This window comes from Salipiger sp. PrR003 (assembly GCF_010500785.1).
Lineage (GTDB): Bacteria > Pseudomonadota > Alphaproteobacteria > Rhodobacterales > Rhodobacteraceae > Salipiger > Salipiger pacificus_A.
In genome coordinates, this window is the sequence record NZ_JAAGOV010000029.1 from 56,040 (window position 1) to 111,544 (window position 55,505).

Here is a 55,505-nt window from a genome sequence, read left to right on the forward strand (position 1 = left end):
TCGACGAGGTGCCCGCCGAGGTCGACGACGACGACATGTAGCGCATGCCGTCGAGACCGGTCATCTGCTGTTCGACGATCTGGGTGACCGTATTGGCCACCGTCTCGGCCGAGGCACCGGGGTATTGCGCGCTGATCCGCACCGAGGGCGGGGCGATTTCGGGGTATTGCGCGATGGGAAGGTTGAGGATCGAGAGCACCCCGATCCCCATGATGAGGATCGAGATCACCCAGGCAAAGACCGGACGGTCGATGAAAAAGCGTGCCATTGTCAGATTCCTTGCGTCGGGCTTACTCGGAGGCCGCGGCGGTTGCGTCGGCGGGCGCGGCCCGCTCTTCCGGTGCCACGGTCTGGCCCTCGGCGATCTTCTGAAGACCCGCAACGACCACGCGGTCCCCGGGCTGCAGCCCCTCGCTCACCACCCACTGGTTGCCCTGGTCGCTCTCGATGGTCAGCTGCCGGGTTTCGATCACGTTCTCGCCGTTCACCACCATCGACATGGGGCGGCCGCGGCGGTCGCGGGTCACGCCTTCCTGCGGCACAAGCACGGCGCCGTAGACCGAGCCTTGCGGCAGTTCGACCTGCACGTACATGCCGGGCAGCAGGAAATGGTCGGGGTTGGGGAACTCGAGGCGCAGCACGACAACGCCGGTCTGCTCGTTCACATGCGGCTCGGCGGCGGCAAGACGGCCGGTGTGCTCGTAGAGCTCGCCATCAGCGAGGCGCAGGCTCACCTCGGCCTCGCTCTCACGCGCGGCGGCCTGACCGCTGCGCCGCCAGCGCAGCATCTCGGCGGCGGATTGCGTCACGTCGACGTTCACCGTGTCGATCGAGCGGATGGTGGTCAGCGGGGTGGCCTGGCTGGCGGTGACCAGCGCCCCCTGCGTGGCGTCCGACAGCCCGACGACCCCCGACAGCGGGGCGCGGATGGTGGTGCGCTCGAGGTCGATGTCGGAGGACAGCACCTGTGCCTCGGCGACCTTCACCGCCGCTTCGGCGACGTCGCGCGCGGCCATGGCGTCATCCAGGGTCTGTTGGCTGGTCACCGAGCGGTCGCGCAGTTCCTGCTGCCGCTTCAACTCGCGCTCCGCCGAGGCCAGCGTGGCCTGCGCCTGCGCAAGACCGGCCTCCGCCGAAGCCTTCGCCGCCTCGTAGGTGGCCGGATCGATGCGGTAGAGCGGGTCGCCGCGGTTGACCGTGGTGCCCTCTTCGAAAAGCCGCTCGTTGATGATGCCGCTCACCTGCGGACGCACCTCGGCCACGCCGGAGGCCTGCACTCGGCCTGGCAGCTTGGTGGTCAGCGTCACATCGGAGGATTGCAGCGTCACCACGGTGACAGGTTGCGGGGGCCGCTGCCCCTGTTCCTGAGCGGAGACGGCAGGGGAAAACATCACGGCGGTTGCCAAGGCGAGAGGCCGCAGCAAGGCGGAGGCGGGTCGGATCGGCATGGGAGGGCTCCGGTAACATCAATAACGTACATCTTGCACGCAAGTCGTGAATCGCGATAAGGAAACTCATAGGTTTTGTAAAGCGCCCAGATGTACCAGCGTTGCGATTTCGATACTGCCCTGTGACCTAAGGACACCAATGACCGATTCTTCCGAGCCCGACGACACTCAGAGCGCCCCGCGCCGCCGTGGACGGCCGGTGCAGATGGACCAAAGAACCCGGGAAGAGATGGTGCTGGCCGCCGCCACGCAGATGATCGCGGAGCGCGGTCTGGAGGATGCCTCGGTCGCCGCCATCGCGCGGCAGGTGCAGATGTCCAAGCGCACGATCTACACGATGTTCGACAGCCGCGAGGCGTTGCTCGGGGCCTGTTTCGCCCGCATCGGCCAGCGCATCTTTCGCAGCCGCGACAGCCGGAACGACGGTGCGCCGCTGGAAGAGCGGCTGCGCCACCTGCTGACGCTGAACGAGGAGCCAAGCCTCAACGAAGCTCCGCTGGAGCTGCTGCGCGCGGTAATCACCTCGGCGCCGACCTACCCCAAGCTGGCCTGCAGCATTCTCGAGACCGGCGCGCTGTCGCTGCGCAACCATATCGCGCGGGAGCTCTCCGAGGCGGTCGAGACCGGCGAGCTCGCGTTGAAGCTCGAAGATTGCGACGCCGCGGCCGAGATGCTGATGGACATGGCCTTTGGCAACGGCATCCACAAGCTGCTGGACCCGCAGCGCTATTGCTCCTCGCCCGAGGTGCGCGCGACACGGCGCGACCGCGCCATCGCGCTCTTTCTCGACGGCACCCGCCCCCGCTGAGCCCGCTCAGGTCGCCGAGGGGGTAAAACGCGCGCTGAGCCGGTTGGCGGCGCCCGGGTAGGTCAGCCGGACCTCGGTCACCGTCTCGCCCTGCCGCCAGGTGCGGCGCTCCATCACCAGGCACGGCGTGCCCGCCGAAAGATCGAGCAGCTTTGCCACCCGCGCCGAGGCGCCGACGGCGGCGATGGTGTGCTCGGCCTCGCTCCAAGGGATGTGCCGAAGCAGCCAGACGCCCGGCGCCAGCTCGGCGAAGCTCTCGTCGCGCGCGGCGGGCGCCACCTCGAGGTTGATCACCCGGTCCTCGAGACAGAAGGGCGCCTCGTCGGCATAATGCAGGCAGGTGAGCGCGAGCACCTCGCTGCGCTCCTCGATGCCAAGCTCCCCGGCCTCAACGGGCGCCGCCCGGCGCAGCACCCGCTCGACGATCTCGTGGCGGTAGGCGCCGCCCCGGGCGGTGACCTCGTCCTTGATGTCCTTGATTTCCAGAACAGCGTTCTGGCTCTGCTGCGGCATCACGATCGAGCCCGTCTTGCGCCGCCTCAGCACCAGACCCGCGTTGGCGAGCTGGGTCATCACCTTGTTCACGGTCATCCGCGAGCAGCCGTATTCCGTCCGCAGCTCCTGCTCGGTCGGAATGCGGTGCCCGGGCGGCCAGGCCCCAGAGAGGATCTTGCCTTCCAGATCGCCGCGGATGCGCTCGTGCAGCGAGGATCTGGGGGCGCTCTCCTTGCTCATGCCGCCTCCTGTCAGACCAGCGTCGAGGCGCCGCGGTCGAGGTAGGTGTCGAGGAACTGCTCGAGGCGCGGATGGCGCGGCTTGGCAAAGACCTTCGAGGGGGCATCGGTGAACAGCAGCTTGCCATGGTCGAGGAAGCTGATCTGGTTGCCGACGGTGGCGGCAAAGCCGATCTCATGGGTGACCACGACCATCGTCATGCCCTCGGAGGCAAGGCCGCGCATCACGTTCAGCACCTCGCCAGTGAGTTCGGGGTCGAGCGCCGATGTCGGCTCGTCGAACAGCATGATCTTCGGCTCCAGCGCCAGCGAGCGGGCAATGGCGACGCGCTGCTGCTGGCCGCCGGAAAGCTGGCTCGGGTAATGCCCGGCCCGGTTCTCCAGCCCAACCTTGCGCAGCTGCACCATGGCCTTTTCCTCGGCCTCGGCCTTGCCCATCTTGCGCACCCGGCGCAGCGCGGCGGAGACATTGCCGAGCGCGGTCATATGCGGCCACAGGTTGAACTGCTGGAACACCATGCCGATCTGCGAGCGCACCTTGCGCAGCTCGGTCGCCGACTGGCGCTGGCGCTTGCCGGCACCGTCGTAGACGAAGCCGAGCGGGCTGCCCTCGATGAAGATCGAGCCGTCGGTGGCTTCCTCGAGGAAGGCCATGCAGCGCAGCAGCGTCGACTTGCCCGAGCCCGAGGGCCCGATCAGGCAGGACACCTGCCCGCGCGGGATTTCCAGCGAGATGTCGTCGAGCACGGTGGTCGTGCCGAAGCGTTTCACCAGTTGCTGAACGGAGATCGCGTTGTCGCTCATGCCTTGGCCAGCCTGTATCTTGAGAGTTTCTTTTCAGCGAAGCGCCCCAGCACGCCCGCCAGTTCGACCAGCACCCAGTAGACGAGCGCGATCAGCACCATGGCCTCGACGAAGGCATATTCCTGCGAGCCGATGGCGCTGGCGGTCATCGTCATCTCGGGAACCGTGATGAGCGAGAGCAGCGCCGTCTCCTTCAACAGGATGATCGCCATGTTGACCGAGGGCGGGATCACCAGCAACGCCATCTCGGGCAGCAGGATGTTGCGGATGATCTGGATGCGGGTGAAGCCGAGGCATTCGGCCGCCTCGACGTGGCCCGGCGGCACCGACTGGTAGCCGGCCCGGAAAATCTCGGCGAAATAGGCGGCCCCGTAGATGCTCAGCGCCAGGAGGCCCGCGGGCAGCGCATCGAGCGACAGGCCGATGTAGGGGCCGCCGAAGTAGAGCAGGAAGAGCTGCACCAGGAAGGGCGTGCCGCGGATGATCTCGATCGGCACGGTCAGCGCCTTGTCGACCAGCGTGCCGCCGTAGCGCCGCGCTGTGGCGACGACAAAGCCGAGCACCGCCCCGGCGAGGGTACCGACAACCCAGACGAAGATCGTCATGGCGATGCCCGAGAGCAGCGCGTCCTGCTTGGACAGGATGACGTTGAAATCAAAGCCCATCACTTGCTCCCCACGCCCGGCAGGCGGCGTTCAAGCTGGCGGCCCGCCGTGGCTACCACGAGGTTGATCACCAGGTAGATGAGCCCGGCGCTGGCGTAGATCTCCAGCGGCATGAAGGTCGAGGCGACGAGGTTCTGCGCCATGCGCGTCAGCTCGATCAGCCCGACGACCGACACCAGCGAGGACGCCTTGAGGATCAGGATCGCCTCGTTGATCAGCGCCGGAAGGGTCAGCCGCAGGGCGATCGGCACGCGGATGTGCCAGAAGGTCTGCACCGGGCTGAAGCCCGCCATGTCGGCGCTTTCCACAAGGCCCGTTGGCACCCCCTCGAAGCCGCCGCGCAGGTTCTCGGCCTGGTAGGCGGCCGTGCAGATCGACAGGCCGATGATCGCCACGACCAGCGAGGGGATCTGCACGCCGATCACCGGCAGCAGGTTGTAGAGCAGCAAGAGCTGCACCAGCAGCGGCGTGCCGCGGAAGAAGGAAATGAAGAATTTCGAGAACCACTGCAGCGGGCGGATGCCCGAGAGGTTCGCCGCCGACAGCAGGATCGCCAGAACAAGGCCGATCAGGATCGAGACCGTGCTGACGAAGATCGTCATCAGCGAGGCCTCGAGCAGCAGGTTGAAGAGTTTCCAGCTCATATTCCGGGAAGGGCCTCGGGCTTGGCGTCTGTTGCGGGGAGAAAAATGCCGGCGGCGGTCGCGTGACCCTCCGCCGGCCAGGCCGAAAGGGCCGGCCCGGGTGAACGGACCGGCAGGGATGGTCTTAGATGTTGGGCTCGGTCACCGCGTCGGGCGTGTCGAAGGTCTGGCCGAACCACTTTTGCTGGAACTCGCCGAGGCGGCCGTCTTCCTTCATCTTCAGGATGGCGGCATCGATGGCATCCATCAGCGAGGCGTGGTCGTCGTCCTTCAGGCCCGGGAAGCCGAAGTAGGTCTTGGTGCCGAAGGGCGCGACCACCTCGAAGATCTCGGGGCGCTGCTGCGCCACGAAGGCGATGTTCGGCAGCGAGTTGGCGACACCGGCGATGCGGCCCGCCGCGAGGTCGGCGTAGGCCTCGTTGAACGACACGTAGTCCTTCGTTTCGGGCGCCGGGTCGAGCGTCGCGCCGAACTCTTCGAGTTGGGCAAGCTGCGCGGTGGCGTGGCCCGACCCGATGGTCTTGCCGGCGATGTCCTCGGGCTTGGTGATCGAATCGTCCTTGGCCGACTTCAGCAGGGCAACGGTGGCCTCGGCGATCGGCGGCGTGAAGCGATAGCGCTCCATGCGGGCCTTGGTGATGGTGGCGGGGCCGGCGACCATGTCGAACTGGCCCGCTTCGAGGCCCGGCAGGACGCCGGCCCAGTCGAGGGTGATCCACTCGATCTCGACACCCAGCTCTTCACCGATGGCGGCGAAGACATCCATGTTGAGACCCACGTGATCGCCTGCGTCGATGTAGTCGAAGGGGGCAAAGGCGGTCTCGGTGCCGACCTTCATGACGCCGGCTTCCTTGATGCGTGCCAGCGCGTCCTGCGCCTGGGCCGCGGCGGCCCCGCCCATCAGAAGCGCGGCGCCCGCGAGCGCGGAGATGACTTTGTTGCGCATATCCAGTAGTCTCCCTGTTGTCGGTCCCTGCCATCCCTCGGGCCGGGTTCCGATTTTGACTAGACAAAAGGGACCACGCCTGTCCCGTATGTCAATCCCTGCCTTTGGCCCTTTGCATGCGGGTTTGTGACAGGCAAGGGCATTCGCCCAAAAAACAGGCGCATACCCAAAGGTCAGCCGAGGTCACAGATCGAAGATCTTGCCCGGGTTCATCAGATTCGCCGGATCCACCGCGCGCTTGAGCAGTTTCATCAACTCCAGTGCCGCGCCGTGCTCGGCCTCCATGTAGCTCTTCTTGCCCAGACCCACGCCATGCTCGCCGGTGGCGGTGCCGCCCATGGCGATGGCGCGTTCGACCAGCCGGGCATGTGCGGCCTGCACCCGCGCCTTCTCCTCGGCGTCGCCCTCGTCGAAGAGCATCACGAGGTGGAAGTTGCCGTCCCCCACGTGGCCGTGCATCGGCGCGATGATCCGCTCTGCATCGAGGTCCGCAGCAGTCTCGGCAAGGATGCGGGGCAATTCCGAGACCGGGACGCAGACATCGGTCGAGAGCGACTTGCAGCCGGGCCGCAGCCCCCGCGCGGCATAGAGCGCCGAATGGCGCAGCGCCCAGACCTTGCTGTAGTCCTCGGGCGTGTTCACCGGGTGCAGCTCTGCACCATTCTCCGACGCCAACGCGTCGAAGGTGTCACGGTCGGTGTCGACCTGTTGCTCGGAGCCTGCGAGATCGACAAGCAGCGTCGGCTGCTCGGGCAGCTCGGTCTTGTTGTAGGCGTTGATCGCCCGGACCTGCAGCGCGTCCATCAGCTCGATGCGGTTCAGGCAGAGCCCGAACTGCAGCGCCTCGACCACGGTCTGCGTCGCCGCCTCGATGCTGGGGAAGCTGTAGAGCCCGGCCTTCGCCGCCTCGGGAATACCTGAAAGACGCAGCGTGAGCTCGGTGATGATCCCCAGCGTGCCCTCGGCGCCGATAAAGAGATGCGTGAGGTCATAGCCCGACGAGGATTTCCGCGCCCGCCCGCCGGTCCGGATGATCTGCCCGTCCGGCAGCACCACGGTCAGCCCCATCACCAGATCCGCCATGGTGCCATGGCGCACGGTCATCGTGCCGGAGGCCCGGGTCGAGGCCATGCCGCCCAGCGTCGCATGCGCGCCGATGTCGATGGGAAGGAAGAGGCCGGTCGCCCGCAGCTCCTCGTTCAGCGCCTGCCGGGTGAGCCCGGCCTGCACGGTGCAATCCATGTCCTCGGGGCTGACGCGCAGCAGCTTGTTCATCTGGGACAGGTCGATGCAGAGCCCGCCCTGCGTGGCGTTCACCTGCCCCTCGATGCAGCTGCCCGCGCCAAAGGGCACGATCGGGCAGCCATGGCCGGCGCAGAGCCTGACGGCCCGCGCCACCTCCTCGGTGCTCTGCGCCATGAAGACCGCGTCGGGCAGGGCCGCCGGATGCCAGCTGTCCCCTGCCCCATGCTGGGCGCGGACCGCCTCGCCGCGCTCGATCCGGCCCGGAAAGGCAGCTTCAAGGGCGGCGAAAGCGGTCTGATGTGTCACCCCAGGATCCCCGGCAGGTTGAGTTGATGCTCGCGGGCGCAGTCGAGGGCGATCTCGTAGCCCGCATCCGCGTGCCGCATAACGCCTGTCGCCGGGTCATTCCAGAGGACGCGGGCGAGACGCTTGTCCGCCGCCTCGGTGCCGTCGCAGCAGATCACCATGCCGGAGTGCTGCGAGAAGCCCATGCCGACGCCGCCGCCGTGGTGCAGCGACACCCAGGTCGCGCCCGAAGCGGTGTTGAGCAGCGCGTTCAGCAGCGGCCAGTCCGAGACCGCATCCGAGCCGTCCTTCATGGCTTCCGTCTCGCGGTTCGGCGAGGCCACCGACCCGGAGTCGAGGTGGTCCCGACCGATGACGATCGGTGCTTTCAGCTCGCCGTTGCGCACCATTTCGTTGAACGCGAGGCCCAGCTTGTGGCGCAGGCCAAGGCCGACCCAGCAGATCCGCGCCGGAAGGCCCTGGAAGGCGATACGCTCGCGCGCCATGTCGAGCCAGTTGTGCAGATGCGGATCGTCGATCAGCTCCTTCACCTTCTGGTCGGTCTTGTAGATGTCCTCGGGGTCGCCCGAAAGCGCCGCCCAGCGGAACGGGCCGACGCCGCGGCAGAACAGCGGGCGGATGTAGGCGGGCACGAAACCGGGGAAGGCGAAGGCGTCTTCGAGCCCCTCCTCCAGCGCCATCTGGCGGATGTTGTTGCCGTAATCCAGCGTCGGCACCCCGGCGTTCCAGAAATCGACCATCGCCGCGACATGCTCACGCATCGACGCCTTGGCGGCCTTGGTGACAGCCTTGGGGTCGCTCTCCTGCTTCTCGCGCCATTCGGCGACGCTCCAGCCCTTGGGCAGGTAGCCGTGCACCGGGTCATGCGCCGAAGTCTGGTCGGTCACGATGTCGGGGCGGCCGTTGGGCAGAGGCTCGCCCGCCTGCATGCGGCGCACCAGCTCGGGGAAGACATCGGCGGCATTGGCGATCAGCGCCACCGACTTGGCCTCGCCCGCCTTGGTCCAGCGCTCGATCATCGCCAGCGCTTCATCCAGCGAGTGGGTCTTCTCGTCGCAGTAGCGCGTGCGGATGCGGAAGTCGGCGCGGGTCTCGTCGCATTCCACGGCGAGGCAACAGGCCCCGGCCATGACCGCCGCCAGCGGCTGCGCGCCGCCCATGCCGCCAAGACCGCCGGTGAGGATCCACTTGCCCTTGAGGTTGCCCTCGTAGTGCTGGCGTCCCGCCTCGACGAAGGTCTCGTAGGTGCCCTGCACGATGCCCTGCGCACCGATGTAAATCCACGAGCCCGCGGTCATCTGGCCGTACATCGCCAGACCCTTCTTATCGAGTTCGTTGAAGTGGTCCCAGTTCGCCCAATGCGGCACGAGGTTCGAGTTGGCGATCAGCACCCTCGGTGCGTCGGGATGGGTGCGAAACACGCCGACCGGTTTGCCCGACTGCACCAGCAGCGTCTCGTCCTCTTCGAGGTTCTTCAGCGATGAAACGATGCGGTCGAAATCCTCCCATGTGCGGGCGGCGCGACCGATGCCGCCGTAGACCACCAGCTCGTGCGGGTTCTCGGCGACGTCCGGATGCAAGTTGTTCATCAGCATCCGCATCGGCGCTTCGGTGAGCCAGCTTTTCGCGGTGATCTCGGTGCCGGTCGCGGGGAAGACGTCGCGCTGGTTGTGACGGGGGTTGGTCATCGGGGGACTCCTCGGTGGGCAGGGTTACTTGGCAAGCGCGGGCGCGAGCGCCTCGATCCGCTGCAGCAGCTCGGCAAGGTGGACCCGCAGCTTGGCGGCCTTGCTCTCGTCATAGGCATAGGGGGCCACCTCGGCTTCGAGGTGGGTGTCCTGCGCCAGTTCCATCTGGATGGCGTGAAGGCCTTCCACGGGGCGGCCATAGTGGCGCGTCGTCCAGCCGCCCTTGAAGCGGCCGTTCAGCGTGGAGGTGTAGCCCTCGGCGGCGCCGCAGACCTCGGCCACGGCGGCCTCGATCGCCGGATCGCAAGTCGTGCCCTTGCCGGTGCCGATGTTGAAGTCGGGCAGCTTGCCGTCGAAGAGGAAGGGGATGTGCGAGCGGATCGAGTGGCAATCGTAGAGGATCGCCACCCCATGTTTCGCCCGCACCCGCTCTAGCTCGGCCATCAGCGCGGCGTGGTAGGGCGCGTGGAAGGCGTCGCGGCGGGCGGCGATCTCGGCCTCGTCCGGCTCCTCGGTCCAGATCGGCGTGCCATCGAAATCGGTGAGCGGCACCAGCCCGGTGGTGTTCTGCCCCGGGTAGAGGCTCGCGCCATCCGGCGGACGGTTGGCGTCGATCACATAGCGGTGGAAGGTGGCGCGCACCGTGGTGGCGCCCGGCAGCAGCCCCTCGTAGAGCCTGTGGATGTGCCAGTCGGTATCGCTCAGCTCCTGCCCGCGCGGGGTGAGCTTGCGGAAGATCTCGTCCGGCAGGTAGGTGCCGGTGTGCGGCAGGCCAAGGACGACGGGGCCATCGCCCCGGGTGACGGTGACGGGCTCGTTTCTCACAGCGCTTCCTCCAGTCCTGCGGCGGCCAGCAGCTCCCCCGAACGCACCAGCGCGGCACCCTTTTCGAGGTCGGGCGCGAGGTAGCGGTCATTCTCTAGCGGCGCGACATGCTCGCGGATCTTGCCCACCACCCGCGCGAGGCGCTGCGAGGTCTTCAGCGGCGCGCGGAAATCCACACCCTGCGCGGCGCAGAGCGCCTCGACCCCGAGGATCACCGACAGGTTGCGGTTCATCAGACCAAGGCGGCGCGCGCCGTGGGCGGCCATCGACACATGGTCCTCTTGGTTGGCCGAGGTGGGCGTGCTGTCGGTCGAGCAGGGGTTGGCGAGGTGCTTGTTCTCGGACATCAGCGCGGCGGTGGTCACCTCGGCGATCATGTAGCCCGAATTCAGGCCTGGCGCGGGCGTCAGGAAGGGCGGCAGGTCGTGGTTCATCGCCGGATCGACCATCAGCGCGACGCGGCGCTGCGCGATGGCGCCGATCTCCGACAGCGCCAGCGCGATCTGGTCGGCGGCAAAGGCCACCGGCTCGGCGTGGAAGTTGCCGCCCGACACGATCTGCCCCGGCCCCAGCACCAGCGGGTTGTCGGTCACCGCGTTGGCCTCGATCTCGAGCGTGGTCGCGGCGTAGCGCAGAAGGTCGATGGCCGCGCCCGCCACCTGCGGCTGGCAGCGGATGCAATAGGGGTCCTGCACGCGGGTGTCGCCAATCCGGTGGCTCTCGCGGATCTCCGAGCCTTCCATCAGGTCGCGGATGCCCGCCGCGACCTCGATCTGGCCGCGATGGCCGCGCAGCGTGTGGATCTCGGCGCGGGTGGGCGCGGTGGAGCCCATGATCGCGTCGGTGGTGAGGCTGGCGGTGACGATCGAGGTCTGCGCATTGCGCCAGCCCTCGAACAGCCCAACCAGCGCCAGCGCGGTCGAGAACTGCGTGCCGTTAATGAGCGCGAGACCTTCCTTCGGCCCCAGCACCACCGGTTCCAGCCCGGCCTTGGCCAGCGCCTCGGCGCCGTGCAGAACCTCGCCGCCAAATTCCGCCTGCCCTGCCCCCAGCAGCACGGCGGTCATATGGGCCAGTGGCGCGAGATCACCCGAGGCACCGACGGAGCCTTGGCACGGCACCACCGGGGTAACCCCCTTCTCGAGCATCGCTTCCAGCAGATCGACGGTCTGCACCTGCACGCCAGAAGCGCCACGGCCGAGGCTGAGCAGCTTCAACGCCATCATCAGGCGCGTGGTGGCGCGGGGCAGCGGCTCGCCGACGCCGCAGCAATGCGACAGGATCAGGTTGCGCTGCAGCGTCGCCGTGTCCTCGGGCGCGATCTTGATCGAGGCGAGCTTGCCGAAGCCGGTGTTGACGCCGTAGATCGCCTCGGACCCGGCGGCGGCATCGGCGACAACCTTGGCCGAGGCGGCGATGCCCGGGCGCGCCGCGTCATCGAGACGGGCCGGCGCATCGCTTCGCCAGAGCTGTTCGAGCTGCGCCAGCGTGGCGGCGCCGGGGGTGAGGATCATGCTTGGCCTCCGAAAATGCGGGCGTGGAGCGGGTTGAACCCGATGCGATAGGACAGCTCTGCCGGGCTGCCCGTGTTCCAGATGTTGAGATCGGCGCGCTGGCCCGCGACGATCCGGCCCCGGTCACTGAAGCCCAGCGCCTTGGCGGCGTTCACCGTCACCCCGCGCAGTGCCTCTTCCGGCGTCATGCGAAAGAGCGTGCAGCCCATGTTCATGGCCAGCAAGAGCGAGGTCAGCGGCGAGGTGCCGGGGTTGGCGTCGGTCGAGAGCGCCATGGGCACATTGTACTTGCGGAAGGAAGCGACGGGCGGCGCCTGCGTCTCGTGGATCGCGTAGAAGGCACCGGGCAGCAGCACGGCAATCATCCCGGCCGCAGCCATCGCCTCGGCATCGGCCTCGGTGGCATATTCCACGTGATCGGCCGAGAGCGCGCCATACTTGGCGGCAAGCTGGATGCCGCCCTGATGCGAGAGCTGCTCGGCGTGCAGCTTGACCGGCAGCCCGAGCCTTTGCGCCTCGGCAAAGACCGGCTCCAACTCGGCGGCGGAAAAGGCGATGCCTTCGCAGAAGCCGTCGACCGCATCCACCAGCCCTTCGGCATGGGCGGCACGCAGGGTCGGCAGGCAGACCTTTTCGATGTACTCGGCCTTGGTCCCCGTCCACTCCGGCGGCAGCGCATGGGCCCCGAGGAAGGTGGTCACCACGTTGACCGGGCGCAGCTCGGCAAGCTTGCGGGCGACGCGCAGCAGGCGCAGTTCGGTGTCACGGTCGAGCCCGTAGCCAGACTTGATCTCGACGGTCGTCACCCCCTCGGCGAGCAGCGCATCGAGCCGCGGCAGCGATTGCGCGATCAGCACGCCCTCGTCCGCCGCGCGGGTGTGCTTTACGGTCGAGGCGATGCCGCCGCCGGCGCGGGCAATCTCTTCGTAGCTGGCCCCCTCGAGGCGCATCTCGAATTCGCGGGCGCGCGAGCCGCCGTAGACGAGGTGGGTGTGGCAGTCGGTCAGCGCGGGCGTCACCAGACGGCCCTCGAGCTCGGTAACCGCCCAGTCGGCAAAGGTGTCGGCCAGGTCGGCCATGGGACCGACCCAGACGATGGTGTCGCCGTCGATCGCCACGGAACCGCCCTCGAGCAGCCCGTAGCCCTTGTCCCCCTCCAGCGTCACTAGGGTTCCGCCGCGCAGCACCTGTTGCTTTGTCATATCGATTCTCCCGGTCGTTGGGTCTTTATGTCTATACAATTGAAGTTCTGTCAATCGAGGCGTCGGGAAAACCATCCTGCGGGCGCCGCAGTGCCCACCCAACAGGCGTTAGAGAAGTCGGGCGGGTCGGTATTGACGTCACCGCGTTCACTTTAGAAAAACTAAACCAATGCGCAGCCCCGGCCCGCTTGTCCAACGCCCCGCCAAGAGACATCCTCGCTGCATCTTTCGCCCGCCAGAGGACTCCCCATGTCGCGCCCCGACCAGCTCAAACTCGGTACCTTCGTCTATACATTCGGCTTCCACCCGGCGGCCTGGCTGCATCCGGGAAGCGATGTGCATGGCGCCAATGACCTCACGCACCTCAAGAAGGTCGCGCAGATCTCCGAGGCGGCCAAGCTCGACTTCATGTTCTTCGCCGACAGCCCGGCGGCGGCCATCGGCGATCCCGCCGCCCTCGCCCGGCAGCCCACCAAGATGAACCGTTTCGAGCCGATCACCGCGATCACCGCGCTGTCGCAGCACACCGAGAAGCTCGGCTTCGTCGCCACCGCCTCGACTTCCTACTACGAGCCCTACAACATCGCGCGGCTCTTCGCCTCGGCCGACCACATGTCGGGCGGACGGATGTGCTGGAACGTGGTGACCTCGGACCACGACGAGACCGGCTACAACTACAACCGCGAGGGGCTGCCGCCGCATGCCGAGCGCTACGAGCGCTGCGAGGAATTCGTCGACGTCGTTTTCGGTCTCTGGGACAGCTACGAGCCGGATGCGCTGCTGCTCGACCGCGACAGCGGCATCTACCACGACCAGCACAAGCTCCACGAGCTGAACCACAACGGCAAGCACTTCCAGGTGCGCGGCCCGCTGAACATCGCGCGCACCCCGCAGGGCCGCCCGGTGATCGCTCAGGCCGGCGGCTCCGAGCCCGGCATGGAGCTCGCCGCCCGCACCGCCGAGATGGTTTTCTCGCTGGCCTCGAACATCGAGAAGAACCGCGCCTTCTATGCCAATGTCAAAGGTCGCATGGCCAAATACGGGCGGCACGAGGACGACCTGAAGATCATGCCCGGCATCGTCATCAACGTCGGCGAGACCGAGGCAGAGGCCGAGGCCAAGGCGCAGCAGCTGGTAGATCTCATGCACCCAGACGTCGGCCTGCTGATGCTGCAGGAGTTCCTCGAGGCGGACCTGCGTGGCGTCGATCTCGACAGACCCTTCCCGATGGAGCGGATGCCGCAGAAGGCCAAGGGCTCGAAGGCGCTCTTCGACGAGCTGAAGGAATTCGTCACCCAGGGCCACACCATGCGCGAGCTGATCACCCATTACGCCCGCCGCCACACCGGCAACGGGCTGACCGGCACGCCCGTGCAGATCGCCGACTTCATGCAGGAATGGTTCGAGACCCGCGCCGCCGACGGCTTCATCCTGATGTTCCCGACGCTGCCCAGCTCTCTCGAGGATTTCACCCGCCTCGTGGTTCCAGAGCTTCGCCGTCGCGGGCTGTTCCGCGAGGAGTATGAGGCCGGCACCCTGCGCGGAAACCTCGGCATCTCGGAGCCCGGCAACCGCTACACGCTGTCCCGCGCAGCGGAATAGAACGTCGGCCGGGCGCGCCGAGGCCCTGCCACGGTTCCCGGGATATCCGAACCTGGAAGAAAGGGGGGCGGGGCGCTCCGCCCGCCTGTCACAAAATCGGGGCGGCGCGGCGCGCGGGGCCGGGAACGAATTCCGCATTTCGAAGTTGAGGGCCATGATCCCTCATTTGAGACTGCCCAGTTCATGAACCGCACCCCCACCGCCGACCCCGTGCTGCGCGTCAGCGTCGCGATCCTTGCGGGGCTGGCCCTGCTGGTCTGCCTCAAGCTCGCCCAGGACATCTTCGCCCCGCTGATGCTCGCGGTGATCGTCGGCATCATCTTCTCGCCCCTTGCCGACCGGCTGGAGCGGATCAAGATGCCGCGCGGGCTCGCGGCGATCTTCCTGATCGTGCTGATCTTTTTTCTTTTTGCCTCGCTTGCTTTCCTCGCCGAGCCCTATGTCACCGCCGCCATCAACCGCATCCCCACGGTGAAATACGAGATCCGCAAATTCCTCTTCGAGTACCGCGACCTGATCCGCGGTATCGACGAAGTCGAACAGGCGCTTGGCGCGGCGCAGAAGAAGGCCGAGGAAGGGTCAGCCATGCCCAGCGTCACCGATGCGCTCTATCTCGCGCCGGTCATCGTGGCACAGGCGCTGGTCTTCTTCGGCGGGTTGTTTTTCTTCCTTCTGACCCGCTGGGGCATCTACAACTGGATGGCCCACCGCATCGGCGACAACACCACCACCGCGTCTATTCTCGAGCGCTTCTGCGCCGCCGAACGCTCTGTCGCGCGCTATTTCGCCACCATCTCGCTGATCAATATCGGTCTTGGCTTCGCGGTGACCGGCGGGCTGATGGCGATCGGCATGCCTGCCGCGCCGATCTGGGGCATCGCCGCGGCGCTGCTGAACTACGTGCTCTACGTCGGGCCGGCCGCCATGGTGGCGGGGCTGCTGCTCAACGGGCTGGTGGCCTTCGACGGGCTGATGAGCTTTGCCCCGGCCGCGATCTACCTGTTTTTCAACATGTGCGAAGCACAGTTCGTCACCCCCGGACTGGTGGGCAAGCACATCCAGATCAACCCCTTCTTGATCTTCGTCTCGCTGGTTTTCTGGCTCTGGCTCTGGGGGCCGCTCGGCGGCATCGTCGCCATTCCGACCACGGTGATCGTGCTGCACCTCTTCGACATCATCGGCGAGGGGCGCAAGGCTCCGCCCGCCCGCCGCGCCGCCTGAGGCGCGGCGCCCCCGCCGCGGGACCGCGCCCGTCCCCGCGCGTGACACAAGAAACTCTTTGCGAAAACGCCCGGATAGAGGATCATTGTCCGGGCAGGATAGCTCTCGGAGTCCCGGCACTTGCGACTCGAAGGACCCTGCGCGGTTTTCAGGAGGCGCGTATTTCCGGTGTCCATCGCATCCCATTCGATCCCCTTCGGGCTGATCCTCCTCATCTTCCTGCTCGCATTGCCCGCCTGCGCCTTTGCCGGGTTCCGCTTCGGTAGCCACGAGCTCCGGCGGAATCCGTCGAGCTATGCCGAGGGCAAGATGCCGGGCGAGGCTTCTCTCGGCGCGCTGCTGGCGTTGCTGGGGCTGCTGCTCGGCTTCACCTTCAGCGCCGTGCTGAACTGGCGCGAGGCCAGCGTTTCGGCGGTGGTCGAGGAGGCGGCAGCACTCGGCACCGCCTTTCTGCGCGCCGATCTGCTGCCCGAGGCCGAGGGTCGGCCGCTGCAGCAGGCGCTGCTGGGCTACGCGCGCACCCGCGTCGTGCCGCAAGGCTACCGTCCCACCCGCGAGAACATCGATGCCTTCGTGGCGCGCAGTACCGAGGCGCAGGCGGCGCTCTGGCCCGCCACCATGGCGGCGCTGACGCCCGAGGTTCCCGCCCCTGTCGCCACCTATGTGGCCGGCGGCATCACCGAGGTGCTCGACGCGCACAGCCGCCGCGTCGCCGCCGCCTCGAAGTCGATCACATCGGGCATCTGGATGCTGCTGACCTTCGCCGCCGGCTCCGGGGTTTTCATCATCGGCAACCGCGCGGCACTGCAGGGCCGCCGACTGAGCTGGCGGACGCTGGTCTTCTCGCTGGTGCTGACCGCGGTGCTGGTGACCATCGAGGATCTCAGCCGCGCCTCGGACGGGTTCACCGTGGTGCCCCAGACCCCGCTGATCGCCGCCGTGGCCGACATGGAGAGCGCCCTCGGCGCCGCGGCCCTGGCGAGCGCCGCACCCAGCCCCTAAAGCCCGGCGTCAGCCCGGCAACAGCACCACGCTTTCATGCTCGTTGGCTCGGTCCGCGCCATCAGCGCCACCGCGCCGCAGATTGCGCCACCGCCGAAAAAGAAAAGGCTCCACCTCGGGGAAAAGGTGGAGCCTTGCAACGATCCGGGCCACTGAGGGAAGTCGGGACAGGGTGCAACCCGGGATCAGGGACAGGACAAATGGTGCGTCCTTGAGCTTCAAACACCGGGGCGGGACATTGGTTCCCGCAATTCGTCACATTTTTTCAGAACCTTCCGTGGCCTGCTCCGATGCTGCCTTCGCCGCGTCCTTTCCCGCGCTGCGGCGCCCCAGGAGCACCTGCGCCAGCTCGATGTTGAGCTGCGCGCCGAGCAGCGTCACCAGCGCGCTGACGTAGAACCACAGCAACAGCGCCACCACCGCCCCGAGCGAGCCGTAGACCTCGTTCAGCCGGTCGAAGTTGCGCACGTAACTGGCCAGGGCAAAGGAGCCGATGGCCCAGGCGATCACCGCAAGCGCCGCACCCGGCGTCAGCCAGGGCATCCGCGCGCGGCGCCGGTTCGGCCCGAAGCGATAGACCAACGCGACGGCCAAGTAGACGACGCACAGCAGCACGATCCATTTCGTCCCCTCGACCGCGATCTCGACCCCCGCCGGCAGGTGCAGGAAGGCCATGCCCGCAGGAACCACGACCACCGCCGCGAAGGCCAAGAGCGCCACCAGCACAAGCACGGCGGTCATTCCGTAGGCCACCAGCACGCGGCGCACCGGGTTGGTGCGATGCGGCGCCTCGGTCACCGTGTTTAGCCCGCGGATCAGCGCCGCCACCGAGGCCCGCGCCGTCCAGATCGCCACCACGATCGAGGCGATGGAGGCCCATTGCAGCGTCGAGCGGTTGGTCGAGATCAGCTGGGTGATCTGCGCGTCGATGAGCTGGAAGGCGGTTTCGGGAATGACCTCGGTGAGCAGCTCCATCTGCTCGGCGATGGCGATGGGATCGGCCCAGTAGCCCCAGATGGCAATCACCGCCGCCATCGCCGGGAAGATCGACAGGAAGGCGTAAAAGGCCACGCCCGCCGCGATCAGCCCGAGATTGCGCTCGTCCATCCGCAGCCAGGTCCGCCACAGGGCATGCAGCCAGCCGCGCAGCCCGACGTGACGCAGGTGCACGCGCTCCTTGCGCGCGGCATAAGCCGCAGATTGCGGCGCGGGGTCAGGCGGGGAGGAGGCGTTCTGCATCTGCGCAACCTGCGCATAAGCCAACGCGGCGTCAATCCGCTGGTTGCCCGAAGGAGGGCAAATTTGCGACGCCGATGCGGGCCTCACCAGCGGAACCGCCCGCACTTGCGCGCGTTGATCCGGTGAACCCCAATGGAGAGCGCCCCCGTGACCGACAATCGCAAGATCTGTGTCATCCTCAATGAGCACTCCGGGGATCACCCCGACAAGCAGAGCCGCCGCGAGAAGCTGACGGAGCTTTTCGAGCAGAACGGGCTCGAGGTCGAGCTGATCGGCCTCACCCCCGACAAGCCGATCCTCGACACCGCGCGCAAAGCTGCGGGCAACGGCTGCGCGATGATCGTCGCCGCGGGCGGCGACGGCACGATCGGCGCGGTGGCCGCCGCCGCGCATGAGGCAGGCGTGCCGATGGGGGTGATCCCGCAGGGCACCTTCAACTATTTCGCCCGTGGCCTCGATATCCCCGAAGAGCCCGAGGGGGCGGTGCGCGTGCTCGCAACCGGCCGCCTGCGAGAGATCAGCCTCGGCGAGGTCAACGGCGAGGTGTTCCTCAACAATGCCAGCCTCGGGATCTACCCGCTGATCCTGCGCACCCGAGAGGGCGTCTACCAGCGCTGGGGCCGCTCGCGCATCGCTGCCTACTGGTCGGTGGTCCTGGCGCTCGCCGGGTTCCGCCACCCCCTGCGCCTTCGGGTGGAGGTGGACGGCCACAGTTCCGAGATGCGCACCCCCCTCGCCTTCGTCGCCAACAGCGCCTACCAGCTCGAGCAGTTCAATCTCGACGGGGCCGATGCGATCCGCAACGGCGAGTTCGTCCTCTTCACCTCCAAGGGGGCCAGCCGCTGGGATCTGGTGCGCGCCTCCTTCCGCCTCGCCATCGGCAAGGCGCAGAAGGGCGAGGAATTCGGCTTCGTCACCGGGCGCGAGATCACCCTGCATGCAGACAGGCCCAAAGCGCTGGTGGCCCGCGACGGCGAGAAGGAGCTGATGCAGACCCCGATCCGCTTCCGCCGCCGGTCCGAGCCGCTGCGCGTGATGGTCCCGGCGGAGAACGTCCCGGCGCGCGAAGAACCGGAGCTCGAAAGACCCGCGGACGCCACCCTCGGAAAGGCACTGCCGGCATGACCCGGATTATCCACCTGTCAGATCTGCACTTCGGCCGCACCGCGCCCGAGCTTCTCGACCCGCTGCTGCGGTCGGTGAACGGCGCCAAGCCCGATCTCGTGGCCGTCACCGGCGATTTCACCCAGCGCGCCCGCCGCAGCCAGTACCGCGACGCCCGCGCCTTCCTGCGCAAGCTGCAGGCGCCCTGGATGGCGGTGCCGGGCAACCACGACGTGTCTCTCGACAACCTTTGGCTGCGCTTCGTACGCCCCTACCGCCGCTACCGCCGCTTCATCACCGAAGAGATGATGCCGGTGAAGCACCTGCCGGGGTTGACCGTGGTCGGCTTCAACACCGTCGACCGCTTTCGCTGGCAGCGCGGCAAGATCCGTTGGCTGCAGATGCGTCATGCCTGCCGGGTCTTCGCAGAGAGCGAGGGGCTCAACGTGGTGCTCGCCCACCACCCCTTCGAACAGGACCCGGATGTCGAGAAATCGCTGATGCGCGATGCCGACCAGGCCATCGAGCGGCTGTCGGAATGCGGCGCCCATCTCGTGCTCTCGGGGCACCTGCACCGCTGGCGGACAGAGCCCTTCCTGTCGCGCAAGCACGGCGCGCAGGTGCTGCAAGTGCACGTGGGCACCGGGCTCTCGACCCGGCTGCGGGGACAGGAGAACGATTTCGCCATCCTCGATCTCGAAAGCCACAGCGCCAACATTTGCCGGATGATCGCCCGCGAGAACCATTTCGTCGAGGCCGAGCGGCGGCACTACACCTTTGGCGAGTCAGGCTGGGAACGCACGCCGGAATGGCCGCCGCGCACACCCCAGCAGGCGGAACCCGCCGCCGCGCGGGGCGTTGGCTCCAAGTGAGAGACATCAGTCCGCAAGGAGGCCGAGATGACAGCCGACAGCCGCGACGAGCGCGCGCATGACGTCGCCCATCCTCACGACACCCGCGCGGGCCCCGGCGACGCCGGGGCCACGGACCGCCCGGTCCAGCTTCCCGAGACGCCCGAAACCCGCCGCACGGGGCGTCGGGCCGTGCTTCTTTTCGTGGGGCTGGTCGTCGCCGCGATTGTGATCATCGCCATTTTCAACGGCGCAGTGACCGGCTGAGCCAAGGTCGCCTCAGATCACCCTCAGATCACACCGGTGATCATCAATGGCACCACCACCGCCGCCGCCAGCGTCACGCAGCCGATTGTGGCAAAGAGCCCGTCACGCACAAGAAGCGCCGTCGCAAAGCAAAGCACCGTCAGCCCGAGGATCGACGAGGAAAACGGCACCAGCTCGAGAAAGGGCATGGCAAGCCCGCAGAGCAGACACACCGCCTGAAGCAGCTTGCGCATCGGCCCGGCGGTCATCAGTCGCAACCGGCTGCGCGCGTGTCGGTCGAGCCAGTCGCCCAATCCCCGCAGCTTGCCCAGCCCATCGCGCGCCTTCGAGCCGTCGAAATTGCGTTTCATGAGGAAGTCCGGCAGCCAAAGGTGGCGGCGTGAGATCAGCATCTGCGCCGAGATGAACGCGATGAGCAACCCGCAGAAGGTCGAGAACAACGGGATCCCAGACAGCGGCGAGACGACAAGCAGCGCTGGCACCATCAGCGCGGGGATGAACGAGCTTTCGCCGAAGCTCTCCACCATGTCGCGCAGCGACACGCGCGGTCCCTGCGCGGCATCCTGCAGGCGGTCGACGATCTCGCCAACCGGACGATCGGTGGAGGACCCGGCGTCGGTCTCGGGCGCGGCGGCGCTGCTCATGCGGGGAGCTCCTTTGAGGCTGGCGAACTTTGGGCAAACGCGGGCGCCACTTTGACGGTTCCCTTCCGAGAGATCGAGAGGCGGCGCGGCCTGCGCCGCGCCGCTTCCGCAAGAGTTACAAACCCTGCCTCACTCCGCCGCATTGCGGCGCGGCAGCACCCAGTCGGGGCGCGGGAAGTGGCAGGTATAGCCGCCGGGATAGCGCACGAGGTAGTCCTGGTGTTCTGCCTCGGCTTCCCAGAAGTCGCCGACCGGCTCGACCTCGGTCACCACCTTGCCGGGCCAGATCCCCGAGGCGTCGACATCGGCGATCGTCTCCAGCGCCTCGGCCTTCTGCATCTCGTCGACGTAATAGATTGCCGAGCGGTAGCTCATGCCAAGGTCATTCCCCTGCCGGTTGAGCGTGGTCGGATCGTGGATCTGGAAGAAGAACTCGAGGATCCGCCGGTAGCTGATCTTTTCGGGATCGAAGAGAATTTCGATGCCCTCGGCATGGGTGCCGTGGTTGCGATAGGTGGCGTTGGGCACATCGCCGCCGGTATAGCCGACGCGGGTGGCCTCGACCCCGGGCAGCTTGCGGATCAGATCCTGCATGCCCCAGAAACAGCCGCCTGCGAGAACTGCGCGTTCAGTGCTCATGCCACGTCCTCCACTTGATCAAGGTAGGCGCCGTATCCCTCGGCCTCCATGTCCTCGCGCGGCACGAAGCGCAGCGAGGCGGAGTTGATGCAGTAGCGCAGCCCGCCACGGTCCACTGGCCCGTCCGGGAACACGTGTCCCAGATGCGAGTCGCCATGCGCCGAGCGCACCTCGGTGCGGATCATGCCGTGGGTGGTGTCGCGCAGCTCGGCGACATGGGCGGGCTCGATGGGCTTGGTGAAGCTCGGCCAGCCGCAGCCGCTCTCGTATTTGTCGGACGACGCGAAGAGCGGCTCGCCTGAAACGATGTCCACGTAGATGCCGGGCGCCTTGTTGTCGAGATACTTGCCGGTGCCCGGCCGCTCGGTGCCATTCTCCTGCGTGACGCGGTACTGCTCGGCGTCGAGCGCCGCGATCACGTCGGGATTGCGTTCGTATGTCGCCATGGAATCCTCCGGTCTTTGGTCTTGGCCCTAAGATGGGGTCCCGCGGCGGCAATGCAAAGCCCCCTTCGCAAGCGGCGCGCCGCCACCTGCGCCCACCCAGAGGGCGGCCCGCCGCCAAAACTCGCCGTGCCCCCGGAACCGGCGGACCACCGCCAGCCCGCAAAGGCCATTTCCGGCAAGTCCATGCCGCTTTCACACGCGCGCGTCACCTTCCGGCGACCGCGGGATCCGAAAGCCGCTTCCGCGCATTGTCTCGATGACCGGCACGAGATGCGTACCGGAGTCACCGACCAAGAATGCAAGGAAGACCCAAGATGACCCTCCGTTCCACCACCAAACTCGGCCTTGCCGTTCTCACCGCCGCCTCGCTGTCCGTCGCGGCCCATGCGCAGACCACCACCGCGGACCCCGCCACGCAGGAGCAGGCGCCGCTTCAGTCCTCCGAGATGACCGACACCACCGGTGCCACCGGCTCGGGCGTGACCGACACCATGGCAGTTTCGCCGCAAACCGCCGACGCGCTGCGCGCCGACGTGCCGCAGAGCTACGGGCAGGTGATTTCCTCGCTGCACAACGCCGACCTTTCCATGGCCGACCCGGAAACCGTGGTCGAAGCCTCGAAGGTCGAGATCCTGCCGCTTAGCGGGCTGAAGGGGCAGGCAAACGAGAGCGCGGACGCTCTCGATGACGCACTGAAGGCCGCCGCGCCGGAGCTCGACGCGCTGCGCGGGCTGCTCTCGGAGAATGACGCGCTGACGGCCGAACTGACGGATCAGGGCTACGACGCCGACGACGTGATCGGTGTCTATGCCGCGCAAGACCACATCAAGCTGCTGGTCGACGACCGCAGCTGACCCGATCCGCGCCCGCGCGGCGCGGTCCGGGGCTTGCCTCGTGGCCCCGGAAGCCCCCTGTGTTCTCCAGCGCAGGGGGCGTTTGCACGGCTCTGGCCCTGCGGCGTGCACGCTCAGGTCGCATCAATGATCACGACACACGCACTTGGCGAACACCCGCTATCCCATTCGCGTGATTTTGCTTGCAGGCTGCCCCTGCCCCGCCCATCTTTACAGCAGGAGGCACGTACTCCTGTCAGAACCTCCTGGATCCCAGGAACCCTCGTGAGCGTCGGTGCCATCCCTCGGCATCGGCGCTTTTTCCTGTGTCCCCGCGGGGACATTTTTCCTGTGTCCCCCCGGGGACAGCGGATCGCGACCGCAGCCGTCCCCGCGGGGACAGAGCCAATCCTCAGCCCGCCGCCCCTTCGGCCTCGGCCAGCCGCGCGACCGCCCATCGCGCCGCGTCGCGTACCGTCTCGTCGGCATCCTCGCACAGGCCCTGCGCCGCTTCCCGCAGATCCGCTCGCCCCGAGTTGCCGATGGCGTAGAGCACGTTGCGCACAAAACGGTTGCGCCCGATGCGCTTGATCGGAGAGCCCGAGAAGCGCGCCCGGAAGCCCGCATCATCCAGCGCCGCCAGCTCGGCCAGCGGCGGCGAGAGCAGATCCTCGCGGGCATGGTATTTCACTTCCGAGGCCACTTCGGCGAACTTGTTCCACGGACAGGCCGCGAGGCAGTCGTCGCAGCCGTAAATGCGGTTGCCGAGCAGCCCCCGCAGCTCTTCGTCCACCGGCCCCGCGTGTTCGATTGTCAGATAGGAAATGCAGCGCCGCGCATCGAGCCGGTAGGGCGCCGGGAAGGCCGCCGTGGGGCAGGCGTCGAGGCAGGCCCGGCAAGAGCCGCAATGGTCGCGCTCGGCCGCATCGACCGGCAGCTCCAGCGTGGTGAAGATCGCCCCAAGAAAGAACCACGATCCCAGCTCGCGGCTGACCAGATTGGTGTGCTTGCCCTGCCAGCCCAGCCCCGCCGCCTGTCCCAGCGGTTTCTCCATCACAGGCGCGGTGTCGACAAAGACCTTGATCTGCGGCGGCTCGGCCCCTGCCTCGCGGCCAGCGGCATCGATCAGCCAGCGCCCGAGCCGCTTGAGCTTCTTTTTCACCACGTCGTGGTAGTCGCGGTTCTGTGCGTAGACCGAGATCGCCGCGCGGTCCTGTTGCGTCAGCACCGTTCGGGGGTCGTGCTCGGGGCCGTAGTTCTCGGCTAGCATGATCACCGAGCGCGCCTCGGGCCAGAGCGCCGCCGGGTTGCCGCGCCAATGGGTGCGCTCGGCCATCCAGCCCATCTGCCCATGGTACCCCGCCTCGAGAAAGGCCGCCAGCCGCTCGGCCAGCTGCGGCACGTCGCCGGGGCGGCAGATGCGGCAGGCCGCAAAGCCCACCTCTGCCGCCTCGCCCACCAACCGTGCCTTCAGATCGTCCATGAAACCCCTTTCCTCTGGACCCCAGACATCGGAACGGGACGCGGCCCAGTCAATGGCTTTCGCGCCCCCGCCCGGAAGGACGCTGCGCAAGATACGACAAGGCCGGCCCCGGAACCCCGCGACCGGCCCTTTCTTCCAGGGAGACACACCCCGGGGATGCCGTCACCGTAAGCCGAGCGGGGGGCAGCGCCCCCACCCGTTTCAGGCAGTCCGGCGCTCAGCCCTTCGCAACCACGCCATAGATCTGCGCGATGCGCGCGACCGCCGCCTCGGGGGACAGCTCCTCGCTCTCGCCGGTGCGGCGCGAGGTCAGTTCGACCACGCCGTTCTTCAGCCCGCGCGGGCCGACGGTGATGCGCCACGGCAGGCCGATCAGATCCATCGTGGCGAACTTGCCACCGGCGCGCTCGTTGCGGTCGTCGTAGAGCGGCTCGAGTCCGAGCGCGGTCAGCGACGTGTAGAGCGCCTCGCAGGCGGCATCCGCCTCGTCGTCGCCCTGCTTGAGGTTGACGATGCCGCAATGGAAGGGCGTGACACCCTCGGGCCAGATGATGCCCTTGTCGTCATGGCTGGCCTCGATGATCGCGCCCAGCAGGCGCGACACGCCGATGCCGTGCGAGCCCATGTGCACCGGCACCTTGTTGCCCTCGTTGTCGACGACGGTGGCGCCCATCGGCTCGGAGTACTTGGTGCCGAAGTAGAAGATCTGGCCGACCTCGATGCCGCGCGCGGTGCGGCGGCGTTCCTCGGGGACTTCGGCGAAGAGCGCCTCGTCGTGGGTCTCGTCGGTGCGGGCGTAGCGCGAGGTGAACTCCTCGAGCACGGCCTGACACTGCTCGACCGAGTCATAGTCGATCTCGCGGTCGCCGAACTTCAGCTCGGTGATCTGGCTGTCGTAGAAGACCTCGGACTCGCCGGTCTCGGCCAGCACGAGGAACTCGTGCGTGTCATCGCCACCGATCGGTCCGCTGTCGGCGCGCATCGGGATTGCCTGCAGGCCCATGCGCTCGTAGGTGCGCAGGTAGCTGACGAGGTGGCGGTTGTAGGCGTGCAGCGCGTCTTCCTTGGTCAGGTCGAAATTGTAGCCGTCCTTCATGTAGAATTCGCGGCCGCGCATCACGCCGAAGCGGGGGCGGATCTCGTCGCGGAACTTCCACTGGATCTGGTACAGCGTCAGCGGCAGGTCCTTGTAACTTCCGACGTGGCTGCGGAAGATGTCGGTGATCAGCTCTTCGGCGGTGGGCGTGAACAGCATGTCGCGGTCATGCCGGTCGCGAATGCGCAGCATTTCCTCGCCGTAGTCGTCGTAGCGACCCGATTCACGCCAGAGGTCCGCCGACTGGATCGTCGGCATCAGCATCGGGATATGGCCCGCGCGCTTCTGCTCCTCGTGGATGATGTCCTCGATCTTGCGCAGCACCTTGAAGCCCAGCGGCAGCCAGGAATAGATCCCCGCGCTCGATTGCTTGATCATGCCGGCGCGCAGCATGTAGCGGTGCGACACGATCTGCGCCTCGGACGGCGTTTCTTTCAGAACGGGCAGGAAATAACGGCTCAGACGCATGCGGGCCTCCCGGAAATTGGCGTTTGGACCGGGTTAGGCGAAGCCCGCGCCAAGGGCAAGTGCCCGCGCGGGGGGCTGGGCCGCGCCGGGCCCGTCGGACGATGCGGAAAGCGCCTCTCCCGCGGGGCCCGCGCGCGGACCCATCAGCCCTCGGGCCGGGCGCGCCGGCGGCTTCGCACAGGCACCGAGCGGCGATCCTGCCTGAACCTGCCGCAACAGCCTCTCGGACTTGAAAAAATGCCGCGGAGCGGCGATCAAGGATACACCGCAAGGAAAGGATTCCCATGGCGCTGCCCGTCCGCGATCAGATGAAGTACTGGGGCGTGGCCGCCATCGTCTTTGCCGTGGTGCTCTGGTACCTCGGCAATGTGCTGCTGCCGTTCATCCTCGGCGGGGCGATTGCCTATTTCCTCGATCCCGTCGCCGACCGGCTCGAGAGGCTGGGGCTGAGCCGTGCCATGGCGACGCTGGTGATCACCCTTTGCGCGATTCTGATCTTTGTCATTCTCGCGCTCGCGGTGATCCCGACGCTGGTACGCCAGGCCGCCGACCTGATCGAGACCGCGCCGCAGCTGTTCCGCGACCTGCGCGACTTCATCGGCGTGCACTTCCCGACGCTGGTCGACGAGGGCAGCCCGATGCGCGAAGCGATCGGCACGGTGGGCGACACGGTCAAGGAGCGCGGGGCGGAATTGCTGAACACCGCGCTCAGTTCGGCGATGTCGGTGATCAACATCCTGATGCTTTTCGTCATCGTGCCGGTGGTGGCGGTCTACCTGCTGCTCGACTGGGATCGCATGGTGGCGCGCATCGACGAGCTGCTGCCGCGCGATCACGCGCCGGTGGTGCGCCATCTCGCCCGCGAGATCGACGCCACGCTCGCCGGTTTCGTGCGCGGCATGGGCTCGGTCTGCCTGATCCTCGGCTGCTACTACGCCATCGCGCTGGCACTGGTGGGGCTGAACTTCGGCCTCGTCGTCGGCGTGGTCGCGGGCTTGCTGACCTTCATCCCTTATGTCGGCGCGATCATCGGCGGCGCGCTGGCCATCGGGCTGGCGCTCTTCCAGTTCTGGGGGGAATGGTACTGGATCGCCGCGGTGGCGGGGATCTTCTTCCTCGGCCAGTTCCTCGAGGGCAATTTCCTGACCCCGAAACTGGTGGGCAGCTCGATCGGGCTCCACCCGGTCTGGCTGATCTTCGCGCTCTCGGTCTTCGGCACGCTCTTTGGCTTCGTCGGCATGCTGGTTGCCGTGCCGCTCGCCGCCGCGCTGGGGGTGATCATGCGCTTCGTGATCGACCAGTACAAGGAAAGCCAGCTTTACCGCGGGCTCGAGACCGAGGGCTACCGAAAAGGCCGCGTGGCGACGGACCCCGAGGCCCGGTGAGCATGGCCCGGCAGCTTGCCTTGCCCCTGCCGGTCCGCGCCGCGCTGGGGCGCGAGGACTATTTCGTCTCTTCCTCCAACAGCCTCGCCGTGGCGCTGCTCGACGGCTGGCAGGGCTGGCCCGCGGGCAAGCTGCTGCTGGTCGGCCCCGCGGGCTCGGGCAAGACCCATCTTGCGCATGTCTGGGCCGCCGAGAGCGGCGCGAGGATCCTGCCTGCCACCGCCCTGCCCGGCCTGCCGATCCTTGAGCTCGCCGCCAGGCCGATCTGCGTCGAGGACGTGCCGCGGATCGCCGGGAACCGCGCCGCCGAGGAGGCGCTCTTTCATCTGCACAACCTCTCGCTGGCGCAGGGCCAGCCGCTGCTGTTGAGTGCCGAGACCGCGCCGCGGCACTGGCCGCTGGGGCTGGCGGATCTCAAGTCGCGCATGGAGGCCACCCAGACCGCCACCCTGCGCGAGCCCGACGACGCGCTGCTGGCAGCGGTGCTGGCCAAGCTGCTGGCCGACCGGCACTGCATCCCGGCCCCCGATGTGATCCCCTACCTGCTGCGCCAGATGCCGCGCAGCTTCGCCATGGCACAGCGCGTCGCCGCCGAGCTTGATGCCCGGGCCCTCGGCCGCGCCAAGGGCATCACCCGGGCCCTGGCGCGCGACGTCTTGCTCTCTCTCGCGCGCCGAAGCTAGAGGAGCTTGCGCCGCCCGCGCCGGTCGGTCATCCTTGCCCTTTCATCAAGTTGTTGCAATTTGTGACGCATATGCCCCCCATGACCATCGCCGATTTTCTCAAAGCCCCGATCCCCGAGCCCCTGAAGCTGCCCGACATCGACCTGTCCGGGCCGGGCCGTTTCTTCAACCGCGAGCTCAGCTGGCTTGGCTTCAACTGGCGGGTGCTGGAAGAGGCCGAGAACACCAAGGTGCCGCTGCTGGAGCGGCTGCGCTTCCTGTCGATCTCGGCGACCAACCTCGACGAGTTCTACACGGTGCGCGTCGCCGGCCTGCGCGAGCTCGCCCATGCGGGCAACACCACGCCGGCGGCGGACGGGCTGACCCCGGCCGAGCAACTGGTGCTCATCGACCAGGACGCGCGCGAGCTCATGGCGCAGCAACAGCGGGTGCTCGGCGCCTTGCAACTCGAGCTGGAAGCGGCGGGCATCAGCCTCGTGCTGCGCGAAGACCTGCAGCCCGAGGACCTCGAGTTCCTGCAGAGGCAATTCCTCGAGCAGGTCTTCCCGGTGCTCTCGCCGCTGGCCATCGACCCGGCGCACCCCTTCCCCTTCATCGCCAACATGGGCTACTGCCTCGCGCTCGAACTCGAGCGCAAGCGCGACCGCCGTACCCGGCAGGCGCTGCTGCCGATCCCGCATCAGATCTCCCGTTTCATCGACCTGCCCGCAGGCGAGGGTGCAAAGCGCTTCATCTTCCTCGAAGACGTGCTGCTGCTGCACATCGAAAGCCTCTTCCCGGGCTACCGGGTGAAGGACCACTTCGGCTTCCGCGTGCTGCGCGACAGCGACATCGAGGTCGAGGAAGAGGCCGAAGATCTGGTGCGCGAGTTCGAGGTGGCGCTGAAGCGCCGCCGGCGCGGCGAGGTGGTCCGGCTGACGATCACCGCCGGCGCGCCCAAGCAGCTGCGCAGCATCGTCATGCGTGAGCTGCTGGTCGGCGAGGACGAGGTGATCGAGCTCGACGGGATGATCGGCATGGCCGACCTCAAGGAGTTGGTGCTCGACGACCGCCCGGACCTCTTGTGGCCCAGCTTCACCCCGCGGGTGCCCGAACGGGTGCAGGACCACGAAGGCAACATGTTCGAGGCGATCAAGCAGAAGGACATGCTGCTGCACCATCCCTACGAGACCTTCGACATGGTGGTGCGCTTCCTGAGCCAGGCGGCGCTCGATCCCGACGTGGTGGCGATCAAGCAGACGCTCTACCGCACCTCGCGCAACTCGCCCATCGTGGAAGCGCTTTGCGAGGCGGCCGAGGACGGCAAGTCGGTGACCGCGCTGGTGGAACTGAAGGCGCGCTTCGACGAGGCCGCCAACATTCGTCAGTCGCGGCGGTTGGAGCGTTCGGGCGCCCATGTCGTCTATGGCTTCCTTGACTGGAAGACCCACGCCAAGATCTCGAGCGTTGTGCGCCGCGAGGGCGACAGGCTGGTGACCTACACCCACTGGGGCACCGGCAACTACCACCCGATTACCGCCAAGATCTACACCGATCTGAGCTTCTTCACCTGCGACGCGGCGCTTGGTCGGGATGCGTCGAAGATCTTCAACTACCTGTCGGGCTACGCCATGCCCGAGGGGCTCGAGAACCTGGTCATCTCGCCGCACACGCTCAAGCCCCGCATGCTCGAGCTGATCGAGGCCGAGGCCGAACACGCCCGGGCGGGCCGCCCGGCGCAGATCTGGCTGAAGATGAACTCGCTGATCGAGCCGGACATGATCGACGCGCTCTATGCCGCCGGCCAGGCGGGGGTGAAGATCGACTGCGTGATCCGCGGAATCTGCGGGCTGCGGCCGGGGGTCAAGGGCCTGTCCGAGACCATCCGCGTCAAGAGCATCGTCGGCCGTTTCCTGGAACACTCGCGCATCGCCTGTTTCGGCAATGGCCACGGGCTGCCGCACAGCAAGTCGCGGGTGCTCATCTCTTCGGCGGACTGGATGGGACGCAACCTCAACCGCCGCATCGAGACCGGGGTCGAGATCATGAACCCCACGGTGAAGGCGCAGATCGTCAGCCAGATCATGGCGGCGAACCTCGCCGACACGGCGCAGAGCTGGGTGATGGAACCCTCTGGCAAGTTCACCCGGCACCCGGTCCCGGAGGGAGAATTCTCGTTCAACTGCCATCGCTTCTTCATGGAGAATCCCTCGCTCTCGGGCCGCGGTTCGGCCGGGGCCAAGGACGTGCCCAAGCTCACCCACGCAGGTGACTGAGCGCGGAGGCCTCGGGCGGGCATCGTTTCGGCAACACGACAGCAGGGCGCGCGCCGCCCCTCCTTCTCTTTTCTGAATACGCCCCTGCGGCGCGCAGGTGCCGCAGGGGCGGAGCCCCCGCTCCATCGCTTGCTGCGCGCGCGCAGCGCCCTAGGCTCTTTTGCGCCCCGGGCTCTCCATGCTAGAGGGTAGGGCGAGACCAATGCCGGAGGAGCAGATGGACGGTAACGGCGACTCCAGCCACGGCGATGCGGGCCTATTCGGGCGGCCGCTGTTCGAAGATCCCCGCGCGCGGCGCCTGTCGAAGGTCGGCGTGGTGGACATCGGGTCGAACTCGGTGCGGCTCGTGGTTTTCGACGGCGCGGCGCGCAGCCCTGCGTATTTCTATAACGAAAAGATCATGTGCGGCCTCGGCGCCGGCATGTCCGAGACCGGACGGCTGAACCCCGAGGGCAAGGCACGCGCGCTGGCGGCGCTGCAGCGCTTCCAGACGCTGGCCCGAGGCATGGAGCTGCCGCCGCTCACCGCCGTGGCCACCGCCGCCATGCGCGAGGCCGAGGACGGTCCTGCCTTCCGCGCCGAGATCGAGCAGGCGACCGGTCTGAAGATCTGGGTGATCGACGGCGACGAGGAGGCGCGGCTGTCGGCGCAGGGCGTGCTGCTCGGCTGGCCGGGCGCGAACGGGCTGGTCAGCGACATCGGCGGCTCGTCTATGGAACTCGCCGAGATTCGCGGCGGGCAGATCGGCAAGCGCGCGACCTCGGAACTGGGGCCGCTGAAGTTCAAGGACCTCGAGGGTGGCAAGAAGGCCCGCGAGAAGTACATCGCCAAGGCGATCGCCGGGCTCGCCGAGCGCATGGGCACCGAGCCGTCGCCACTGTTCCTCGTTGGCGGGTCGTGGCGCGCCATCGCGCGCATCGACATGGAGCGGCTCGGCTATCCGCTGCACGTGCTGCACGAGTACCGGATGACGGTGGAGTCGGCGGAGGAGACGCTCAAATTCATCGAGGACGCCGATCTCGACGCGCTGCGCTCGGCCTGCGGCATTTCCTCGGCGCGGATGAGCCTTGTGCCCTATGCCGCCGAAGTGCTGGCCGAGTTGCTGAAGGTCTTCAAGCCGACCGGCATCGCGATCTCGAGCTACGGCATCCGCGAGGGGCTGCTCTACGAGCAGATGCCGCAGATGTTGCGCGACCGCGACCCGCTGATCGAGGCCTGCCGCTTCGCCGAGGCCAAGGACGCCCGCCTGCCCGGCTTCGGCAAGAAGCTGTTCCGCTTCGTGCTGCCGCTCTTCCCGGACGCCTCGGAGGCCACGCTGCGCATCGTCAAGGCGGCCTGCCTGCTGCATGACGTGAGCTGGCGCGCCCATCCCGACTATCGGGCCGAGACCTGTTTCGACAATGCCACCCGCGCGAACTTGGGCGGGCTCGACCACCCCGAGCGGGTCTATCTCGGCCTCGCCCTGCTGCACCGCTACCGCAACAAGCGCGAGGGCACCCGGTTCGAGGATTTCTACGCGCTTCTCGACAAGGAGCGCACGCAGGAGGCCGAGATTCTCGGCAAGGCGATGCGCTTCGGCTCGATGCTCTGGATGTCGGATGTCAGCAACGAGGACGGCGCGCAGTTCGACTGGGAGCCCGAAGAGCGTCGCCTGAGGCTGCGACTGACCCGCGAGGTGGCGCCGCTCTACGGCGAGGTGGCCGAGGCGCGGCTCCTGTCGCTCGCCAAGGCGCTCTCGGCCAAGGCGCTGGTACTGGAGATCGACGGCGCGCCGCGCGAGCTGCTCTGACTCAGAGCTCGATCTCGCCGGACGGCCCGTGCTCGGGCATCTCCGGTGCCGCCTCGGGTGCGTCGGGGTCGAGCTTCTCGCGGCGGCGGATCAGGATATCGCCATTGGGCAGCATCTCGGGCGCCTCGTAGAGCGTCCAGTCCTCGACCTGCTCCGAGAGCTGCGCCATGGCGGGCCCCATCTCGTCGACGAAGCTCTGCAGGGCCGGCCCCATGCGGTCGGCCAGCCCCTTGAGATCCTGCAGCGCCGGGTCGAGTTCGTCGCGCAGGCCGCGCAAGAACATGTCGGCGCCGCGCTGCATCAGGCCGGGGCCGTCGTCCGGCGCGTCCTCCGTCTCTCCGAGGGGGGCCGCCTCCTGTGCGAAGGCGGGCGGGGTAAGCGGCGCAAGAGGCGCCGCAAGGAAGCATGCCGCTAGGGCAAAAGGGAAAATCCGGCTCATTGCGGAACTATAGGCGGCTTGTGCGAGTCGCGACAGAGAAACCCCGGCACCCCGGTCAGACGGCAAGATCCAGCGTGACCGGAAAATGGTCAGATGCGGTCAGCAGCGCCGCGCAAAGCTCGGGCGCCTGCCAGCAATGGGCGTCCTCGAAGGGGTGCCAGATCCGCCACTCGCGCGCCACCTCGCGCAGATCGCGCGAGACCATGACGTAGTCGAGCAGAGCCTGCAGGTAGCGTTTCTCGGGCGCGATGTAGAAGCGCGCGGTACTGGGATGCGGCCGAAGCTTGCCCCTCAGCGCCTGCGCCGCGTGGGGATCGTAGAGTGCCCCGTCGCCTTCGCCGAGAATGATCTCGACCGAGCTATGGCCGAAAAGCGCCTCGTATTCATCAAGACCCGGGCCGTCGTTGAGATCCCCCATGACGATGACGCTCTCGCCCTGCTCGAGCAGCGCGTCGACCCGCCGCCGCAACCACATCGCCTCGGTCAGCTGCTTGCGCCGATTGGCGATGGAGGTGCGCATGATCTGGTCTTCGCCCTTGGCGCCATGCGGCGCCTTGGATTTCAGATGCGCGCCGATCAGGCGCAGCACCCTGCCCCCGGCCGTGGTCAGCTCGACCTCGAGCGGCGGCTTTGAGAAGGCCACGACGTCCTCGGTGTCGTCGAAGTCCAGATCGATGCGGAACTCGCCGTCGAAGCGCGGCGCCCGGTCACTTTGCCCCGGCACGTGCTGTACGCGCATCTTGTCCGGGTCATAGAGCAGCGCGATCTCCTGATGGGTGTCGTTAACGAAGCCGACCAGCACCTCGCGCGTGCGCAGGTCGAAGGCGCTGGCGAAGTTGCGAAGGGCGCGGCGGGTGTCGCGGCGGGTGCCGGTGTCGGGCGCCTCGATGATCATCACCGCATCGGCGTCCATGGCCGTGAAGACCATCCCCAGTGCCTCGGCCTGATCGGCCCGGGTGATGTCACGCCGCCCGGACCAGTGCTCGTCGATCAGCAGCTCGCCGCGATCGCTGAAGAGGTCATCGAACCATTCGACGTTGTATGTGGCAAGGCGCATGGCCTCAGACCTGTTCGCGGGCCGAGATCTCTTCCCATGCCTGGTTGATGGCGATGAGCCGCTTTTCCGAGAGCTTGATCGCCTCTTCCGGAAGGCCGCGGGCGCACATCACGTCGGGGTGGCTTTCCCGCACGAGCTGGCGCCAGTGCTTGCGGATGTCCTTGATCGGCATCTCGGGGCTGACGCCAAGCACGGTGAAGGGATCCGGCGCGCAATCCGGAACGAAGCGCGCGCGCAGCGCCCGGAAGGTGGCGTCGGGCATCTCGAAGATCTCGGCGACCCGCTCGAGGAAGGCATTCTCGGCCGTGTGGTAGTTGCCATCGGCCATGGCGATGTAGAAGAGTCCCTCCAGCAGGTCCGAAAGCTGCTGCGCATTGCCATCGAACATGCGCCGAATGCGGCGCGCGTATTCCTCGAATCCAGCCACGTCCTGACGGGCGAGGTTGAACACCCGCGCCGCTGCGCCCTCGTCCTCGGGCGCGATGGTGAAGATCTCGCGGAAGGCAGCGACCTCGTTGCGGGTCACCTGCCCGTCGGCCTTGGCCATCTTAGCGGAAAGCGCGATGACGGCGATGGTGAAGGCGACACTGCGCTCGGGCGGCTGGCGCAGACGCTCGAAGACGGCGGCAAGCCCCTCGCCCTTGGCAAGGGCGGCGATGGCTTCGGAGATGCGGGTCCAGATCGACATGCGCCCAGTTTACGCGGCAATGCGGCAACTGTCAGTGCGACAATGAGGGGTCACGAAAATTCTATGGCGTTTCAGCGCATCTCGGCGGTGCCGCCCGTCAGAGGAACTTCTGCATGAGCACAAGATCCATCCAGCGTCCGAACTTGAAGCCAACCTCGGGCAGGCGGGCGATTTGCTTGAAGCCGAGCGCGGCGTGAAAGGCGATGCCCGCCGGGTTTTCGCCCGAGACCCCGGCAAAGAGGCTGTGCGCGCCCCGCGCCCGCGCCTCGTCCATCAGCGCCTCCATCAGCGCCCGCCCGACGCCCCGCCCGCGCGCTGCGGGGCCGAGGATCACCGTGTGCTCGAACGTCCGGGCGTAACCCGGGCCGCCGCGGAACTGGAAAAAGGTGGCAAAGCCGAGCACCAGCCCCCCCTCCTCCTCGGCGACGAGGAAGGCCGGGCCGCGTGCGGCGAAATCAGCCTGAAGCCCCTCGGGGCTCTTGCGCAGATTGGTGAAGGTGGCGGCGCTCTCGTCGATGATCGGGTTCCAGATCGCCGCGACGGCGTCGGCGTCCCCCGCGGTCGCAGGACGGATGATCACTGCAGCACCCGGCGCCCCGACGGTGTGGCGAAAGCGGCGCGCAGGGCAGGCTTTGCCTCGACCGCGAAACCAACCTGCGGGCTCATCAGTACCGAGCCGATCAGCGCCTGCATCTCGTCGGCCTGCGGGTGCGCCACGGTGAGCTGCTCGAGCCGCACGCCGGCACCGTCAAGCGACACGCCTGGCGGCACCGGGCTTTCCCATTCGATCAGCGCCGGGAAGAGCCCGTCGTAGGGCAGCATCCCGTCGCGGGGCACAGAGATCTTCCAGCTTAGCGACCCGCGGGTGACGGCGACCGCCTCTCCGGCCATGGGAAAGCGCGCCAGCGCCGCGTCGATGTCGGGCACCCGGCAAATCCATTTGTCGAGCCGTGCGGGGCCAGAGAAGTGATCGAGGCCGAACCAACGCGCCCGCCCCGGCGCGGGCGCCGAGGGGTCGACCGCGATGGCCTCGAGGTAGAGCTCGTCTTCCAGCCCGATCAGGAAGTTGTGGGTGCCGAAGTCGGGATGCGCCCCGCCCGGCGACAGCGGCTGGCCAAGCCCGCTTTCGGCATGGCTCACCGCCTCTGCCAGCGTCTCGCCGAGAACCGCCAGGTGATCAAGCTCGAGCATCATCCCTCCGATGTGATTGCATCGCATCACGATAGCCGGGGGCGCGGGGCGCGCAATGGTGAAATGGTCCCTTTGCTGCGCGGCAGCATGGTCAAGGGCGTCTGATGGTGGTCAATCGCGCATGCCGCCGTTAGGGTGCCGCGCAAATGCCCGGCAGCGACGACCGGGCCCCGAGGCAAGGACAGTCCCGATGAAAACCCGCACGCTCCTCCTGATGCTCGCCGCAACGCTTGGTCTCGCGGCCTGCGGGGTGCCTTTCGTGCCGTTCATCTGAGCACGGAGCCGCCGCCCGTCGTACGCGCGGGCGGCGAGAGGGCTCACGCAGTCTGCGTGAGCCGCCCCCTGTCATTCCGCCGCGCGGGGCGCTCCGATGAGGCCGAGGATCTCCTTGGCCGCCGAGGGGATATTGGTGCCCGGTCCGAAGATCGCCTTGACCCCGGCCTTGTAGAGGAAGTCGTAGTCCTGGTGCGGGATCACGCCGCCGCAGATCACGATGATGTCCTCGGCGCCCTGATCCTTCAGCGCCTGCACCAGCTGCGGGGCGAGCGTCTTATGGCCCGCAGCCTGCGACGAGATGCCGACGATGTGCACATCGTTGTCGATGGCGTCCTGCGCCGCCTCTTCCGGGGTCTGGAAGAGCGGGCCGACGTCGACGTCGAAGCCGATGTCGGCAAAGGCGGTGGCGATGACCTTGGCGCCGCGGTCGTGCCCGTCCTGCCCCATCTTCACCACCAGCATCCGCGGGCGGCGGCCTTCCGCCTCGGCGAAGCTCTCAACATCGCGCTGGATCTGGGCAAAGCCCTCGTCGCCCTCGTAGGCCGCGCCATAGACCCCGGCGAGGGTCTTAACCTCGGCGCGGTGACGTCCGAATTCCTTTTCCATGGCCATGGAAATCTCTCCGACAGAGGCCCGCGCACGGGCGGCTTCGACCGCGGCTTCCAAAAGGTTGCCGCCCTCCTTCGCGCGCCGCTCGAGCTCGGCCAGCGCGGCGTCGCATTTCGCCTGATCGCGGGTGGCGCGGACATGCTCCAGCCTGGCGACTTGGCTCTCGCGCACCTTGGCATTGTCGATGTCGAGAATGTCGATCGGGTCTTCCTTGTCCTTGCGGTACTTGTTGACCCCGACGATCACTTCTTCGCCGCGGTCGATCTGCGCCTGACGGCGCGCGGCGGTCTCCTCGATGCGCAGCTTGGGCATGCCCGAGGCCACGGCCTTGGTCATGCCGCCCATCTCCTCGACTTCCTCGATCAGCGCCCAGGCTTTCTCGATCAGCTCGTTGGTGAGGCTTTCCACGTAGTATGAGCCCGCCAGCGGATCGACGACATTGGTCACCCCGGTCTCTTCTTGGAGGATGAGCTGGGTGTTGCGCGCGATCCGGGCCGAGAACTCGGTGGGAAGCGCGATCGCCTCGTCGAGCGCGTTGGTGTGCAGCGACTGGGTGCCGCCCAGAACCGCGCTCATCGCCTCGTAGGCGGTGCGGATGACGTTGTTGTAGGGGTCCTGCTCCTGCAAGCTGACACCCGAGGTCTGGCAATGGGTGCGCAGCATCTTCGAGCGGTCGGACTTGGCGCCGAACTCGGTCATGATGCGGTGCCAGAGCGTGCGCGCAGCGCGCAGCTTGGCCGCCTCCATGAAGAAGTTCATGCCGATGGCGAAGAAGAACGACAGCCGCCCTGCAAACTTGTCGACATCCATCCCGGCATTGATCGCGGCGCGCACGTATTCGCGCCCGTCGGCGAGCGTGTAGGCCAGCTCCTGCACGAGGTTCGCGCCAGCCTCCTGCATGTGGTAGCCGGAGATCGAGATCGAGTTGAATTTCGGCATCTCGTTCGAGGTGTACTCGATGATGTCCGAGATGATCCGCATCGAGGGCTCGGGCGGGTAGATGTAGGTGTTGCGGACCATGAACTCCTTGAGGATGTCGTTCTGGATGGTCCCCGAGAGCACGGAGCGGTCGTGGCCCTGCTCTTCGCCGACGACGATGAAGCTGGCGAGGATCGGGATCACCGCGCCGTTCATCGTCATCGAGACGGAAATCTTGTCGAGCGGGATGCCGTCGAAGAGGATCTTCATGTCCTCGACGCTGTCGATGGCAACGCCCGCCTTGCCCACATCGCCGACCACCCGCGCGTGGTCGCTGTCATAGCCGCGGTGAGTGGCGAGGTCGAAGGCGACCGAAACCCCCTGCTGCCCCGCCGCCAGCGCCTTGCGGTAAAAGGCGTTCGACTCCTCGGCGGTCGAGAAGCCCGCGTATTGCCGGATGGTCCAGGGACGGCCCGCGTACATGGTCGCCTTCACCCCGCGGGTGAACGGACCGAAGCCCGGCAGCGTGCCCATGTGTGGCAGATCCGCCGTGTCTTCGGCGGTATAGAGCGGCTGCACGTCGATGCCTTCGAGCGTGTGCCAGGTCAGATCGTCCAGCGGACGCCCTCTCAGTTCCTTCTCCGCGAGCTGGCGCCAATCGTCCTTCTTCGCCGTCATCGTCTCGTCCTCTCTCCTAGCGGGCGTCGGGCCGGGCGGTCCCGGCGCGCGCAGCACCCCTTCGTTCACGCGCGAGCTGCCGCGGTCAGGCGGCGGCTAATTTTTTCGTCACCCAAGCAGGCAGGGCCTGTGCAGTGGCGCCCCGCTTGCCTATATCTTGTTGCATGACACGCCGTATTGCCCTTGTCCTGCTTGCCTTTCTGACGCTCACCGCGGGACTCGGCGCGGCGCAGAGCGCGGAAACGCCGAGCCTCGACGAGTCGATCCGCCCGGCGGGCGAGACCACGCTCGACGAGTTTCTCTGGCTCAAGCGGCCCCTTCTGGTCTTTGCCGACAACCCCAGCGATCCGCGATACGTGCAGCAGATGCAGCTGATCACCGAGCGGCTCGACGTGCTGGTCGAGCGCGACGTGGTGGTCATCACCGACACCGACCCGGCCGCGCGCAGCCCGATCCGCCGCGCCATGCGGCCGCGCGGCTTCATGCTGATGCAGCTGGCCAAGGACGGCTCGGTGATCATCCGCAAGGCCAGCCCCTGGGACGTGCGCGAGATCACCCGGTCGATCGACAAGCAGCCGCTGCGCCAGCAGGAGGTCCGCGACCGTCGCGACACGCTGCGCGAGCCATACGCGCCGAGCCAATAAGCCAAGCCAGTCAGCCAGACCGGCGATCCGGACAGACCGAGGGGCGCACGGCAGCGGTCGGCCTCGGGCGTGGCGCCCTGCCCCGTCTGCCACCATGTGCCCCCCGTCCGCCATGGATCACTCGAACTCCATGATCACGTCGTCCACGGCGAGGCTGTCGCCGGGGCCTGCGTTGATCTTGGAGACCTTGCCCTTGCGCTCGGCGCGCAGGATGTTCTCCATCTTCATCGCCTCGACGGTGCAGAGCGCCTGGCCCTCCTGCACCTCGTCGCCCTCCGAGACGTTCACCTTCACGATGAGACCCGGCATCGGGCAGAGCAGCATCTTCGAGGTGTCGGGCGGCAGCTTCTCGGGCATCAGCCGTGCGAGCTCGGCCTGACGCGGGGTGCGCACGTTCACCTTGAGGTCGGCACCACGGGTGCGGATGCGGAAGCCGCCCGAGATCTTGCCGACCTTCAGCACCAGCGGCTTGCCGTTGACCTGCATGTGCGCGAGCGCGTGGCCCGGGGTCCAGTCGCCGGTGACGCGAATTTCCGCGCCATCCTCGAATTTCACCGTTGTGCCCTGCTTGTCTGCGGCCAGCACCACGTCGAGGCTCTCGCCCTGCAGCGACACGTTCCAATGGTCGCCCACCTGCCGCTCGTGGTTGTCGAGCGTGCCCGAGATTCGGGTGCGGCGGATCTCGGCGACGCGGTTCATCGCGGCGCAGGCGGCGGCAACATCGCGCAGCGCGTCAGCGCCCAGCGTGACGCCCTGGAAACCGTCGGGATACTCCTCGGCGATGAAGGCGGTGGTGATATTGCCCGAGACAAACCGCTCGTGGTCCATGACCGCGGCAAGGAACGGCAGGTTGTGCCCGATGCCCTCGACCTCGAAGCTGTCGAGCGCGTTGCGCATGACCTCGATGGCCTGCTCGCGGGTCGGCGCCCAGGTGCAGAGCTTGGCGATCATCGGGTCGTAGTACATCGAGATCTCGCCGCCCTCGAAGACGCCGGTGTCGTTGCGCACGACGCCGCCCAGCAGCTCGCCCTCGGCGGGTGGCCGATAGCGGGTCAGGCGGCCGATCGAGGGCAGGAAGCCGCGATAGGGATCCTCGGCGTAGAGCCGGTTCTCGATGGCCCAGCCGTTGATCTGCACGTCGTCCTGGGTGATCGACAGCGGCTCGCCGTTGGCGACGCGGATCATCTGCTCGACAAGATCGACGCCGGTGATCAGCTCGGTCACCGGGTGCTCCACCTGCAGGCGGGTGTTCATCTCGAGGAAGTAGAAGTTCTTGTCGCCGTCGACGATGAATTCGACGGTTCCGGCACTGGTGTAGCCCACCGCCTTGGCCAGGGCGACGGCCTGGTCGCCCATCGCCTTGCGGGTCTCGGGGTCGAGGAAGGGGCTCGGCGCCTCTTCGACAACCTTCTGGTTGCGTCGCTGGATCGAGCATTCACGCTCGTTGAGATAGATGCCATTGCCATGCGCGTCGCAGAGCACCTGGATCTCGATGTGGCGCGGCTGGGTGACGAATTTCTCGATGAAGATGCGGTCGTCGCCGAAGGAGCTGGCCGCCTCGTTCTTGGACGATTGGAAGCCCTCGCGCGCCTCCTCGTCGGTCCAGGCGATGCGCATGCCCTTTCCGCCGCCGCCCGCCGAGGCCTTGATCATGACGGGATAACCGATCTCCCCCGAGATCTTCACCGCCTCGTCGGCGTCCTCGATCAGCCCCATGTAGCCGGGCACGGTCGAGACGCCCGCGTCCTGCGCGATCTTCTTGGAGGTGATCTTGTCGCCCATCGCCTCGATCGCGCCCTTGGGCGGGCCGATGAAGGCGACACCGGCCGCCTCGAGCGCCTCGGCGAACTTGGGATTCTCCGACAGGAAACCGTAGCCCGGATGCACCGCCTGCGCGCCGCTGTCCTTGATCGCCTGCATGATCTTGTCGATCACGATGTAGGACTGATTGGCGGGCGGCGGGCCGATGTGCACCGCCTCATCGGCCATTTCGACATGCAGCGCGTGCTTGTCGGCATCCGAATAGACCGCCACGGTCTTGATGCCCATCTTGCGCGCGGTCTTGATGACCCGGCAGGCGATCTCACCGCGGTTGGCGATCAGGATCTTGTCGAACATGTCTCTCCCTTTCGTTGCGTTTCTTGGCCGGCGGGCAGCGCCGCGGCTTCGGCAAAATGCTGGCTGAGGACAGCAAAAAGGCCACCGGAGCGAATTGCTCCGGTGGCCTTGGAAAACGTGTAAGCCGGCGTGCGGCGAACGCCGCCGCCGTGCCGCGTCAGATTAGTTGCAGTACTGCGGGGTGACGTCGTCGCAGACCACGCCCGCGGTTGCGCCAACCGCTGCGCCGACCATGCCGTCACCGCCGACCGCGCGGTCGATGAGATAGCCGCTGCCTGCGCCGATTGCGCCGCGCTGGAGGTCGGAGTTCTCGCAAGCAGCGACACCAAAGACACCAAGGACGGCAAGGATACGGATAACGTTTTGCATGAGGGACACTCCCCGATTTGTGTAAGTTGAACTTGCTCTTCAACGCCACGGATTTGGTGAAGGTTCCACACATCATTTCGTTTTCTTGCGGCATGCGCGCCGCTCCGCCGACGCAGGGCGCCCTGCGGGCGCAACCCCGCGCATTTCCCGCCCCACTGACGCGACGGAATGCCCCCGTCCGAAGCTCTTTGCGCGGCGCGGCGATCTGCCTGCGCCGTCAGACGGGCACCTTGTTCGGACGGAGAGAAAAAAGAAGCGGGCGCGCGGTCAGGGGATGTGCCGCAACGCCCGCGAGGGGAAGGGTAACGGCGAGCAATGGGCGCAGCCAGAGACTGCGTCATTGCCCGCAACGTCTTGAGAGTGCACGACTCGCCGGCCCGGTCAAAGCCATACCCCGTAGGATAGGCCAGACCGGCCCCTTTTCGCGCATGGCGCGAAAGGAAGAGCGAGTTTACGCCCATTCGTCGTTCTCGTCGAAAGCCTCGGGGAAAGACGCGCGGGCGGCGGCCTCGTTGATCACCAGCATCGCCTCGTAGCTCTCGGGGTCGAAGGGATCATCGTAGGGCAGCACTTCGCGGCCGAAGAGCCAGGAAAGCCGCCCGGCGTCGAGATTGCCACGTTCGAAAGGTTCGGTACCGAAGTGCGCCCAGAGCGAGGCCATGAAGGCCAGGTCGGCGCGCTTGTCCGCCGCCTTGCGGTCGCGGAAGCGCTCCCGCCGGATGATGGCGGTGATCCCCTTGGGGTTCGCGCGGCGGATGGTGAATTGAAAGTCCGTGCCAGGAAGTCGGCTCGGAAAGCCGCGGTGCTTCAGCATACCGGGCCCCCCTCTATAAGGGCCCGTGGAAGCGGGCGGTGAGATGCGGCCCTGCGGGGCCGGGAGTGCGGGACGGACCCGAAGGCCCGCCCCGGCGACAAGTTACTTGTACTTGCCGGTGTAAACGGGCTCCGCGGTAACGGGCTCCGGATCCACAACCACGTATTCTTCTTCCTGCTGGCCGCCGCAAGCGGAAAGGGTTGCGACGAAGCCAAGCATTGCAAGCAGATGGATGCTCTTGGACATCTTATTCTCCTGTCAGATTCTCTGGGCCCTACGGAACCTTGCGGCCCGGTCTGCCCTCGTTCGGGTGTTTCGACTGCGAATGTGCAATCACCCCCCAACATAGCGCAAGTTACGAAAAAGAAATACGTAACTCGCTTCGTCGGCAGATTTTTCCGATCGGGGGGCACAAAATTGGAGAAATCTGAGCGGATTTCCGCGCACGACGAGAACAACATCAGAACGCCTCCCAGACACAGACCCCGTTTCGGGGGCTATAGGCTTCGAAATATTGACGGATCTCAGGTGCGCTTTCCCCATGGGCAACTGGTTCGGCCATGAGCGAAATGACGATCAGGGACGGAATCACCTCCGCGCCTCCGAGCTGCGGCAGGGCGAAACTGTCGCAAAGATGCTGCATGTCGGCGGCGACTTCGTCGAAGCTGCGAGGGGTCGCACCGCCGATCTGCGGTGCCAGAAAGCGGAAGCGCTTGATCGCGGCCGAGGCATCCCACAGCGCGTCGTAAAAGGTGACCGGCATGCCCGAGGGCACTGCCACGACGCTCTCCTCTAGCGCCGTGGCCAGGCCCGGCGTCATGGCAAGCGCCAGAGCCAGAGTCCCGATCTTGCTCAGCCTCGTGCAATCGAGCGTCACAAGGACCTCCCGTTCCTCATCTTACGCGGCAACTCAGGCCGCCCAGTTCACCCAGCGCGCCCGGTTGGCGCGATCTTCCAGAACGTCGGCGATGCGCGCTTCGACGGCTTGTCGCGGCACGGCGCCGGCCACCTCTCCGCCCGCTTCGACGGTGACGCCGCCTTCGCGGGGCGTCACGCGCACCACCGGGGCGAAGCCGCGCAGGTCGCGCAGCGCCCGCCACATGTCCTGCCGCACCTGATGCGCCAGCCGATCGAGCCGGCCCACCGGCGGCAGCAGCGTCTCGACCTTTAGATCGAAGCGCGCCGGACAGCGCCGGGCAAGCGTTACCGCCTCGCCCTCGCGTGCCACGTGCCATCCCTTCACCTGCATCGCGGCCTCCGAGTCAGAGGGGAATATTGTCGTGCTTCTTCCACGGGTTGCTAAGGCTCTTGTTCCTCAGCATCGCGAAGGCGCGGCTCACCCGGCGACGGGTGGAGCGCGGCTGGATCACCTCGTCGATGAAGCCGCGTTCCGCCGCGACGAAGGGGTTCGCGAAACGGTCCTCGTAGCTCGCCGTATGCTTGGCGATCTTCTCGGCGTCGCCGAGGTCCGCGCGGTGGATGATCTCGGTCGCCCCCTTGGCTCCCATCACCGCGATCTCGGCGGTCGGCCAGGCATAGTTCACATCGCCGCGCAGGTGCTTGGAGCTCATCACGTCGTAGGCGCCGCCATAGGCCTTGCGGGTGATGACGGTCACTTTCGGCACCGTCGCCTCGCCGAAGGCGAAGAGCAGCTTGGCGCCGTGCTTGATGACGCCGCCGTATTCCTGCGAGGTCCCCGGCAGGAAGCCCGGCACGTCGACGAAGGTCAGGATCGGGATCTCGAAGCAGTCGCAGAAGCGGACGAAGCGCGCGGCTTTCTTCGAGCTGTCGATGTCGAGGCAACCCGCGAGCACCATCGGCTGGTTGGCCACCACGCCGACGGTCTGCCCCTCGAGTCGGATGAAGCCGGTGATGATGTTCTTGGCGTGCTCTTCCTGGATCTCGTAGAAGTCACCCTCGTCGGCGACCTTCCCGATCAGCTCCTTCATGTCGTAGGGCTGGTTCGCGTTTTCCGGGATGATCGTATCGAGCGAGCTTTCCACCCGCTCCACGTTGTCGAAGAAGGGCCGCACCGGCGGCTTCTCGCGGTTGTTCAGCGGCAGGAAGTCGACAAGGCGCCGCACCTCGGCAAGCGCCTCGACATCATTCTCGAAGGCGCCGTCGGCGACCGAGGATTTGCGGGTGTGGGTGGTCGCGCCGCCCAGCTCCTCGGCGGTCACCACCTCGTTGGTCACCGTCTTCACCACGTCGGGGCCGGTGACGAACATATAGGAGGTGTCTTTCACCATGAAGATGAAGTCGGTCATCGCCGGCGAGTAGACCGCGCCGCCGGCGCAGGGCCCCATGATCACCGAGATCTGCGGGATCACCCCCGAGGCCATGATGTTGCGCTGGAAGATCTCGGCATAGCCCGCGAGGCTGTCGACCCCCTCCTGGATGCGCGCGCCGCCGGAGTCGTTGAGCCCGATCACCGGCGCGCCGTTCTGCATGGCCATGTCCATGATCTTGCAGATCTTCATCGCGTGAGTGGCCGAGACGGACCCGCCAAGGACGGTGAAGTCCTGGCTGAATACATAGACCATGCGGCCGTTGATCGTGCCCCAGCCGGTGATCACCCCGTCGCCGCTGGGACGGTTGTTCTCCATCCCGAAATCGGTGCAGCGGTGCGAGACGAACATGTCGTATTCTTCGAAACTGCCCTCGTCGAGCAGGAGCTCGATGCGTTCGCGCGCGGTCAGCTTGCCCTTGGCGTGCTGCGCGTCGATCCGCTTCTGCCCACCGCCGAGGCGGGCGTCTGCGCGGCGCGCCTCCAGTTCGTGAAGAATGTCTTTCATGGCCAGTCCTCTCCGTTTGCCCGGACCATACAGTGGAGGCCCCACCGCTCAAGTCAAATTCGGCAAATTTGCAAATCTTGAAAACAGCCGTGATAGCAAATAGCAAATCAGCAAATATCGTCCCACTGATGTGATACACGTGGACTTTGAGAAGCGCGCGACATACGGAAACCTCATGAGCACATCATCGCGCGGGCGCTTTCTCGACCCCTCGACCCCACCGCATCTTGTCACGCTAGTCCTGCTTGCCGGGCTGTCGGCGCTGGCGATGAACGTTTTTCTGCCGTCGCTGCCGCAGATGACGGCCTATTTCGACACCGAGTACCGGCTGATGCAGCTTTCGGTTGCGATCTACCTCGGGGTCAATGCCGCGCTGCAAATACTGATCGGGCCGATCTCGGACAAGCTGGGCCGCAGGCCGGTGATTCTCTGGGGGGTCGCGTTGTTCATGCTGGCAACGCTGGGATGCATCTTCGCCAGCAACATCACGCTCTTCTTGCTGTTCCGCATGTGCCAGGCGGTGATCGTCACGGCCATGGTGCTGAGCCGCGCCGTGGTGCGCGACATGGTCGGCCAGGAAGAGGCCGCCTCGATGATCGCTTATGTCACCATGGGCGTCGCGGTGGTTCCGATGGTTGGCCCGGTGATCGGCGGCGCGCTCGGCGAGCTGCTGGGCTGGAAGGCGATCTTCTGGTTGCTCTTCGCGCTCGGCGGTGCGGTGTTCTGGCTGAGCTGGCGCGACCTCGGCGAGACCTCGGTCTCCAGCGGCCTGTCGTTGGCCGCGCAGTTCCGCGAATACCCCGAGCTGCTGAAGAGCCCGCGCTTCTGGGGCTACGCCATGGCCTGCGCGCTCTCTTCGGGCGCCTTCTTCTCCTACCTCGGCGGCGCGCCCTTTGTCGGCTCCGAGGTCTACGGGCTGAGCCCGGCATCCTTGGGTGTGCATTTCGGCGCCCCTGCCGTGGGGTATTTCATCGGGAACGGAATCTCGGGACGCTATTCGGCGCGGGTCGGCCTCAACCGCATGATCCTCTGGGGCTCCTTGATCCTCACCGGCGGACTCGCGGCCGCACTACTCACCTTCGCGCTGACCGACGGTGGCTCGGCGCTGATCTTCTTCGGCTTCATGACCCTTGTCGGCCTTGGCAACGGCATGACCATCCCCAATGCCACGGCGGGCACCCTTTCCGTGCGGCCGCATCTCGCGGGCACCGCCTCGGGCCTTGGCGGGGCGATCATGATCGGCGGCGGCGCCGCGCTCTCGGCGCTGGCGGGGGCGCTTCTGCAACCGGGCACGGGCGCCTGGCCGCTGCTCTGGCTCATGCTGGCGACCGCCGTCGGCTCGGTGATCTCGATCCTGCTGGTGATCCGCCGCGAACGTCGGCTCGGGGGGCTGGACGCCGCCGGGTGAGTTTGCAAAATTGCCAGAGATGGGGGCAAAGGTGCAAACATGGCGACACGAAAACTCTACGCGGGCGCGAAGCTGCGCGACCTGCGCGGGCGGCTGGGGCTGACGCAAAAGGACTTTGCCGGGAAACTCGGCGTGTCGCTGCCCTATCTCAACCAGATGGAGAACAACAACCGCCCGGTTTCGACCACGGTGGTGCTGGCGCTGGCGCAGGAGTTCGGCTTCGACGTCACAGAGCTGGGCCAAGGCGACTCGGAGCGGCTGATCTCGGACATGCGCGAGGCGCTGGCCGACCCGGTCTTCGGCGAGCATGCGCCGCCGCTGGCCGACCTGCGGCTCACCGCCTCCAATGCCCCCGCCCTCGCCCGGGCCTTTCTCGAACTGCACCGCGCCTATCGGCAGACCCACGAGCGGCTGGCCTCGCTCGACGAGGCGCTGGGGCGGGAGGGCACGCAGATGCAGCCGTCGCCCTGGGAAGAGGTGCGCGACTTCTTCCATTATTGCGACAATTACATCGACGCGGTGGACCGCGCCGCCGAGCACTACGCGCATTCGCTGGGAGAGGGCGGCGCCGACCTGCGCGGGGCGGTCATCGCCCACTTGCGCGAGCGCGGCATCACCCTGGAATTCTCGCAATCCGCGCCGCTGCGCAGCTATGACGCCGAGCAGCGGGTGCTGACCATGTCGTCGCTGGCGCAGCCCGAGACGCTGACCTTCCAGATGCTGATCCAGGTGGCGCTGCTGCGGCAGGACAAGCTGCTCGAGGCGACGCTCGATTTGGCCCGTTTCCAGTCCGACACGGCCCGTGCCATCGCCAAGCTCGGGCTCGCCAATTACTTCGCCGGTGCGGTGATGATGCCCTATATGCGGCTACTGGAAGCCGCGCAGGAGACCCGGCATGACCTGGAGCTTCTGGCGGCGCGCTTCGGCGCTTCGGTCGAGCAGGTGGCGCACCGGCTCTCGACGCTTCAACGACCCGGCGCAAAAGGCATTCCATTCTTTTTCGCGCGGGTGGATCAGGCCGGAACGATCACCAAGCGGCACTCCTCGACCCGGCTGCAGTTCGCCCGTTTCGGCGGCGCCTGCCCGCTGTGGAACGTGCACCAGGCCTTCGAGACGCCGAACCAGTTCCTGCGCCAGCTCGCCGAAACGCCTGACGGGGTGCGCTACGTGCTGCTGGCGCGCGACGTGACCAAGCCCGCGGGCCGCTTTGGCGCACCGGTGCGGCGCTTTGCCATCGCGCTCGGCTGCGAGGTGAAACACGCCGGCGCGCTGGTCTATGCCGACGGGCTGGATCTGGGGCAGGACCGCGCCTTCGAGCCGATCGGCATCTCCTGCCGGATTTGCGAGCGCACCGATTGTCACCAACGCTCGGTGCCGCCGCTTGAGAAGCGGATTTCCATTCACCCCGAGCGCCGGGACATCCTGCCCTATACGCTGGAGTAGCGCTCAGCCCTCCTGTAGCCGCAGCGCGCGCTTGGTGGCAAAGACCTCCTGCCGCTCGACCCAGGGGTACTTGTGGTCATCCACCACCGGCCCCCAGTAGAGCTCGCCCCCGAAGCGCCAGGGATCGAGAACGATCCCCTCTTTCATCGTGCCGCCCTTCTGGCTGACGATGACCGAGCTGTGCTCGATGCGGAAGGTCTTCATCGCGTTGGCGATGCCGCGGTGCAGGTCGAGGGTGCGGAAGTTCTCCTGCTCGAGCCGCGCCTGCAGATCGTCCGCCCACTGGTAGCACAGCCCGCGGGGTCGGGTGCCGTTGTTGACCTTGATGTTGTGGATGTAGGCCGGGTCGGTCACGTTCCACGCCACTGCGAGCTCGCGCGGGTAGTCGATCGAGATGCGCGCCATCCGCTGCGCCTCTTCGGGATCGACGCCGGGACCAAGATTCTGGATCGACTGCGCCAGCGCGGCGTATTCCGAGGGCGGCGGGGCGGGCACATGCGGATCGCGCGCAGCCGCGCAGGCCGAGAGAAGCGAGGCGGCCAGCAGCAGCGGCAGCACGGAGAGGCGGGAGAAGAACTGGGACACGGCTCGGGAGGTCTTGTTGCTGGGAAATGGAACAGGGCCTGACCTAGCGCGCGGGAATGAGCCTGTCGAGCGGGGAGCGTTCGACACATGGCGCAGCGTCGCCCCTACGCGCGCCTGCCGGGGCGCGGCATCCGACCGGCGGCTCGACCGTGATTCCGGGAACCCGCCCCCTGGCCCCCTCTCTGCGCCTTGCGGGGCGATGCGTGGGGGGGTAAAGGCAACGGGACTTTGACGGACATTCACGGACAGGGGGAACCCATGTCGATCGACATTCAGACGGCGGCGCGTGTCGCCAAGCTGGCACGCATCCGCGTGGAAGACGAGGCGCTTCCGGCGCTGGCACAGGAATTCAGCAACATCCTCGAGTTCATCGAGCAGCTGAACGAGGTGGACGTGGAGGGCGTCGAGCCGATGGTCTCGGTGACCCCGATGCGCCTGAAGCGCCGCGCCGACGGCGTGACCGACGGCGGCATGCAGGACAAGATCCTCGCCAACGCCCCCGATGCCCGCGAGGGCTTCTTTGCCGTGCCGAAGGTGGTGGAATGACCGAGCTGACCAAGATGAAATTGTCCGAGGCCCGCGACGCGCTGCGCAAGGGCGACGTGACCTCGGTGGAGCTGACCGAAGCCTGCCTTTCGGCCATCGAGGGCGCGGATGCGCTCGGCGCTTTCGTGCACAAGACCCCCGAGATCGCGCTGGAGCAGGCCAAGGCCGCCGACGCGCGCATCAAGGCTGGCGATGCGCCCGCCATGTGCGGCCTTCCGATCGGCGTGAAGGATCTCTTCTGCACCAAGGGCGTGCCGTCGCAGGCGGCCTCGGCGATCCTCGAGGGCTTCACCCCCGAGTACGAGTCGACCGTGACCAGCCAGCTCTTCGACGCCGGCGCGGTCATGCTGGGCAAGCTCAACATGGACGAGTTCGCCATGGGCAGCTCGAACGAGAACACCTGCTACGGCCCTGCGGTGAACCCGTGGAAACGGACCGGCGATGACACCCAGCTGACCCCAGGCGGCTCGTCGGGCGGCTCGGCCTCGGCGGTTGCGGCGGACCTCTGCCTTGCGGCCACCGGCACCGACACCGGCGGCTCGATCCGCCAGCCCGCCGCCTTCACCGGCATCACCGGCATCAAGCCGACCTACGGGCGCTGCTCGCGCTGGGGCATCGTCGCCTATGCCAGCTCGCTCGATCAGGCCGGCCCGATGACCAAGGACGTGCGCGACGCGGCGATCATGCTGCAGGCGATGTGCGGCCACGACCCCAAGGATTCCACCTCCGCCGACCTGCCCGTGCCCGACTTCGAGGCCATGCTGACCGGCGACATCCGCGGCAAGACCATCGGCATTCCCAAGGAGTATCGCGTCGAGGGCATGCCCGAGGAGATCTCCAAGCTCTGGGACGAGGGCGCGAAGATGCTGCAGGATGCCGGCGCGAAGGTCGTCGAGATCTCGCTGCCGCACACCAAGTACGCGCTGCCGGCCTATTACGTGATCGCGCCGGCGGAAGCCTCGTCCAACCTCGCCCGCTACGACGGGGTGCGCTACGGCCACCGTGCCAAGCTGGCGCAGGGCGAGGGCATCAACGACATGTACGAGAAGACCCGCGCCGAGGGCTTTGGTCTCGAGGTGCAGCGCCGCATCATGGTCGGCACCTACGTGCTGTCGGCAGGCTTCTACGACGCCTACTACAACCGCGCCCGCAAGGTCCGCACGCTGATCAAGAAGGACTTCGAGGATGCCTTCGCCGCAGGGGTCGACGCGATCCTCGCGCCGGCCACCCCGTCGTCGGCTTTCGGCATCGGCGAGATGAAGACCGCGGACCCGGTGCAGATGTACCTGCAGGATGTTTTCACCGTCACGCTGAACCTTGCCGGGCTCCCGGGCGTTGCAGTTCCGACCGGGCTGGACTCCAAGGGCCTGCCGCTCGGACTTCAGTTGATCGGCCGTCCGTGGGAGGAAGGTGATCTTCTGAACACCGCCTACGCGCTGGAACAAGCCGCCGGGTTTGTGGCAAAACCGGCGAAATGGTGGTAAAGGCCCCTTAAAAAAGGCGCCAGAAAAGGACTAGGGCAGCGGTTATGACACGCATTCTCCTCGGTGGCGCGGCCTTGCTGGCCCTCGCCGCCTGCACCACACCGATCCCCGACAGCGGGGCGGGCTTCAACGACTACGACAGCTACCAGGCCGAGCGTGCGCAGCGCGACGCGGTGCTCGAGAGCAGCCCGGCGGTCACCTCCTCGGAGCTCCCCCCGGCGGGGCGGAGCGACGATCCGGCGGTCGCCGCGGCGACCTCGGTGCTCGACGCCCCCGCGGGCACGCCGCTGCCCACGACAGCCGGTACCCCGGCGCCGCAGTCGGTCACCGATTCCTCGGGCCTGTCGGAAGAGAACAGCTTTGACGCGGTCTCGTCCGAACGCACCATCGAGGACGACAAGACGCTGATCCAGCAGAACCGCGCGCAATACGAGGTGGTCGCCCCGACCGATCTGCCGGCGCGGCCGGATTCGGATGCGCCGAACATCGTCGCCTATGCGCTGCAGACCAACAACCCGGTCGGCACGCCGCTCTACAGCCGCTCGGCCTTTGCCTCCGAAGAAAAGGGCCAGCGCAACTGCGCCAAGTACGAGACCAGCGACCGTGCACAGGAAGCCTTCCTGTCCGGCGGCGGCCCCGAGAAGGACCGCAACGGGCTCGACCCGGATGGCGACGGCTTCGCCTGCAGCTGGGATCCCGCGCCCTTCCGCGCGGTGCGCGGCTACTGAACCGGGCCTTGGACCCGATCTGGTTCCCGTCTGACAATTTCGGGCCGCGACGCTACGGCGCGCGGCCCGATCTCGTTGTGCTGCACTATACCGCGATGAAGAGCGCGGAGGCGGCGCGCGATTGGCTGTGTTCCCCCGAGGCCGGCGTCTCGGCCCATTACGTGCTTGGCTACGACGGCACCTGCTGGCAGCTGGTGACCGAGGAAATGCGCGCCTGGCACGCCGGGCTCGGTGCTTGGGGCTCGGTGGAAGAGGTCAATTCCCGCTCCATCGGCATCGAGATCGCCAATACCGGCGCCGAGCCCTTCCCCGAGGCGCAAATGGCGGCGCTGGAGGTGTTGCTTTCGGGCATCCTCGCGCGCTGGTCGATTCCCCCCGAACGTGTCATCGGCCACGCCTGCATGGCGCCGGGGCGCAAGATCGACCCGGGCCCGCTCTTCGACTGGTCCCGCCTCGTCGCCAAGGGCCTAGCGGTGTGCGCCGCGCCCACCGAGCCGGGCGATTTCCTGAAGGACGCCTGGCGCTTTGGCTACCGGGTCGCGCCCGAACAGCTCCCCGCGCTTCTCACCTCCTTCCGCGACCGTTTCCGCCCTGGCGCCAGCGGCCCACTCGACGACACCGACCGCGCGCTGATGGCCGGTCTCGCGACGCGCTGGCCCGCCGCCTGAGCCTCGGGGTCGCGAAGCCGCCGCCCGAGAAGCGCAAGGGGGGGGTGCGACAATTAATTTTGATCTAGATCAAAGGAGATGATTGCCCGGCCGTTGGTCGGCATCTAAAAGGATTGCCAGACGAGGGGCGTGGAGGAGTAAGTGCGCGCCCTTGCGAGGGACGTACCTAACAAGGACCAACAGGAGGCACGCAATGGCAGATGCAGCCATTCACGGCCACGAGCACGAGGACGACCGCGGGTTCTTCACCCGATGGTTCATGTCCACGAATCACAAGGATATCGGGATTCTCTACCTGATTACCGCGGCATTCGTGGGCCTCATCTCCGTGGCCTTCACCGTCTACATGCGCCTGGAGCTGATGAGCCCGGGCGTGCAGTTCATGTGCATGGAGGGCGCACGCCTATTCCCGACTTCGGTCGAGAATTGTACCCCCAATGGGCATCTGTGGAACGTGATGATCACCGGCCACGGGATCCTCATGATGTTCTTCGTGGTCATCCCGGCGCTGTTCGGCGGTTTCGGCAACTACTTCATGCCGCTGCAGATCGGCGCGCCGGACATGGCCTTCCCGCGGATGAACAACCTCAGCTACTGGCTTTACGTGACCGGCTCGACCCTGGCTGTCTGCTCGGTCTTCGCCCCCGGCGGCAACGGCCAGCTCGGTTCGGGCATCGGCTGGGTTCTCTACCCGCCGCTTTCGACCACTGAGTCCGGCCTCTCGACTGACCTCGCAATCTTCGCGGTGCACGTCTCGGGTGCCAGCTCGATCCTCGGCGCGATCAACATGATCACCACCTTCCTGAACATGCGTGCCCCGGGCATGACGCTGTTCAAGGTGCCCCTGTTCTCCTGGTCGATCTTCGTGACCTCCTGGCTGATCCTGCTGTCGCTGCCGGTTCTGGCCGGCGCGATCACCATGCTGCTGACCGACCGCAACTTCGGGACGACCTTCTTCAACCCGGCGGGCGGCGGCGACCCGATCCTCTACCAGCACATCCTGTGGTTCTTCGGCCACCCGGAAGTGTACATCGTGATCCTGCCCGGATTCGGCATCATCAGCCACGTGATCGCTACCTTCTCGCGCAAGCCGGTCTTCGGCTACCTGCCGATGGTCTGGGCGATCATCGCGATCGGCGCGCTTGGTTTCGTCGTCTGGGCGCACCACATGTACACCGTGGGGATGTCGCTGACCCAGCAGAGCTACTTCATGCTGGCGACGATGGTCATCGCGGTGCCGACCGGCGTGAAGGTATTCAGCTGGATCGCCACGATGTGGGGCGGCTCGATCGAGTTCAAGACGCCGATGCTCTGGGCGATCGGCTTCCTGATCCTCTTCACCATGGGCGGCGTGACCGGCGTGGTGCTGAGCCAGGCAGGCGTCGACCGTGCCTACCACGACACCTACTACGTCGTGGCACACTTCCACTACGTGATGTCGCTGGGTGCGGTGTTCGCGATCTTCGCAGGGATCTATTTCTACTTCCCCAAGATGACCGGCAAGATGTACCCCGAATGGGCCGGCAAGCTACACTTCTACGTCATGTTCATCGGTGCGAACCTGACCTTCTTCCCGCAGCACTTCCTGGGCCGCCAGGGCATGCCGCGCCGCTACATCGACTATCCCGAGGCATTCGCCCTCTGGAACCACGTGTCGAGCTGGGGCGCGATCATCTCCTTCGCCTCGTTCCTGTTCTTCTTCTGGATCATGTGGCACTCGCTGCGCAAAGGCGCCGCCTGCACCGCCGCGAACCCGTGGAACGAATACGCGGACACGCTGGAGTGGACCCTGCCTTCGCCGCCGCCCGAGCACACCTTCGAGCAGCTGCCGAAGCGCGAGGACTGGGACAAGCATCCCGCCCACTGAGCGGCTGACGCTCAGAGAGAGTGACAAGCGCCGGCCCCGGGGAAACCCTCGGGGCCGGTTCTCCTTTGCGGGGCCGCGTCCCGAGCAGACCGCGATGACCCTGCCCGACCGCTTCGCTGTGATCGCCGACATCCACGGCCATGCCGACCCGCGGCAGGCAGTGCTGGCAGGTGGCGCACCAGCACATACCCTACAATCCCGCTCGCATGGTTGCCCTTGCCCGCAAGGGCGGCCGCGACGACTGGGCCGCGGCGCTCGAGTCCGGCAGGATCAGCGGTTGACCGGCAATTCCCTTCGACAGGCCGCGCGCGGGTGCTAGTCTCCGCCCATGCCCTACCGGTGGACCCCAGCCCCTGACGACACGGGCGGCGAGCTGACGCTCTGGCCGCACCAGTCGCTTTCGGCCAAGGGCTTCGTCACCTTCATCGGGATTTTCTTCTTCATGGCGCTGATCCCCTTCTACGGGCTGCTCGGCACGCATCTGCTCTGGGCGCTGCTGCCCTTCATGCTCGCAGCGCTCGGCGGCATCTGGTACGCGCTGCGCCGCAACGAGCGGGACCGGCAGATCGTCGAGGTGCTGACGCTTTCGCCGCAGATCACGCAGTTGCTGCGCCAGAACCCGCGGGGCGCGGCGCAGGACTGGCAGTGCAATACCTATTGGGTCACTGCCCAGATGCACGAGACCGGCGGACCGGTGCCCCATTACGTCACGCTCAAGGGCGCGGGACGCGAGGTTGAGATCGGCGCCTTTCTGAGCGAAGAGGAGCGCAAGATGCTCTATCTCGAGCTTTCCGACCGGCTGCGGCATCTGGCGCGGCCCTGACCGCGCGAAAGGTTTCCATGGCCCAGGTCCCTGCCACCAAGAAGATGAAGCGCCGGGCGCTGCGCCTTGCCGCCGCCGTGAGCCCGGCGCTGGCCGGAAAGCTCTCGCCCGTGGCCTCGGAACGCGCCGCGCTCGCGCTGCGGGTCGCGACAACCGGACGGCAGCGCCCCCGCGCCGAGCAGGTGCTCTTTCTCATTCCTCTGGTCGGCCCGCACCACGTCGGCGACTGGGAGGCGGTGATCGCCCGGCTGGCGCAGACGCTGGAGAGCTTCCGGCGGCAGCAAGGCGCCTGGAAGGCAGTGATCTGCTGCCAGGAGCGCCCGACCCTGCCCGCTGCGCTGGCCGCAGATGCGCGGATCAGCTGGCTGCCCTTCGACGATCCGACCCCCGGCAACGACAAGTGGCGCAAGCTTGCGGCGCTCTGCGATCACCTTGGAAAGATCGTCACGAGACCCTCCTACGTCATGAGTTTCGATGCCGACGACCTGCTGCGGGACGGCACCGTGGCCGAAATGCTGGAGCGGCAGGAGGCGGGCTATCTTGTCGAAGAGGGCTACGTCATGGACCACGCCACCGGCGACGTCGCGCTGGCCGGACCGCCGACTGCCGCGCTGCCGCTGCGCAAGCCGTTCTGGAAGCTCTGCGGCTCATGCCTCGCGCTGCACCACGACCCGGCGCTGCCGCAGAGCGCGGATTTCCTGCGCGAGATGACCCAGCATGAGCACCGGATGTTCCCCTATCTCGCGGCGCTGGCCGGGCGGACGCTGGTGCCATTCCGCACGCCTGCTGTTCTCTACGTGCTGAACCACGGGGAAAATTTCGGCGCCCGGCGCGGGCGGGTCGGGTTCAAGACGCGCTTCGTTCAGCGCTTCCGGATCGCCGATGCAACCGAGGTTTCGCAGGTGGCGGAGGCATTCCCCGCCCCCTGAACGCGCGGCACCTCTCTTCGAAGAGAGGTGCAAATTTCTTGGAGGGAACGTGCCTCAGCCGGCCGCCGCGAGCCGGTCCTTGACCATCGGCCCTACGGCGCCGAAATCCATGCGGCCCTGATAGCGCGTCTTCAGCACGCCCATCACCCGGCCCATATCGCGGATCGAGCTGGCGCCCACTTCCTTGACCGCCGCGTCGACCGCCTGCGAGACCTCGTCGTCGCTCAGCGGCTTGGGGAGAAACTCCTCGATGATCGGGATCTCGGCCAGTTCCGCCTCGGCGAGGTCGAGACGCCCGCCCTCTTCGTAGGTGCGCGCGCTCTCGCGGCGCTGCTTCACCATCTTGGCGAGGATCGACAGCAGCTCCGCATCCTCGACCCCGTCGTCATTGCCCTCGGCACGGGCGGCGATGTCCCGATCCTTCACGGCTGCGGTGATCAGGCGCAGCGTCGAGAGCCGCTCGGAGTCCTTGTCTTTCATGGCCTGTTTGGTGGCGGCCTTGATGCGTTCTCGCAAATCCATCGGAAAGGATATCCCCTTACGTTTCCAAGCCCCGAGACTACAGAAAGGCTCCAAAGGGCGCAATCCCGCC

55 protein-coding genes (1 of these 55 only partly in view) are annotated in these 55,505 nt (G+C 66.9%); 22 read left to right on the forward strand and 33 right to left on the reverse strand.

Annotated features, from left to right (window positions below; genetic code table 11):
* Positions 1–268 carry the beginning of an efflux RND transporter permease subunit gene (locus tag G0D83_RS06225; protein ID WP_164190624.1) on the reverse strand. The gene continues 2,867 nt to the left of window position 1, outside the view, so 268 of the gene's 3,135 nt are visible here — the first part of the coding sequence; the start codon lies at positions 266–268; the stop codon falls past the left edge of the window.
* A 22-nt stretch (positions 269–290) separates the two neighbouring features.
* Positions 291–1,448 (reverse strand): efflux RND transporter periplasmic adaptor subunit, encoded by a 1,158-nt coding sequence (locus G0D83_RS06230; protein ID WP_108968008.1) that lies wholly within the window; start codon positions 1,446–1,448, stop codon positions 291–293.
* 139 nt (positions 1,449–1,587) lie between these two features.
* Here G0D83_RS06230 and G0D83_RS06235 point away from each other — a divergent pair, with 139 nt between their 5' ends.
* Complete coding sequence (locus G0D83_RS06235) at positions 1,588–2,256, forward strand: TetR/AcrR family transcriptional regulator (RefSeq protein ID WP_164190626.1); 669 nt, start codon at positions 1,588–1,590, stop codon at positions 2,254–2,256.
* Positions 2,257–2,262: 6 nt separating this feature from the next.
* On the opposite strand, the gene hutC is transcribed toward G0D83_RS06235, so the two are convergent.
* From hutC to hutI, 10 genes are all read right to left on the reverse strand, one after another.
* Positions 2,263–2,991, reverse strand: a complete 729-nt coding sequence (gene hutC / locus G0D83_RS06240; protein WP_164190629.1) for a histidine utilization repressor — start codon at positions 2,989–2,991, stop codon at positions 2,263–2,265.
* A gap of 11 nt (positions 2,992–3,002) precedes the next feature.
* On the reverse strand, positions 3,003–3,794 hold the full coding sequence (locus G0D83_RS06245) for an amino acid ABC transporter ATP-binding protein (RefSeq protein WP_164190631.1): 792 nt from the start codon (positions 3,792–3,794) through the stop codon (positions 3,003–3,005).
* Positions 3,791–4,459 carry an amino acid ABC transporter permease gene (locus G0D83_RS06250; protein ID WP_164190633.1) on the reverse strand — a complete coding sequence of 223 codons (669 nt, stop codon included), beginning with the start codon at positions 4,457–4,459 and terminating at the stop codon, positions 3,791–3,793. Before G0D83_RS06250 ends, G0D83_RS06245 begins: the two co-directional genes overlap by 4 nt.
* Positions 4,459–5,103 (reverse strand): amino acid ABC transporter permease, encoded by a 645-nt coding sequence (locus G0D83_RS06255; RefSeq protein ID WP_164190635.1) that lies wholly within the window; start codon positions 5,101–5,103, stop codon positions 4,459–4,461. The genes G0D83_RS06250 and G0D83_RS06255 overlap by 1 nt, the downstream gene beginning before the upstream one ends.
* A gap of 124 nt (positions 5,104–5,227) precedes the next feature.
* On the reverse strand, positions 5,228–6,049 hold the full coding sequence (locus G0D83_RS06260; RefSeq protein WP_108968022.1) for a transporter substrate-binding domain-containing protein: 822 nt from the start codon (positions 6,047–6,049) through the stop codon (positions 5,228–5,230).
* A 183-nt stretch (positions 6,050–6,232) separates the two neighbouring features.
* Positions 6,233–7,600 (reverse strand): FAD-linked oxidase C-terminal domain-containing protein, encoded by a 1,368-nt coding sequence (locus G0D83_RS06265; protein ID WP_164190638.1) that lies wholly within the window; start codon positions 7,598–7,600, stop codon positions 6,233–6,235.
* Positions 7,597–9,288 (reverse strand): urocanate hydratase, encoded by a 1,692-nt coding sequence (gene hutU, locus G0D83_RS06270; protein WP_164190640.1) that lies wholly within the window; start codon positions 9,286–9,288, stop codon positions 7,597–7,599. Before hutU ends, G0D83_RS06265 begins: the two co-directional genes overlap by 4 nt.
* Positions 9,289–9,312: 24 nt before the next feature.
* Positions 9,313–10,113 (reverse strand): N-formylglutamate deformylase, encoded by an 801-nt coding sequence (gene hutG, locus G0D83_RS06275; RefSeq protein WP_164190642.1) that lies wholly within the window; start codon positions 10,111–10,113, stop codon positions 9,313–9,315.
* Entirely contained in the window at positions 10,110–11,627 is a 1,518-nt protein-coding gene (hutH, locus tag G0D83_RS06280; RefSeq protein WP_164190644.1) for a histidine ammonia-lyase, read from the reverse strand. Before hutH ends, hutG begins: the two co-directional genes overlap by 4 nt.
* Positions 11,624–12,829: an imidazolonepropionase gene (hutI, locus tag G0D83_RS06285; protein ID WP_164190646.1), complete on the reverse strand. Its 1,206-nt coding sequence runs from the start codon at positions 12,827–12,829 to the stop codon at positions 11,624–11,626. Before hutI ends, hutH begins: the two co-directional genes overlap by 4 nt.
* 249 nt (positions 12,830–13,078) lie before the next feature.
* Between hutI and G0D83_RS06290 the strand changes: the two genes are divergently transcribed.
* The 3 genes from G0D83_RS06290 to G0D83_RS06300 all read left to right on the forward strand — a co-directional run bounded on the left by G0D83_RS06290 (position 13,079) and on the right by G0D83_RS06300 (position 16,654).
* Entirely contained in the window at positions 13,079–14,431 is a 1,353-nt protein-coding gene (locus G0D83_RS06290; RefSeq protein WP_164190649.1) for an LLM class flavin-dependent oxidoreductase, read from the forward strand.
* 183 nt (positions 14,432–14,614) lie between these two features.
* Positions 14,615–15,652 (forward strand): AI-2E family transporter, encoded by a 1,038-nt coding sequence (locus G0D83_RS06295; protein WP_108968036.1) that lies wholly within the window; start codon positions 14,615–14,617, stop codon positions 15,650–15,652.
* Between the two features lie 168 nt (positions 15,653–15,820).
* Positions 15,821–16,654: a hypothetical protein gene (locus G0D83_RS06300; protein ID WP_164190651.1), complete on the forward strand. Its 834-nt coding sequence runs from the start codon at positions 15,821–15,823 to the stop codon at positions 16,652–16,654.
* A 255-nt stretch (positions 16,655–16,909) separates the two neighbouring features.
* On the opposite strand, the gene G0D83_RS06305 is transcribed toward G0D83_RS06300, so the two are convergent.
* Positions 16,910–17,893 carry a YihY/virulence factor BrkB family protein gene (locus tag G0D83_RS06305; protein ID WP_164190653.1) on the reverse strand — a complete coding sequence of 328 codons (984 nt, stop codon included), beginning with the start codon at positions 17,891–17,893 and terminating at the stop codon, positions 16,910–16,912.
* 147 nt (positions 17,894–18,040) lie between these two features.
* Here G0D83_RS06305 and G0D83_RS06310 point away from each other — a divergent pair, with 147 nt between their 5' ends.
* Genes G0D83_RS06310 through G0D83_RS06320 form a run of 3 tightly spaced genes read left to right on the forward strand, consistent with a single transcriptional unit; the run spans position 18,041 to position 20,115 of the window.
* On the forward strand, positions 18,041–19,018 hold the full coding sequence (locus G0D83_RS06310; RefSeq protein WP_370457175.1) for a diacylglycerol kinase family protein: 978 nt from the start codon (positions 18,041–18,043) through the stop codon (positions 19,016–19,018).
* Positions 19,015–19,869, forward strand: coding sequence for a metallophosphoesterase (locus G0D83_RS06315; protein WP_108968042.1), 855 nt, complete (start codon positions 19,015–19,017; stop codon positions 19,867–19,869). The genes G0D83_RS06310 and G0D83_RS06315 overlap by 4 nt, the downstream gene beginning before the upstream one ends.
* A gap of 27 nt (positions 19,870–19,896) precedes the next feature.
* Positions 19,897–20,115, forward strand: a complete 219-nt coding sequence (locus G0D83_RS06320) for a hypothetical protein (RefSeq protein ID WP_164190657.1) — start codon at positions 19,897–19,899, stop codon at positions 20,113–20,115.
* 23 nt (positions 20,116–20,138) lie between these two features.
* Here G0D83_RS06320 and G0D83_RS06325 read toward each other — a convergent pair whose 3' ends face one another.
* From G0D83_RS06325 to msrB, 3 genes are all read right to left on the reverse strand, one after another.
* Positions 20,139–20,759, reverse strand: a complete 621-nt coding sequence (locus tag G0D83_RS06325) for an exopolysaccharide biosynthesis protein (RefSeq protein WP_108968045.1) — start codon at positions 20,757–20,759, stop codon at positions 20,139–20,141.
* A 129-nt stretch (positions 20,760–20,888) separates the two neighbouring features.
* Positions 20,889–21,398 (reverse strand): peptide-methionine (S)-S-oxide reductase MsrA, encoded by a 510-nt coding sequence (gene msrA, locus G0D83_RS06330; protein WP_164190659.1) that lies wholly within the window; start codon positions 21,396–21,398, stop codon positions 20,889–20,891.
* Positions 21,395–21,844, reverse strand: coding sequence for a peptide-methionine (R)-S-oxide reductase MsrB (gene msrB, locus G0D83_RS06335; RefSeq protein WP_164190669.1), 450 nt, complete (start codon positions 21,842–21,844; stop codon positions 21,395–21,397). The genes msrA and msrB overlap by 4 nt, the downstream gene beginning before the upstream one ends.
* 314 nt (positions 21,845–22,158) lie before the next feature.
* Between msrB and G0D83_RS06340 the strand changes: the two genes are divergently transcribed.
* Entirely contained in the window at positions 22,159–22,698 is a 540-nt protein-coding gene (locus G0D83_RS06340; RefSeq protein WP_164190672.1) for a hypothetical protein, read from the forward strand.
* Positions 22,699–23,089: 391 nt separating this feature from the next.
* Here G0D83_RS06340 and queG read toward each other — a convergent pair whose 3' ends face one another.
* Together queG and proS are read right to left on the reverse strand one after the other, a co-directional pair.
* Positions 23,090–24,160 carry a tRNA epoxyqueuosine(34) reductase QueG gene (gene queG / locus G0D83_RS06345; protein ID WP_164190682.1) on the reverse strand — a complete coding sequence of 357 codons (1,071 nt, stop codon included), beginning with the start codon at positions 24,158–24,160 and terminating at the stop codon, positions 23,090–23,092.
* Positions 24,161–24,377: 217 nt separating this feature from the next.
* Positions 24,378–25,724: a proline--tRNA ligase gene (proS, locus tag G0D83_RS06350; protein WP_164190684.1), complete on the reverse strand. Its 1,347-nt coding sequence runs from the start codon at positions 25,722–25,724 to the stop codon at positions 24,378–24,380.
* Between the two features lie 284 nt (positions 25,725–26,008).
* On the opposite strand from proS, the gene G0D83_RS06355 reads away from it, so the two are divergent.
* The 4 genes from G0D83_RS06355 (at position 26,009) to G0D83_RS06370 (ending at position 31,836) form a co-directional block, all read left to right on the forward strand.
* Positions 26,009–27,109, forward strand: a complete 1,101-nt coding sequence (locus tag G0D83_RS06355; RefSeq protein WP_164190686.1) for an AI-2E family transporter — start codon at positions 26,009–26,011, stop codon at positions 27,107–27,109.
* 2 nt (positions 27,110–27,111) lie between these two features.
* A complete protein-coding gene (locus G0D83_RS06360) occupies positions 27,112–27,792 on the forward strand; it encodes a DnaA/Hda family protein (RefSeq protein ID WP_164190689.1) in 681 nt (226 codons plus the stop codon).
* Positions 27,793–27,872: 80 nt separating this feature from the next.
* Positions 27,873–30,047, forward strand: a complete 2,175-nt coding sequence (locus G0D83_RS06365; protein ID WP_164190691.1) for an RNA degradosome polyphosphate kinase — start codon at positions 27,873–27,875, stop codon at positions 30,045–30,047.
* A gap of 217 nt (positions 30,048–30,264) precedes the next feature.
* The gene (locus G0D83_RS06370; RefSeq protein ID WP_164190693.1) at positions 30,265–31,836 is read left to right on the forward strand and encodes a Ppx/GppA family phosphatase; all 1,572 of its coding nucleotides are present in this window, start codon (positions 30,265–30,267) and stop codon (positions 31,834–31,836) included.
* Between the two features lies 1 nt (position 31,837).
* Here the strand turns inward: G0D83_RS06370 and G0D83_RS06375 are convergent, their stop codons facing one another.
* The 6 genes from G0D83_RS06375 to scpA form a co-directional block, all read right to left on the reverse strand.
* Positions 31,838–32,275 carry a hypothetical protein gene (locus G0D83_RS06375; protein ID WP_203594895.1) on the reverse strand — a complete coding sequence of 146 codons (438 nt, stop codon included), beginning with the start codon at positions 32,273–32,275 and terminating at the stop codon, positions 31,838–31,840.
* Between the two features lie 55 nt (positions 32,276–32,330).
* Positions 32,331–33,332, reverse strand: a complete 1,002-nt coding sequence (locus G0D83_RS06380) for an endonuclease/exonuclease/phosphatase family protein (protein ID WP_164190694.1) — start codon at positions 33,330–33,332, stop codon at positions 32,331–32,333.
* 4 nt (positions 33,333–33,336) lie between these two features.
* Positions 33,337–34,020, reverse strand: a complete 684-nt coding sequence (locus G0D83_RS06385; protein ID WP_108968068.1) for a molecular chaperone DjiA — start codon at positions 34,018–34,020, stop codon at positions 33,337–33,339.
* Positions 34,021–34,117: 97 nt separating this feature from the next.
* On the reverse strand, positions 34,118–34,597 hold the full coding sequence (locus G0D83_RS06390; protein WP_164190803.1) for a GNAT family N-acetyltransferase: 480 nt from the start codon (positions 34,595–34,597) through the stop codon (positions 34,118–34,120).
* Positions 34,597–35,214, reverse strand: a complete 618-nt coding sequence (locus tag G0D83_RS06395; RefSeq protein ID WP_370457177.1) for a VOC family protein — start codon at positions 35,212–35,214, stop codon at positions 34,597–34,599. The genes G0D83_RS06390 and G0D83_RS06395 overlap by 1 nt, the downstream gene beginning before the upstream one ends.
* A gap of 342 nt (positions 35,215–35,556) precedes the next feature.
* Positions 35,557–37,692 (reverse strand): methylmalonyl-CoA mutase, encoded by a 2,136-nt coding sequence (gene scpA, locus G0D83_RS06400; protein WP_164190696.1) that lies wholly within the window; start codon positions 37,690–37,692, stop codon positions 35,557–35,559.
* 164 nt (positions 37,693–37,856) lie between these two features.
* On the opposite strand from scpA, the gene G0D83_RS06405 reads away from it, so the two are divergent.
* Positions 37,857–38,336, forward strand: a complete 480-nt coding sequence (locus G0D83_RS06405) for a DUF4174 domain-containing protein (RefSeq protein ID WP_108968074.1) — start codon at positions 37,857–37,859, stop codon at positions 38,334–38,336.
* Between the two features lie 117 nt (positions 38,337–38,453).
* On the opposite strand, the gene G0D83_RS06410 is transcribed toward G0D83_RS06405, so the two are convergent.
* The 7 genes from G0D83_RS06410 to G0D83_RS06435 all read right to left on the reverse strand — a co-directional run bounded on the left by G0D83_RS06410 (position 38,454) and on the right by G0D83_RS06435 (position 44,432).
* Positions 38,454–40,454 (reverse strand): acetyl/propionyl/methylcrotonyl-CoA carboxylase subunit alpha, encoded by a 2,001-nt coding sequence (locus G0D83_RS06410; protein WP_164190697.1) that lies wholly within the window; start codon positions 40,452–40,454, stop codon positions 38,454–38,456.
* A gap of 162 nt (positions 40,455–40,616) precedes the next feature.
* Entirely contained in the window at positions 40,617–40,823 is a 207-nt protein-coding gene (locus G0D83_RS06415) for a hypothetical protein (RefSeq protein WP_095882092.1), read from the reverse strand.
* A 451-nt stretch (positions 40,824–41,274) separates the two neighbouring features.
* Positions 41,275–41,637 (reverse strand): hypothetical protein, encoded by a 363-nt coding sequence (locus G0D83_RS06420; protein ID WP_108968078.1) that lies wholly within the window; start codon positions 41,635–41,637, stop codon positions 41,275–41,277.
* A gap of 102 nt (positions 41,638–41,739) precedes the next feature.
* Positions 41,740–41,883, reverse strand: a complete 144-nt coding sequence (locus tag G0D83_RS31845; protein ID WP_193989079.1) for a hypothetical protein — start codon at positions 41,881–41,883, stop codon at positions 41,740–41,742.
* A gap of 214 nt (positions 41,884–42,097) precedes the next feature.
* Positions 42,098–42,514, reverse strand: coding sequence for a DUF6497 family protein (locus G0D83_RS06425; protein WP_164190699.1), 417 nt, complete (start codon positions 42,512–42,514; stop codon positions 42,098–42,100).
* A gap of 33 nt (positions 42,515–42,547) precedes the next feature.
* A complete protein-coding gene (locus G0D83_RS06430; protein WP_164190701.1) occupies positions 42,548–42,886 on the reverse strand; it encodes a hypothetical protein in 339 nt (112 codons plus the stop codon).
* Positions 42,887–42,899: 13 nt separating this feature from the next.
* Entirely contained in the window at positions 42,900–44,432 is a 1,533-nt protein-coding gene (locus tag G0D83_RS06435; RefSeq protein WP_108968084.1) for an acyl-CoA carboxylase subunit beta, read from the reverse strand.
* A 175-nt stretch (positions 44,433–44,607) separates the two neighbouring features.
* Between G0D83_RS06435 and G0D83_RS06440 the strand changes: the two genes are divergently transcribed.
* Together G0D83_RS06440 and G0D83_RS06445 are read left to right on the forward strand one after the other, a co-directional pair.
* Positions 44,608–45,840, forward strand: a complete 1,233-nt coding sequence (locus G0D83_RS06440) for a multidrug effflux MFS transporter (RefSeq protein WP_164190704.1) — start codon at positions 44,608–44,610, stop codon at positions 45,838–45,840.
* A 39-nt stretch (positions 45,841–45,879) separates the two neighbouring features.
* On the forward strand, positions 45,880–47,283 hold the full coding sequence (locus G0D83_RS06445) for a short-chain fatty acyl-CoA regulator family protein (protein ID WP_108968088.1): 1,404 nt from the start codon (positions 45,880–45,882) through the stop codon (positions 47,281–47,283).
* Positions 47,284–47,286: 3 nt separating this feature from the next.
* Here the strand turns inward: G0D83_RS06445 and G0D83_RS06450 are convergent, their stop codons facing one another.
* Positions 47,287–47,868 (reverse strand): hypothetical protein, encoded by a 582-nt coding sequence (locus G0D83_RS06450; RefSeq protein WP_108968089.1) that lies wholly within the window; start codon positions 47,866–47,868, stop codon positions 47,287–47,289.
* A 258-nt stretch (positions 47,869–48,126) separates the two neighbouring features.
* Between G0D83_RS06450 and gatC the strand changes: the two genes are divergently transcribed.
* From gatC to G0D83_RS06485, 7 genes are all read left to right on the forward strand, one after another.
* Positions 48,127–48,414, forward strand: coding sequence for an Asp-tRNA(Asn)/Glu-tRNA(Gln) amidotransferase subunit GatC (gatC, locus tag G0D83_RS06455; protein ID WP_164190706.1), 288 nt, complete (start codon positions 48,127–48,129; stop codon positions 48,412–48,414).
* Positions 48,411–49,898 (forward strand): Asp-tRNA(Asn)/Glu-tRNA(Gln) amidotransferase subunit GatA, encoded by a 1,488-nt coding sequence (gene gatA / locus G0D83_RS06460; protein WP_164190708.1) that lies wholly within the window; start codon positions 48,411–48,413, stop codon positions 49,896–49,898. The genes gatC and gatA overlap by 4 nt, the downstream gene beginning before the upstream one ends.
* A gap of 44 nt (positions 49,899–49,942) precedes the next feature.
* Positions 49,943–50,626 carry a hypothetical protein gene (locus tag G0D83_RS06465; protein ID WP_164190710.1) on the forward strand — a complete coding sequence of 228 codons (684 nt, stop codon included), beginning with the start codon at positions 49,943–49,945 and terminating at the stop codon, positions 50,624–50,626.
* Positions 50,587–51,294, forward strand: a complete 708-nt coding sequence (locus G0D83_RS06470) for an N-acetylmuramoyl-L-alanine amidase (protein WP_164190806.1) — start codon at positions 50,587–50,589, stop codon at positions 51,292–51,294. The genes G0D83_RS06465 and G0D83_RS06470 overlap by 40 nt, the downstream gene beginning before the upstream one ends.
* Positions 51,295–51,487: 193 nt before the next feature.
* On the forward strand, positions 51,488–53,161 hold the full coding sequence (gene ctaD, locus G0D83_RS06475; protein WP_108968098.1) for a cytochrome c oxidase subunit I: 1,674 nt from the start codon (positions 51,488–51,490) through the stop codon (positions 53,159–53,161).
* A 328-nt stretch (positions 53,162–53,489) separates the two neighbouring features.
* Positions 53,490–53,984, forward strand: a complete 495-nt coding sequence (locus tag G0D83_RS06480; protein ID WP_164190713.1) for a DUF2244 domain-containing protein — start codon at positions 53,490–53,492, stop codon at positions 53,982–53,984.
* 17 nt (positions 53,985–54,001) lie between these two features.
* On the forward strand, positions 54,002–54,913 hold the full coding sequence (locus tag G0D83_RS06485; RefSeq protein ID WP_164190716.1) for a hypothetical protein: 912 nt from the start codon (positions 54,002–54,004) through the stop codon (positions 54,911–54,913).
* Positions 54,914–54,967: 54 nt separating this feature from the next.
* Here G0D83_RS06485 and G0D83_RS06490 read toward each other — a convergent pair whose 3' ends face one another.
* Positions 54,968–55,435: a GatB/YqeY domain-containing protein gene (locus tag G0D83_RS06490; protein ID WP_108968104.1), complete on the reverse strand. Its 468-nt coding sequence runs from the start codon at positions 55,433–55,435 to the stop codon at positions 54,968–54,970.
* Between the last annotated feature and the right edge of the window lie 70 nt (positions 55,436–55,505).

Excerpts from the sequence above, each read along its gene's own strand:
- G0D83_RS06365 (WP_164190691.1), top strand. The coding sequence starts at position 27,873 with ATGACCATCGCCGATTTTCTCAAAGCCCCGATCCCCGAGCCCCTGAAG.
- G0D83_RS06290 (WP_164190649.1), top strand. The coding sequence starts at position 13,079 with ATGTCGCGCCCCGACCAGCTCAAACTCGGTACCTTCGTCTATACATTC.
- G0D83_RS06445 (WP_108968088.1), top strand. The coding sequence starts at position 45,880 with ATGGCGACACGAAAACTCTACGCGGGCGCGAAGCTGCGCGACCTGCGC.
- G0D83_RS06235 (WP_164190626.1), top strand. The coding sequence starts at position 1,588 with ATGACCGATTCTTCCGAGCCCGACGACACTCAGAGCGCCCCGCGCCGC.
- G0D83_RS06255 (WP_164190635.1), bottom strand. The coding sequence starts at position 5,103 with ATGAGCTGGAAACTCTTCAACCTGCTGCTCGAGGCCTCGCTGATGACG.
- G0D83_RS06395 (WP_370457177.1), bottom strand. The coding sequence starts at position 35,214 with ATGATGCTCGAGCTTGATCACCTGGCGGTTCTCGGCGAGACGCTGGCA.
- G0D83_RS06260 (WP_108968022.1), bottom strand. The coding sequence starts at position 6,049 with ATGCGCAACAAAGTCATCTCCGCGCTCGCGGGCGCCGCGCTTCTGATG.
- hutI (WP_164190646.1), bottom strand. The coding sequence starts at position 12,829 with ATGACAAAGCAACAGGTGCTGCGCGGCGGAACCCTAGTGACGCTGGAG.
- G0D83_RS06245 (WP_164190631.1), bottom strand. The coding sequence starts at position 3,794 with ATGAGCGACAACGCGATCTCCGTTCAGCAACTGGTGAAACGCTTCGGC.
- G0D83_RS31845 (WP_193989079.1), bottom strand. The coding sequence starts at position 41,883 with ATGTCCAAGAGCATCCATCTGCTTGCAATGCTTGGCTTCGTCGCAACC.
- G0D83_RS06360 (WP_164190689.1), top strand. The coding sequence starts at position 27,112 with ATGGCCCGGCAGCTTGCCTTGCCCCTGCCGGTCCGCGCCGCGCTGGGG.
- G0D83_RS06250 (WP_164190633.1), bottom strand. The coding sequence starts at position 4,459 with ATGGGCTTTGATTTCAACGTCATCCTGTCCAAGCAGGACGCGCTGCTC.
- G0D83_RS06230 (WP_108968008.1), bottom strand. The coding sequence starts at position 1,448 with ATGCCGATCCGACCCGCCTCCGCCTTGCTGCGGCCTCTCGCCTTGGCA.
- gatC (WP_164190706.1), top strand. The coding sequence starts at position 48,127 with ATGTCGATCGACATTCAGACGGCGGCGCGTGTCGCCAAGCTGGCACGC.
- G0D83_RS06325 (WP_108968045.1), bottom strand. The coding sequence starts at position 20,759 with ATGAGCAGCGCCGCCGCGCCCGAGACCGACGCCGGGTCCTCCACCGAT.
- G0D83_RS06320 (WP_164190657.1), top strand. The coding sequence starts at position 19,897 with ATGACAGCCGACAGCCGCGACGAGCGCGCGCATGACGTCGCCCATCCT.
- G0D83_RS06430 (WP_164190701.1), bottom strand. The coding sequence starts at position 42,886 with ATGCAGGTGAAGGGATGGCACGTGGCACGCGAGGGCGAGGCGGTAACG.
- G0D83_RS06490 (WP_108968104.1), bottom strand. The coding sequence starts at position 55,435 with ATGGATTTGCGAGAACGCATCAAGGCCGCCACCAAACAGGCCATGAAA.
- ctaD (WP_108968098.1), top strand. The coding sequence starts at position 51,488 with ATGGCAGATGCAGCCATTCACGGCCACGAGCACGAGGACGACCGCGGG.
- G0D83_RS06440 (WP_164190704.1), top strand. The coding sequence starts at position 44,608 with ATGAGCACATCATCGCGCGGGCGCTTTCTCGACCCCTCGACCCCACCG.
- G0D83_RS06415 (WP_095882092.1), bottom strand. The coding sequence starts at position 40,823 with ATGCAAAACGTTATCCGTATCCTTGCCGTCCTTGGTGTCTTTGGTGTC.
- G0D83_RS06295 (WP_108968036.1), top strand. The coding sequence starts at position 14,615 with ATGAACCGCACCCCCACCGCCGACCCCGTGCTGCGCGTCAGCGTCGCG.
- G0D83_RS06375 (WP_203594895.1), bottom strand. The coding sequence starts at position 32,275 with ATGAGCCGGATTTTCCCTTTTGCCCTAGCGGCATGCTTCCTTGCGGCG.
- G0D83_RS06480 (WP_164190713.1), top strand. The coding sequence starts at position 53,490 with ATGCCCTACCGGTGGACCCCAGCCCCTGACGACACGGGCGGCGAGCTG.
- G0D83_RS06485 (WP_164190716.1), top strand. The coding sequence starts at position 54,002 with ATGGCCCAGGTCCCTGCCACCAAGAAGATGAAGCGCCGGGCGCTGCGC.
- G0D83_RS06405 (WP_108968074.1), top strand. The coding sequence starts at position 37,857 with ATGACACGCCGTATTGCCCTTGTCCTGCTTGCCTTTCTGACGCTCACC.
- gatA (WP_164190708.1), top strand. The coding sequence starts at position 48,411 with ATGACCGAGCTGACCAAGATGAAATTGTCCGAGGCCCGCGACGCGCTG.
- hutH (WP_164190644.1), bottom strand. The coding sequence starts at position 11,627 with ATGATCCTCACCCCCGGCGCCGCCACGCTGGCGCAGCTCGAACAGCTC.
- G0D83_RS06420 (WP_108968078.1), bottom strand. The coding sequence starts at position 41,637 with ATGCTGAAGCACCGCGGCTTTCCGAGCCGACTTCCTGGCACGGACTTT.
- G0D83_RS06380 (WP_164190694.1), bottom strand. The coding sequence starts at position 33,332 with ATGCGCCTTGCCACATACAACGTCGAATGGTTCGATGACCTCTTCAGC.
- G0D83_RS06435 (WP_108968084.1), bottom strand. The coding sequence starts at position 44,432 with ATGAAAGACATTCTTCACGAACTGGAGGCGCGCCGCGCAGACGCCCGC.
- hutC (WP_164190629.1), bottom strand. The coding sequence starts at position 2,991 with ATGAGCAAGGAGAGCGCCCCCAGATCCTCGCTGCACGAGCGCATCCGC.
- hutU (WP_164190640.1), bottom strand. The coding sequence starts at position 9,288 with ATGACCAACCCCCGTCACAACCAGCGCGACGTCTTCCCCGCGACCGGC.
- G0D83_RS06340 (WP_164190672.1), top strand. The coding sequence starts at position 22,159 with ATGACCCTCCGTTCCACCACCAAACTCGGCCTTGCCGTTCTCACCGCC.
- G0D83_RS06410 (WP_164190697.1), bottom strand. The coding sequence starts at position 40,454 with ATGTTCGACAAGATCCTGATCGCCAACCGCGGTGAGATCGCCTGCCGG.
- G0D83_RS06370 (WP_164190693.1), top strand. The coding sequence starts at position 30,265 with ATGGACGGTAACGGCGACTCCAGCCACGGCGATGCGGGCCTATTCGGG.
- G0D83_RS06355 (WP_164190686.1), top strand. The coding sequence starts at position 26,009 with ATGGCGCTGCCCGTCCGCGATCAGATGAAGTACTGGGGCGTGGCCGCC.
- scpA (WP_164190696.1), bottom strand. The coding sequence starts at position 37,692 with ATGACGGCGAAGAAGGACGATTGGCGCCAGCTCGCGGAGAAGGAACTG.
- msrA (WP_164190659.1), bottom strand. The coding sequence starts at position 21,398 with ATGAGCACTGAACGCGCAGTTCTCGCAGGCGGCTGTTTCTGGGGCATG.
- G0D83_RS06465 (WP_164190710.1), top strand. The coding sequence starts at position 49,943 with ATGACACGCATTCTCCTCGGTGGCGCGGCCTTGCTGGCCCTCGCCGCC.
- G0D83_RS06305 (WP_164190653.1), bottom strand. The coding sequence starts at position 17,893 with ATGCAGAACGCCTCCTCCCCGCCTGACCCCGCGCCGCAATCTGCGGCT.
- queG (WP_164190682.1), bottom strand. The coding sequence starts at position 24,160 with ATGGACGATCTGAAGGCACGGTTGGTGGGCGAGGCGGCAGAGGTGGGC.
- G0D83_RS06385 (WP_108968068.1), bottom strand. The coding sequence starts at position 34,020 with ATGTCGATCTGGACCCGCATCTCCGAAGCCATCGCCGCCCTTGCCAAG.
- G0D83_RS06315 (WP_108968042.1), top strand. The coding sequence starts at position 19,015 with ATGACCCGGATTATCCACCTGTCAGATCTGCACTTCGGCCGCACCGCG.
- proS (WP_164190684.1), bottom strand. The coding sequence starts at position 25,724 with ATGCGTCTGAGCCGTTATTTCCTGCCCGTTCTGAAAGAAACGCCGTCC.
- msrB (WP_164190669.1), bottom strand. The coding sequence starts at position 21,844 with ATGGCGACATACGAACGCAATCCCGACGTGATCGCGGCGCTCGACGCC.